The sequence below is a fragment of the Pelomonas sp. Root405 genome (assembly GCF_001425165.1).
Classification (GTDB): Bacteria; Pseudomonadota; Gammaproteobacteria; order Burkholderiales; family Burkholderiaceae_C; genus Pelomonas.
The window spans coordinates 54,334-110,334 of sequence record NZ_LMDU01000015.1 but is presented as its reverse complement, the minus strand read 5'-3'; the positions used below and the strand labels follow the sequence as shown (position 1 = coordinate 110,334).

Genomic DNA, 56,001 nt, shown 5'->3' with positions numbered 1-56,001 from the left:
GGCGGGTGAGGCGAGTGTGGCGCTGCTGGAAGCCGAGGCCCAGGCGGGCTACCACTCGACGGGCCGCTCGGCCGCGCTGTACTCGGCGCTCTATGGCAACGCGACGATCCGCGCGCTGACGCGCGCCAGCCTCGGCTACTTCAGGACGCCGTCGCAAGGCATGGTCAAGCAGGCGCTGCTGCGCGAGCGGCACACGCTCTTTCTCGTCGGCGCTGGGCAGGAGGGCCTGGTCGAGGGCTTCACGGCCGATGCCGACGTTCGCGAGCGCACCTCGGCCCTGAGCGCCGACGAGGTGCTGGCCCGGGTGCCCTTGCTGCAGCGCGAGCGCATTGCCGGCGCGCTGCTGGACGCAACTTCCGCCGACATCGACGTCGACCTGCTGCATCAGGGCTTCCTGCGCCAGGCACGCGCCGCAGGGGCTCAGCTGCACCTGGGTGCCGGGCTGCAGGCGCTGGAGCGCGAGGGCGACGGCTGGCTGGCCCACACGGCCACCGGCAGCTTCCGCGCCGGCATCGTCATCAATGCGGCGGGCGCCTGGGCCGATGACGTCGCCGCACTCGCGGGCCTGGCGCCGGTGCCGCTGCAGCCGCTGCGCCGAACCGCCGTGCTGATTGACCTGCCGGACGGCGTGGACGCCTCACAGTGGCCGGCGGTCGTTGCCATCGACGAGAGCCAGTACTTCAAGCCCGATGCCGGCTTGCTGCTGATCTCGGCGGCCGACGAAACGCCCAGCCCGCCGTGCGATGCGCAGCCCGAAGAGCTGGATATCGCCATCGCTGTCGACCGCTTCGAGACATTGACCGGCCAGTCCGTGCGCCGCGTGCGCCACAGCTGGGCAGGGCTTCGCGTGTTCAGCCCCGACCGCTCACCCGTCGTGGGCTTCGATGTAGCAGCGCCGGGCTTCTTCTGGTGCGCCGGCCAGGGCGGCTACGGCATCCAGACCTCGCCGGCCCTCGGCCGCGCCGCCGCCGCGCTGACGCTCGCCCGCGCGCTGCCGCAGGACCTGGCCGACATGGGCATCTCCGCGCAAGACCTGTCCCCGCAACGTTTCAGGGCAATGCGGGGAAGCGCCTGAGGCCCTGCAGGTCGAGCACCCGCAAACCGCCGTACTCGATGCGGATCAGGCGTGCGTCGCTCAAGCGGTGCAGCGCCTGGTTGACGCGCTGGCGTGACAGGCCGACGAGGTAGCCCAGCTCCTCCTGCGTGATGCGCAGCCAGCTGCCCACGCCTGGGTAGAGCGTCGGGTGGAAGAGGGCGGCCAGGTTGCGGGCCACGCGCATGTCGGGGTCATGGATGCGGTCGGTCTCGCGCGCAGCGATGAACTGGCCGAGCCGCTCGTTGAGCTGATTCAGCACGAAGCGGTTGAAGGCAATGCTGCCGTCCAGCAGCGCGTGGAAGCTGTCGACAGGCAAGCCGGCTACGGCGCTGGGCCGCAGGGCCTGGATGTTGTAGCGGTAGACCTCGCGCTTGAGCAGCGTGCCCTCGCCGAACCAGCCGCCCGGCGGGATGCCGGTGAAGGTGACGGCCTGGCCCAGCGAGTCGTCGTTGTTCATCTTCAACAGGCCGTCGACGACGCCGAACCAGAAGGTCGCCGGCCGGCCGATGCGGCACAGGCGTTCACCCGGCTCGGCGTCGGCCACCTCCAGCGTGCTGACGGCCAGTTCGCGCTGACCGCCTTCGAGCAGCTTGAGCCAGGGAATGGCATCGAGTTCAGCCGGCGTCGGCCGGCGCGCGCGTTGGCGCAAAGGCAGTGGTGCGTCGGCCATGCGGGAAAGTCTGGGCCGTGAAGACCCGTAAATTGTCGTCGCACCGACAGATGGGCGTCAAAGTCCTGCTCAGAATGGGGCGCACAGACAGGGGCTCCAGCCCTTGCAACGGAGACAGGCTTGACGGCGACTTTTCCTCGGCTCTTGCTCGACCATGCCGCTCGACGGCCCGGCGCGCCCGCATTGCGCGAGAAGGCCTATGGCGTGTGGCAGACGCTGAGCTGGGCGCAGCTGGCGGCGCTGGTGCAGGAGCTGGCAATGGGCTTGGCGGCAGCCGGCCTGAAGCGCGGTGACCACATCGTCATCGTCGGCGAGAACCGGCCGCGCCTCTACGCCGGCATGCTGGCCGCGCAATGCCTGGGTGCCGTGCCGGTGCCGCTCTACCAGGACGCCGTGGCGGGCGAGTTCGTCTTCCCGATCAACAACGCCGAGATTGCCTTTGCCGTGGTCGAAGATCAGGAGCAGGTCGACAAGATGCTGGAGCTGCGCGAGCAGTGCCCGCAGCTGACGCGCATCTGGTTCGACGACCCGCGCGGCCTGCGCAACTACGACGAGCCAGGTCTTGCGTCGCTGGATGCGCTGATCGAGCAGGGCCGCGCGGCGCAAGGCCAGCGGCCCGACTTCTTCGCGGCCGAGGTCGCGGCTGGTCAGCCTGGCGATGTGGCCGCGCTGTTCTTCACCTCGGGCACGACGGGTAATCCCAAGGGTGTCATCCACACGCATGCGACGCTGATCGACCGCGCCCAGGCCGGGCAGCGCTTTGACAGGCTGACCTCCGAGGAAGAGGTGCTGGCTTATCTGCCGCCGGCATGGATCGGCCAGAACATCTTCAGCTTTGCGCAGTGGCTGGCCTGCGGCTATGTCGTCAACTGCCCGGAGTCGGCATCCACCGTCAGCATCGACCTGAAGGAGGTCGGCCCGACCTATTACTTCGCGCCGCCACGTGTTTTCGAGGGCCTGCTGACGACGGTCATGATCCGCATGGAGGACGCCTCGGCGCCCAAGCGCTGGTTGTTCGAACGCTGCATGACGCTGGCCCGCCGCGTCGGCCCGAGGCGGATGGACAGGCAACCCGTCGGTTTGCTGGATCGGCTGGCCTACGCGCTCGGTGACCTGGTGATCTACGGCCCGCTGCGCAACACGCTGGGCTTCTCGCGGGTGCGCGTCGCTTACACGGCCGGCGAGGCCATCGGGCCGGACCTGTTCAGCTTCTACCGCGCCATTGGCATCAACTTGAAGCAGCTCTACGGCTCAACGGAAACCGCCGTCTTCGTCTGCCTGCAGCCCGACCACGAGGCGCGCGCCGACACGGTGGGCGTGCCCATCGACGGCGTGGAGATCAAGCTGACCGACAGCGGCGAACTGCTGGTGCGCTCGCCCGGCCTGCTCAAGGGCTATTACAAGAACGAGGCCGCGACGGCCGAGGCGCTGACAACGGACGGCTGGTTCCACACCGGCGACGCTGGCTTCCTGACGCCCGGTGGGCACCTGAAGATCATCGACCGCGCCAAGGATGTAGGGCGGCTCTCGGGCGGCGCCTTCGGCGGCGCGATGTTTGCGCCCAAGTACGTCGAGAACAAGCTGAAGTTCTTCCCGCACATCAAGGAGGCGGTGTGCTTTGGTGATGGGCGTGACAAGGTTTGCGCCTTCATCAATATCGACTTCGAAGCCGTCGGCAACTGGGCCGAGCGCCGCAACCTTGCTTATGCCGGCTACACCGACCTGGCGCAGCGCAAAGAGGTCTATGAACTGATCCTGGACTGCGTGGAAAAGGTCAATGCCGACCTGGCGCAGGAGGCCTTGCTGGCTGGCAGCCAGGTCAGCCGCTTCCTCGTGCTGCACAAGGAACTGGACGCTGATGACGGCGAGCTGACACGCACTCGCAAGGTCAGGCGCGGTGCGATTGCCGAGAAGTACGGCGTCCTGATCGAGGCCCTCTATGCGGGCAAGGTCTCGCAGTACATCGAGACGCAAGTGAAGTTCGAGGACGGCCGCACGTCGATGGTCGCGGCGGACCTGCGCATCGCCGAGGCGCGCACCTTCCCGGCTGTCGAAGGGCAGGCGGCATGAAGAAAATCGGCGACGTCGTCCTCGACGTGAAGAACATATCGCTGGCCTTCGGCGGCGTGAAGGCGCTGACCGACATCAGCTTCGATGTGCGCGAGCACGAGGTGCGCGCCATCATCGGCCCTAACGGCGCGGGCAAGAGTTCGATGCTGAACTGCATCAACGGCGTCTACCAGCCGCAGCACGGTGCAATCACGCTGCGCGGCAAGACCTTCAAGGGCATGAGCCCGCGCCAGGTCGCCGAGATGGGCGTGGCGCGCACTTTCCAGAACCTGGCGCTTTTCAAGGGCATGAGCGTGCTGGACAACATCATGACGGGCCGCAACCTGCGCATGAAGCGCGGCCTGTTCTGGCAGGCCCTGCATGTCGGCCCCGCGCGACGCGAGGAGAGCGAGCAGCGCGAGGCGGTTGAACGCATCATCGATTTCCTGGAGATCCAGGCTTACCGCAAGACGCCGGTCGGCCGCCTGCCCTACGGCCTGCAAAAGCGCGTCGACCTCGGCCGCGCGCTGGCAATGGAGCCGAGCCTCTTGCTGCTGGACGAACCCATGGCCGGCATGAACGTCGAAGAAAAGCAGGACATGTGCCGCTTCGTGCTGGACGTGAACGACGAGTTCGGCACGACCATCGTGCTGATCGAGCACGACATGGGCGTGGTCATGGACATCTCGGACCGCGTCGTCGTGCTGGATTACGGCAAGAAGATCGGCGACGGCGCGCCGGATGAGGTGCGGGCCAATCCCGATGTGATCGCCGCGTATCTCGGTACGTCGCATTGAGGCAATCCAAATGCAACCACAGAGGCACAGAGACACAGAGGAAATGCATAGGCCTGGGGCTGTTCTCAGCGCCTCAGTGCCTCTGTGGTTGATTTTCATCGTGCAAAGCTGACCATGGGCATGTTCCTCGAAACCCTCATCGGCGGCCTGATGTCCGGCATGCTGTATTCGCTGATCGCCCTCGGCTTCGTGCTGATCTTCAAGGCCAGCGGCGTCTTCAACTTCGCCCAGGGCGCGATGGTGTTTTTCGCGGCGCTGGCGATGGCACGCTTCTCGGAATGGATCCCGCTTTGGACGGGGCTGCAGGGCAAGGTGCTGGTCAACGTGCTGGCGTTTGCGGTGGCGCTGGCGCTGATGGTGGCGTTGGCCTGGGCCATCCAGAAGCTGGTGCTGTCGCGCCTCGTCAACCAGGAGGGCATCACGCTGCTGATGGCCACGCTGGGCATCACCTATTTCCTCGACGGTTTCGGCCAGACGCTGTTCGGCTCGGCCATCTACAAGATTGACGTCGGCATGCCCAAGGACCCGCTGTTCCTGTTGGAGCAGACCTTCCCGGGCGGCATCCTCGTCGGCCAGGAGGACCTGATCGCCACCGGCATCGCGGCGCTTCTGGTGGGCGTGCTGAGCCTGTTCTTCCAGTACACCGGCACCGGCCGCGCGCTGCGCGCCGTGGCGGACGACCACCAGGCCGCGCAGAGCATCGGCATTCCGCTGGCGCGCATCTGGGTCATCGTCTGGAGCGTGGCGGGCTTCGTCGCGCTCGTGGCTGGAATCATCTGGGGCAGCAAGCTGGGCGTGCAGTTCTCGCTGTCTCTTGTCGCTTTGAAGGCGCTGCCGGTCGTCATCCTCGGCGGGCTGACCAGCGTGCCGGGCGCCATCGTTGGCGGGCTGTTGATCGGCGTGGGAGAGAAGCTGTCGGAGGCCTATCTTGGCCCGATGCTGGGGGGCGGCATCGAGATCTGGTTCGCGTATGTGCTGGCTTTGGTGTTCTTGCTGGTGCGACCTCAAGGCTTGTTCGGGGAGAAGATCATTGATCGCGTCTAAGGCTCTTTCGTTGCGGGTGGAGGGCTGATGCTTTACCGCGAGAACGGCCAGTTCAAGACGTCCTACGCGGCGGACTCGCAGATCTTTGCGATCCGCCAGGACCGCGTCGGCATCGCGCTGCTGCTGGCCTTTGCCGTCATCGGCGTGCCGCTGCTGGCCGATGAGTACATGCTGCGCGCCATCCTGATCCCCTTCCTGATCCTGTCGCTGGCGGCCATCGGACTGAACATCCTCGTCGGCTACTGCGGCCAGATCTCGCTGGGCACGGGCGCCTTCATGGCGGTGGGTGCCTATGCGGCCTACAACTTCTTCGCCCGCGTCGACGGCATGCCGCTGATCGCGGCGCTGCTGCTGGGCGGCGTGTGCGCGACGGTGGTGGGCGTTTTCTTCGGCGTGCCGTCGCTGCGCATCAAGGGCCTGTACCTGGCGGTCGCGACGCTGGCGGCGCAGTTCTTCACCGACTGGGCCTTTTTGCGCATCAAGTGGTTCACGCTGGATTCGGCCTCGGGCTCGGTGAGCGTGTCCAACCTTCAGGTGCTGGGCCAGCCCATCGACACGCCGCTGCAGAAGTACCTGTTCTGCCTGGCCTTCGTCGTCGTCTTCGCGCTGATCGCCAAGAACCTGGTGCGTGGCCACATCGGGCGCTCGTGGATGGCCATGCGCGACATGGACGTGGCCGCTGCCGTCATCGGCATCCGGCCGGTGGCCGCCAAGCTCAGCGCTTTTGCGGTCAGCAGCTTCATCGTCGGCGTGGCGGGCGGGCTGTGGGGCTTTGTCTACCTGGGCTCCTGGGAGCCAGCAGCCTTCAGCATCGACCGCAGCTTTCAGCTGCTCTTCATGGTCATCATCGGCGGCCTGGGTTCCATCATGGGCGCCTTCTTCGGCGCCGCCTTCATCGTCGTGCTGCCGATTGCGCTGGCGCAGCTGCTGCCGGTGCTGGGCGGGCTCGTCGGCCTGCAGGTCGACACCGCCATGGTCAGCCATGTCGAGTTCATGATCTTCGGCGCGCTGATCGTGTTCTTCCTCATCGTCGAGCCGCATGGCTTGGCCAAGCTCTGGTCCACGGGCAAAGAGAAGCTGCGTCTCTGGCCCTTCCCTCACTAAGCAGCACATCACGGAGACAACGATGAAGTTCAAGGCACTCGCACTCACGCTGGCCGCACTCGCCTCGGCCGGCTCCGCATGGGCTCAAGCCAAAGAGCAGTTCTTCCCGGTGCTGGTCTATCGCACCGGCGCGTACGGCCCCAACGGCGCGCCCTGGGCCAATGGCTATGTGGACTACCTCAAGCTCGTCAACGCCCAGGGCGGCATGAATGGCGTGAAGATCAGCTTCGAGGAATGCGAGTTCGGCTACGCGACCGACCGCGGTGTCGAGTGCTATGAGCGCCTGAAGGGCAAGAACGGCGGGGCCACCGTCTTCCAGCCGCTGTCCACGGGCGTCACATTCGCGCTGACCGAGAAGGCGCCGGCCGACAAGATCCCGCTGATCACGGCGGGCTACGGCCGCAGCGAGAGCGCCGACGGCGGTGTCTTCAAGTGGAATTTCCCGTTGATCGGCACCTACTGGATGGGCGCCGACGTGCTGATCCAGCACTTGGGCAAGGTCAACGGCGGGCTGGATAAGCTCAAGGGCAAGAAGATCACGCTGGTCTATCACGACAGCCCCTACGGCAAGGAGCCCATCCCGATGCTGACCGAGCGGGCCAAGACGCATGGCTTCGAGCTCGCGACGATTCCCGTCACCCATCCCGGCGTTGAACAGAAGAGCGCGTGGCTGCAGATCCGCCAGAGCCGGCCGGACTACGTGCTGCTGTGGGGCTGGGGTGTCATGAACACCACCTCGCTGAAGGAAGCCCAGGCCACTGGATACCCGCGCGACAAGATGTTCGGCATCTGGTGGGCCGGTGCCGAGCCCGACGTGAAGGACGTGGCCGATGGCGCCAAGGGCTATTCGGCGCTGACGATGCAGCACGGCGTGCACCCGGACGCCAAGGTGTCGCAGGACGTCCTGAAGCTGTTGCATGCCAAGGGGCAGGGCACGGGGCCGAAGGAAGAGGTTGGCCAGGTGCTCTACATGCGCGGCCTGATCTCGGCCATGCTGGCGGTCGAAGGCGTCAAGCGCGCGCAGGAGCGCTATGGCAAGGGCAAAGTCATGACGGGCGAGCAGGTGCGCTGGGGCCTGGAGAACCTGGCGCTCGACCAGAAGAAGCTCGATGGCCTCGGCCTGGCCGGCGTCATGCGCCCGGTGTCGACCAGCTGCATCGACCACATGGGCTCGGCCTGGGCGCGGGTACAGACCTGGGACGGCGCGAAGTGGAAGTTCAGCTCCGACTGGTACCAGGCCGACGAGCAGATCATCAAGCCGATGGTGAAGCAGGCGGCCGACAAGTACGCGGCCGAGAAAAAGCTCGAGCGGCGCACACCCGCCGACTGTCAGTCGTGAGTCCAAAGCCGCTGCTCGATGTCAACGGCATCGAGGTCATCTACAACCACGTGATCCTGGTGCTCAAGGGCGTGAGCCTGCAGGTGCCGGAGGGTCGCGTGGTCGCGCTGCTCGGCGGCAACGGCGCCGGCAAGACGACGACGCTGCGGGCGGTGTCCAACCTGCTCGAAGGCGAGCGCGGCGAAGTGACCAAGGGCAGCATCGAGCTGCGCGGCGAGCGCATCGAGAGGCTGTCTACCTCGGCCATGGTCCAGCGCGGCGTGGTGCAGGTCATGGAGGGGCGGCACTGTTTCGCGCACCTGACCATCGAGGAGAACCTGCTGACCGGCGCCTACACGCGCAAGGACGGCAAGGCGGCGGTGCGCGACACGCTGGACAAGGTCTACAACTACTTCCCGCGCCTGAAGACGCGCCGCAGCAGCCAGGCGGCCTACACGTCGGGCGGCGAGCAGCAGATGTGCGCCATCGGCCGCGCGCTGATGGCCAACCCGAGGATGGTGCTGCTGGACGAACCGTCGATGGGTTTGGCGCCGCAGATCGTCGAGGAAGTGTTCGAGATCGTGCGCGACCTCAACCAGCGCGAGGGCGTCACCTTCCTGCTTGCCGAGCAGAACACCAACATGGCGCTGCGCTATGCCGACTACGGCTACATCTTGGAGAACGGCCGCGTCGTCATGGACGGGGCCGCCGCCGAGCTGCGCGAGAACGAGGACGTCAAGGAGTTCTATCTCGGCGTCGGCGGAGAAGGGCGGCGCAGCTTCAAGGATGTGAAGAGCTACAAGCGAAGGAAGAGGTGGCTCGCATGAGTGATGACAGCTGGGAGATGGCGCCCCCGCCTTTCAACTCGGACTCGGCGCTGCTGACGATGAAGCGCTTTGCCCGCGACCAGCGTGTGCTGGCCGAGCGTGGCGAGGGCTGGACGTTGGGCGCCGATGTGGTGCTCAAGCTGGCGGTGGACGGTGCGACGGTGAAGGTCCAGCTTGCCAAGCGCCCGGCGCGCACGCCCGAGTGGGACACGTTCACACTGAAGTCGGCCACCGAGCTGCGCAAGGTCCAGGACGAGGTCAAACGGCGCCTCGTGCGTTGGAAGGACGAAGAGTGAGTGGCGCGGATTTCTACGACGCGCTGGAGGCCCGCGACCCGGCCGAGCGCGAGTCGGCGCTGATGGCCGCGCTGCCGCTGCAGGTGGAGCACGCCCAGGCCAGCAGCCCCGCCTACGCCGACCTGCTGGCGGGCGTCGACGCGCCGGCCATCACTTCGCGTGCCGCGCTGGCCACGTTGCCGCTGACTCGCAAGAGCAGCCTCGCCGCCGCGCAGGCAGCTCGGCGCACGCTGCGCCTGGGTGGCTTTGCGACTGGCATGCCGCGGCGCATCTTCCAGTCGCCGGGACCGCTCTATGAACCCGAGCCCGATGCCGACGGCACCGACCCCTGGCGCATCGGCCGCGCGCTGCATGCAGCGGGTGTGCGTGCCGGGCAGCTGGCACATGTGGGCTTCAGCTATCACCTGACACCCGCCGGCGCCATGATGGAAGCCGGCCTGCGCGCCATCGGCGCGGCCAGCTTCCCCGGCGGCGTGGGCAACACCGAACTGCAGTTGCAGGCGCTGCTGGACCTGCAGCCCGAGGCCTATGCCGGCACACCCAGCCTGCTGCGCATCCTGCTCGACAAGGCAGTGGAGGGTGGCCACTCGCTGCCCTACCTACAGCGGGCCCTCGTCAGCGGCGAGGCCTGCCCGCCGGCCCTGGTGGCCTGGTTTGCCGAACGTGGTGTCGCTGCCTACCAGTGCTATGCGACGGCCGACCTTGGCCTCATTGCCTACGAGACGACGGCGCGCGAGGGCCTCGTGGTCGACGAGGGCGTCATCGTCGAGATTGTTCGCCCCGGGTCCGGCGAGCCGTTGCCGGAGGGCGAGGTCGGCGAGGTGGTCGTGACGACGCTGAGCTCCGGCTATCCGCTGATCCGCTTCGCCACCGGCGACCTGTCGGCGGTCATGCCTGCATCGCTTGGCAAGAGCCTTTGCGGCCGCAGCAATCAGCGCCTGCGCGGCTGGCTGGGCCGGGCTGACCAGTCGGCCAAGGTGCGCGGCATGTTTGTGCATGCGGGCCAGGTGGCCGAGCTGGTCAAGCGCCACCCTGAGGTGCGGCGCGCCCGTCTTGTCGTCAGCGGCGAGCTGGCGCAGGACTACGTTCTGCTGCAGGCCGAAATGTGGGAATCCACAACCCCCGGCCTCGTGGAAAGCCTGATGCAGACCGCACGCGACCTGACCAAACTGCGCATTGAAGTAGAACCGCTGCCACCTGGCAGCTTGCCCAACGACGGCAGGTTGATCGAAGACCGTCGTTAACCGCTGGAGACACCCAATGCGCCGTACCCTGTTGCTCACCGCTGGCCTGATGGCCTGCCTGCCCGCCTTTGCCCAGTACCCGGAAAAGCCGGTCACCATCGTCGTGCCGTTCACGGCGGGCGGTCCGACCGACAAGGTGGCGCGCGACCTGGCCGAGGCCATGCGCAAGCCGATGAACGCGACGCTCATCATCGAGAACGTCGGTGGCGTCGGCGGCACCCTGGGCGCCAACAAGGTGGCCAAGGCCGCGCCCGATGGCTACACGCTGCTGCTGCACCACATCGGCATGGCCACGGCGCCGTCGCTGTACCGCACGCTGCCCTTCAAGACCTTGGAGGACTTCGAGTACCTGGGCATGGTCAACGAGGTGCCGATGACGCTCATCAGCCGGCCCACCATGCCGGCCGCCAACTATGCTGAACTGGCCAAGTGGCTGGAGGCCAACAAGGGCAAGGTCAACCTGGCCAATGCCGGCGTCGGCTCGGCCTCGCACCTGTGCGGTCTGCTGTTCCAGCAAGCCGTCAAGTCGGACATGACCACCGTGCCCTACAAGGGCACTGCGCCGGCGATGAACGACCTGCTCGGCGGCCAGGTCGACATCATGTGCGACCAGACCACCAACACCACCAGCCAGATCGAGGCCGGCAAGGTCAAGGCCTTCGCCGTGATGTCCTCCAAGCGCCTGACCAGCGGCCCACTGGCCAAGTTGCCGACGGCGGACGAGTCCGGCCTGAAGGGTTTCAACCTGACCATCTGGCATGCCCTGTACGCGCCCAAGGGCACGCCCAAGGCCGTGCTGGACAAGGTCAACACGGCGTTGCGCGCCGCGTTGAAGGACGCCGACTTCCAGAAGCGCCAGGAGGCGTTGGGCGCCGTGATCGTGACCGACGCCCGCGTCGGGCCGGCTGAACACAAGAAGTTCGTCGAGGCCGAGATCAACAAGCTGGGCCCTGTCATCAAGGCGGCTGGGGTGTACGCCGACTGAAATGGAGCCCCTCGTCCAGTCGCGCCTCGCTGAACGCGGGCGCGTCTGGCCGGTCTCTCTGGGGGACGGCGATGCTTGCCGGGTTGTCCGGCAAGCACATCGCCAAAGCGGGCCGGCTTGGGAGCGGCCCGGCGCTCGGCCCGAAAGGCCGGGGTGTCTCAGGCGTTGACTTGGTCGACGACCAGCCGGTGGCTGGCGTCGAGGACCCAGACGTCCTCGTAGTCCACCTCGAAGAGATGGCCGTCGGGGTCGGCGAAATAGCCGGCCACGCCCCAATGCGTGCGCGTGGCGGGCTTGACGAGGCGGCCGCCGGCCTCCACCGCCTTGGCGAGTATGCGCGGAACTTCATCCGGTGACTGGGCGATGTAGATGAGCGCCATGCCCGCAAAGCCGCTGCCCGTTGGCGATTCAAAGCCGGCGTCCTTCGCCAAGTCCGCACGCGAGATCAGGCAGAGCGCGTAGCCACCCAGATCAAACTTCGCAAAGCCGGTGTTGCCCGTGGGCGACTTGGCCCAGCCCAACGCTTCATAGAACGCCGTCGAGCGCTCGACGCTGGCGACGCCAAGCAGCACCAGATGCAGGCGTTGGCGCGGCGACAGTGCGTCGCGAGCACTGGCTTCAAAGACATGTCCAGCAGGTTGATCCAGCATCTCGTCCCTTCGGTGGCAATGGGCGCGCATGCTGCCACGCGGCTGGGGGCGCCGGGTTACCCGCCGAGTACAGGCGGCCGGGAAGAAGGTCACGTGAATGCGCGGTCACGCAGCGCGTGTTGCGCCGGGTAAACACGTTGTTGACTCGATCCTCGTTCATCGAAAGAATGCATGTAAACGTTTTCATGACGACATAACAACCGGCCTGCGCAAGCGGCGCCGGCATACGGATGAGACAACCGTTCCCGCCTGGCTTCCTGTGGGGCTGCGCGACTTCCGCCTATCAGATTGAAGGCTCGCCGCTGGCCGATGGCGCCGGGGTGAGCAACTGGCATCGCTTCGTGCGCACGCCTGGTCGGGTGATTGGCGGCGACACGGGTGATGTCGCCTGCGACCACTACCGACGCATGAAGGACGACGTCGCGCTGATGCGCGAGCTGGGCCTGACCGCCTACCGCTTCAGCATCGCCTGGAACCGGGTCCAGCCCGACGGCCGTGGCCGCGTGAACGCCGCTGGCCTCGGCTTCTACGAGCGCCTCGTCGATGAACTGCTGGCCGCCGGCATCACGCCGATGGCGACGCTCCATCACTGGGACCTGCCCGCCGCGCTGGACGATCGCGGCGGCTGGCTCAACCCCGACATGCCGGACTGGTTTGCCGACTACGCCCAGGTCTGCTTCAACGCGCTGGACGACCGCGTGCCGCTGTGGGTGACGATCAACGAGCCCTGGGTTGTGGCCGACGGCGGCTTCATGCAGGGCACGCTGGCGCCGGGCCACCGGAGCGCCTACGAGGCGGCCATCGTCGCGCACCGCCTGATGCAGGCGCATGCCAAAGGCGTGCAGGCCTATCGCGCCATCGGCAAGAACAGGATCGGCCTCGTCGTCAACATCGAGCCGAAGCATTTGCCGCCGGACGCCAGCGAGTACGACCGCCATGCGGCGCGCCTGGCTGACGCCTACATGAACCGGCAGTACCTCGACCCGGCCCTGCTCGGCAGCTATCCCGAAGAGCTGCGCGACGTTTTCGGCGAGGCTTGGCCCGATTGGCCAGCGTCGGAGGTCGAGGCGTTGAAGCAGCCCATCGACTTCCTGGGCCTGAACTACTACACCCGCGCTGTCGTCCGCCACGACGTCAAGGCCTGGCCGGTGCCCGCAGCGCCGCAGCGCCAGCCCGGCGGGATCTATAGCGAGACCGGCTGGGAGCTGCATCCGCAAAGCCTCGCCGACACGCTGGTCTGGATGCACGAGCGCTATGGCGGCCTGCCGCTCTACGTGACCGAGAACGGCGCCGCCTTCTACGACCCGCCAACGGCAATAAACGGTCGCGTCGACGACCCGCTGCGTGTGCATTACCTGCGCACCCACATCGCCGCAGTGCAGGACGCGATGGCGCGCGGTGCCGACATGCGTGGCTATTTCGCTTGGTCGCTGTTCGACAACCTCGAATGGTCGCTGGGCTATGCCAAGCGCTTCGGCCTGGTGCATGTGGACTTCCAGACACAGCAGCGCACGCCCAAGGCCAGTGCACGCTTCTATGCTGAGGTCATCGCCGCGCACGGCGCCAACCTCTAAGAAAAACATGAGCGCCAGCCCCGCCACCATCAAGGATGTCGCCCGCGTCGCTGGCGTGTCCGTCGCCACGGTCTCGCGTGCACTCAACGGCGCCGAGAACGTGCTGCCCGACACCCGGCAACGCATCCTCGACGTTGCCCGCGAGCTGCGCTACAGCCCGTCGGGCGCTGCGCGCAGCCTCATCACGCGCCGCACCGACACCGTTGGCGCGCTGCTGCCCGACCTGCACGGCGAGTTCTTTTCCGAACTGATCCGCGGCATCGACCAAGCGGCCCGCTCGCGCGGCCTGCACCTGCTGCTTTCCAGCTCCCACGACGACGCCAACGAGGCCGCCGCCGCGCTGCGCGCGATGAACGGCCGCGTCGATGGCCTGCTCGTCATGTCGCCGCATGCCGACGACGATTTCCTGTCGCAGAACCTGCCACTCAACCTGCCGGCCGTGCTGCTGAACTCCGGCGTGCGGCGGCCGACGCAGCGCGTCTTTGCGGTCGACAACTTTGGCGGCGCGCGCGAGATGGCCCGCCACCTCGTTGCCAGCGGCCGCCGGCGCATCGCCTTCCTGGGCGGCCCGGCCACCAACTTCGAGGCCCGCGAGCGCGAGCGCGGCTACCGCGCGGGCCTGCCTGCGGGCGTCGCACCCTGGCTGCTGGAAGGCGATTTCTCCGAAGCCGGCGGTCAGCGCGCGGGCGAGGCGCTGCTGGCGATGCCGCCGGCCGCACGGCCCGACGCCGTCTTCGCCGCCAACGACATCATGGCCATCGGTCTGCTCGGCGTGCTGCAGGCGGGCGGCGTGCGCCTGCCCGACGACATCGCGCTCGCCGGCTTCGACGACATCCCCATCGCCCGCTATGTCAGCCCTGCGCTGACCACCATGCACGTGCCCATCGCTGCCCTTGGGCAGCAAGCGCTCGACGCGCTGGCCGACACGCTGGAGAGCCAATTGCCCGACGCCAGCGCCACCGTCATGCCCGTGCAACTCGTCGTGCGCCGCTCCTGCGGCGCGGCCAAGCCCTGATCCCGTCCAGACCACAGTAAACAACCAGGAGACAAGGACATCATGAGCATCACATCCACTCGCAGGCCCTGGCGCCGCCAGGCACTGGCCACGGCCGTCTTCCTTGCCTTGGCAGGCGCCGCTTCGGCCCAGACTTCGAACGCCACCGTGCGCGGCACCATCACCACAGCGGGCGCGGCAGCGCCGGCGGGCACCGATGTCATCGCGGTCAACAAGGCCAACGGCAACATTTATCGCACCACCACGCTGGCTGACGGCAGCTATGTGCTGGTCGGCCTGACGCCGGGCACCTACGAGGTTCGGGTCGGCGGCGCCACGACGGGCAGCCTTGTCACGGTGTCGGTCGGTCAGAACGCCACGGTCGACCTCGCCGCCGGTGGTGCTGCCACCAATCAGCTCGGCACTGTCGTTGTCGAGGGCAGCTCGCAGCGGCAAGGGGTGATCGACTCCCAGGTTGGCACGACCGTGTCCAACCGCATGATCGAGGCGATTCCGCAGGCGTCGCGCAACTTCCTGTCGGCTGCCGACTTTGCGCCGGGCGTGCGCTTCGACACCGACGCCAGCGGCAACACGCGGCTGCGCGGCGGCTCGCAGAACATCGACTCGGTCAACGTCTTCATCGACGGCGTCGGCCAGAAGAACAACATCCTGCGCGGCGGCGTCGCCGGCCAGGACACCAGCCGTGGCAACCCCTTCCCGCAGGCCGCCATCGCCGAGTACCGCGTGCTGACGCAGAACTACAAGGCCGAGTTCGACCAAGTCTCCAGCGTGGCGATCGCCGCAGTCACCAAATCCGGCGGCAATGAAACGCATGGAAACGTTTACGTCAACCGCACGGGCAGCAACTGGACCTCGCTGAGCCCCATCCAGAAACGGGATGAAGCCAATGGCATTGCCACGCCGTCCAACAAGCAGATCGAAGCCGGCTTCAGCCTCGGTGGCGCGATCGTGCCCGACAAGCTGCACTACTTCTTCGCCTACGACGGCAAGTCGCTCGACAAGCCACGCCAGCTGACCGCAATGAACCTGGACAAGTACCCCGGCAGCCCCGGTGTCGTGCCGTCCCTCGCTGCCCAGCAGGGCGCGTTCAAGGGCTCGTTCAAGGAGCACCTCGTCTTCGGCAAGCTGTCCGCGGAGATCGACGACCGCCAGCGCCTGGACATCTCCACCACGCTGCGCAAGGAGACCGGCTACTCGGTCGATGGCGACCGCTTTGCGCCGAGCACGGCCATCAACAACAACAACAACGCCTATCGCGTCGACGTCACGCACGAGTACACGGGCGACCGCTGGCTCAACGAGGCGCGCGTCGGTTGGGAAAGCTCCAAATGGAACCCGCAGTCCGACTCGGCCGATCCGCTGGTGCGCTACAAGTACTCGCCCACCAACGCGATCAACAACGTCCAGGACATCTTCTTCACGGGTGGATCGCCCAATGCCCAGGACCGGCGCCAGAGCGGCGTGTATTTCAAGAACGACCTCAGCTACACGGGCTTGGCCGGCCACGTCATCAAGGGCGGCGTGCAGTTCAAGGCGATGAAGTACGACCTGAGCGGCACCGCCTTTCGCGTCGCGGCCATCGACACCGTGCTGAACACGACGACAGGTCAGCCCTACTTCAACGGCTTGGCCTGCACCGGCACCAACGTCAGCAGCAACGGCCTGTCCAGTGACCAGTGCAACATCCGCCTGCCCATCCCGACAGCGTCGGCCAATCTCAAGAACAACCAGTTCGGCATCTACCTGCAGGACGACTGGAAGCTGACCAAGCAGTTGGAACTCAATCTCGGCGCACGCTGGGACTATGAAGACAACATGCTCAACAACGACTACGTGACGCCGGCCGACCGCGTGGCGGGGCTGAATGCGCTGGACGGCCGCACCGTCGACGGCATCACGGCGCCGCCCGGCCAGACGTATGCGCAGTCGCTCGCCAAGGGTGGCATCAACATCGCCGACTACATCTCCACCGGCAACTCGCGCAAGCCCTTCAAGGGCGCGTTCGCACCGCGCGTCGGCGCCTCTTACGACATCTTCGGCAACAAGGCCTCCGTGGTCTACGGCGGCTGGGGCCGCAGCTACGACCGCAAGATGGCCAACAACACCTTGGACGAGCTGCAGAAGAACGCCGCGCCGGGCGGCGAGATCTGGATGATCAAAAACGACTTCAAGATGCCGTTCGCCGACCAGATGAGTCTGGGCGTGCGCCAGGCGCTGGGCATGTGGAACATGGACGTCGCGGTCTCCAAGATCCACGCCAAGAACCAGTTCATCTGGTTCAACGGCAACCGCGACCCCAACGGCGGCTTCGGCAATTCCAACTCGGTGGACCCGTTGTGGGGCGGCGCGCCGCGTAACTTCGGCACCGTGGTGCTCGGCGACTTTGTCGGCCAGAACAAGGCGACCAGCCTCTTCCTGTCGCTGGACAAGCCCTACACACAGGCCAGCGGCTGGAGCATGACGGTGGCCTACACCTACACGGATGCCGAAACCACCAACAACGAATGGTCGGATGACATCTTCGACTGGACCTATGGCAAGGGCACCTACGGTTTCCGCCCTGCCAAGGATGCCGAGAAGCACCGCCTCGTGGTCGGCGGCCTGATGGACAAGCTGCCCTGGGGCATGCAGCTGTCCGGCAAGCTGACCGTCGGCGACGGCCAGCCGCGCCGAGTGGTGGACTGCCACACCGGCTTCTCCGGCCCCAACGGCTGCCGGGCCGTCGCGCGCGGCTCCGACACCTTCAAGCAGCTCGACCTGGCCCTGGCCAAGAACTTCAAGGTCTATGGCGGCGACTTGCAGGTCCGCATCGACGTGCTGAACCTGTTCAACACCGCCAACTGGGGCTTCTACGATGACTGGGTTGGCGGCCCCTCCACACCGCCGAAGAACGCGCTCGGCGGTGACAACGGCAACTTCGACACCCGCACCGGCGTGCGCGGCACGATGCGGCAGTTCAAGCTGGGCGCGAGCTACTCGTTCTGATCTCCTGAAGCACGGGAGCCGCTGCCCAGTGATACGGGGCGGCTCCCACAATCACGCCCACCATGGATTCCCTGACACGACGCGCGGTACTTGCCCACGGCGCCGGCCTGGCGCTGGCGGCGCACCTGCCCAGCTGGGCAGAGGCGTCGGCATCGGCCTCTACCTTTCTAGCCGACCTCGAACGCCGCACTTTCGACTTCTTCTGGGAGACGACTGACGCCCGCACTGGCCTCGCGCCTGACCGCTGGCCGACGCCGTCCTTCGCCAGCATCGCCGCCGTCGGCTTTGCGCTCAGCGCCTACCCGGTGGGCGTGGCGCGGGGCTATATCACCCGCAACCAGGCCCGCGACCGCACGCTGACGACGCTGCGCTTCTTCGCCAACCTGCCGCAAGGCCCGGGCAAGACCGGCGTGGCCGGCCACAAGGGCTTTTTCTATCACTTCCTCGACATGAAGGAAGGCCTGCGCTTCGGCCGCTGCGAGCTGTCCACGGTCGACACCGGCCTGCTGCTGATGGGCGCGCTGCACGCGCAAAGCTTCTTCGACGGTGAGCAGGCCGAGGAGGCCAGCATCCGCGGGCTGGTCGACGAGCTGTACGGTCGCGTCGACTGGGCCTGGGCGCAAGTGCGGCCGCCGTCCATCGGCCACGGCTGGACGCCCGAGAAAGGCCACATCCCCAGCGACTGGAAGGGGTACAACGAGGCCATGCTGGTCTATCTGCTGGCACTTGGCTCGCCGACGCGGCCGCTCAAGCCCGATGCCTACGATGCCTGGACCAGCACCTATGACCGCGACAGCTGGGGCGACAGCTACGGTCAGACGCTGCTGCGCTTTCCGCCGTTGTTCGGCCACCAGTTCACGCATTGCTGGGTCGATTTCCGCGGCATCCACGACGCCTACATGAAGCAGCGCGGCCTGGACTATTTCGAGAACTCCCGCCGCGCCACCTATGCGCAGCAGGCCTACGCCGCCGCCAACCCGCTGGGCTGGCAGGGCTACAGCGCCGAGGTCTGGGGCATCAGTGCCAGCGACGGGCCGGCCGACATCACGCTGCCGTACAAGACGACCCGCGGCAAGATCGAGAAGCGCCGCTTCATCAGCTATGCCGGCCGCGGCATGGGCCTGCACGACGATGGCACGCTGGCGCCCTACGCGGCGGGCAGCTCCATCGCCTTTGCGCCCGAGATCGTCATCCCCGCGCTGATGGCCATCAAGGAGCGCCACCCGCACACCTGGGGCCGCTATGGTTTCTGGGACGCCTTCAACCCGAGCTTCAACTATCCCGACGTGCGCCTGACACACGGCCGCATCGAGCCGGGCAAGGGCTGGGTCGACACCGACATGCTAGGCATCGACCAGGGACCCATGCTCGCGATGATGGGCAACCACCGCGGCGAGCTGGTGTGGCAGGTGATGCGCAAGAACGCCCACCTCGTCAAAGGCCTCAAGCGCGCGGGGTTCACCGGCGGCTGGCTGGGCTGATCGCTCGATGCACCGTCGCAGCCTGCTCACTGCTGGCGCCGCTGCCCTCGCCGGCTGCGCTCGCGACAGCGGCACGACGACGCTGCGCTTCTGGGCCATGGGTCGCGAGGCCGAGGTGGCGGCCGAGCTGATCGCCGGCTTCGAGCGCGAGCAGCCCAAGGTCCGCGTCAAGGTCGAGCAGCTGCCCTGGTCGGCCGCGCACGAGAAGTTGCTGACCGCCTTTGCCGGCGATGCGACGCCCGACCTTGCCCAGGTCGGTAACACCTGGCTGCCCGAGATGCAGGCCCTGGGCGCGCTGGAGCCCCTCGCGCCCTGGATCGCCCGCACGCCGACGCTGCAGGCGGCCGACTACTTCGACGGCATCTGGGCCACCAATGCGCCGGGCGGCGAGCGTGTCGGCCTGCCCTGGTATGTGGATACGCGGCTGCTGTTCGTGCGCCAGGACCTGCTCGCCAAGGCCGGCATCCCGCGCATACCGCAGACCTGGAACGAGTGGCGTGACGCGCTGGCCCGTCTGCGCGAGCACGGCATGGCCACACCGCTGCTGCTGCCCACCAACGAGTTCGAGCCGCTGCTGGCCCTGGCCCTGCAGCAGCCCGCCCCGGTGCTGCGCGATGGCGGGCGCTTTGGCAACTTCTCGTCTGACGACTTCCGGCGCGCACTCTCCTTCTACGCCGAGCGCTTCCGGGTCGGCGATGCGCCGGGCCTCACCAACAACCAGATCGCCAATCTCTGGCAGGAGTTCGGCCGCGGCACCTTTGCGTTCTACATCTCGGGTCCCTGGAACATCGGCGAATTCAAGCGCCGCCTGCCGCCCGAACTGGGCGATGCGTGGACGACGGCCGAGCTGCCCGGCCCCAGCGGCCTGGGCGCCTCCATCGCCGGCGGCGCCAGCTTGGGCGTGTTCAAGCGCTCGCGCCACAAGCCCGAAGCCTGGGCGCTGATCAGCTACCTGAGCCGGCCCGATGTGCAGCTGCAGTTCTACCGCCTGACCGGGGACCTGCCACCCCGCCGAAGCAGCTGGGCCATGCCGCTGCCGGCCGGCGCCACGCTGGCCGAGGACCGCCACGCCGCTGCCTTCTACCGCCAGCTCGAACGTGTGCGCCCGCCACCAGCCGTGCCGGAATGGGAGCGCATCGCCAACGAGATGCAGCTGGCGGCCGCGCGCGTGGTCGGCGGGCGCGACAGCATCGACGTGGCCGTGCGCGACCTCGATGCGCGCGTGAACGGCATCCTGGAAAAGCGACGCTGGATGCTCGACCGCAAGGTGCAGGCATGAGGGCGGGTCGCGAATCCCTCGCCGCCTGGGCCTTCGCCGCCCCGGCGCTCATCGTCATCGCGCTGTTCTTCGGCGTGCCGGTGTTTGCCGGCCTGGCGCTGAGCTTGACCGACTTCGACATCTACGCACTCGCCGACCTGCGCAACCTGCGCTGGCAGGGCTGGGACAACTATGTCCATGTGCTGAGCATGCCGCTGTTCTGGCAGGCGCTGGGCAACACCGCCTACTTCGTCGTGTTGGGCGTGCCGCTGTCCATCGCGCTGTCTCTTGCCGCCGCCGTGTTGCTGCAGTCGAAGCTCGTCCGCTTCAAGCCGCTGCTGCGCACGGCGCTGTTCGCCCCCGTCGTCACCACGCTGGTGGCGGTCGCGGTGATCTGGCGCTATCTCTTCCACGTGAAGTACGGCCTCGTGAACTACACCTTGCAGTCCTTCGGTGTCGACCCCATCGATTGGTTGGGTGATCCGCACTGGTCGATGCCGACCATCATTGGCTTCGCCGCGTGGAAGAACTTCGGCGGCAACATGATCATCTTCATCGCCGCGCTGCAGGCCGTGCCGCAGGACCTGTACGAGGCCGCGCGCCTGGACGGCGCCAGATCGTGGGCGCAGTTCCGCTACATCACGCTGGCCAGCATCGCGCCGACGCTGCTGATGGTCACCATCCTGACGACGGCGGGCTACTTCCAACTCTTCGCTGAGCCCTATGTGATGACCCAGGGCGGGCCGCTGCAGAGCACGGTCAGCGTGCTCTACCTGATGTACGACGAAGGCTTCAAGTGGTGGAACCTGGGCCTGGCCTCGGCCGTCGCCTTCGTGCTTTTCATCATCATCGTCGTGGTCAGCAAGGGGCTGATCGCGCTGCAGCGGCGGCTGACGGGGGAGGGCGCATGAAGCGTTTGCTCATCAACGGCCTGCTGTGGGCGTTCGCGGCGCTGGCGATCTTCCCGCTGGTGTGGATGGTGTGCGTGTCGCTGATGCCGGCCGGCAGCGCCTCCAGCCTGCCGCCGCCGCTGATCCCCCGTGAGCCGACTTTTGCGCATTACGAGAAGCTGCTGGGCGATGGCGGCTTGAAGCGCGCCTTCATCAACAGCCTGGGCCTGGCCATCGTCAGCACCTTCATCTCGGTCAGCTTCAACACCCTGGCCGGCTACTCGTTCGCCAAGCTGCGTTTCCGGCATCGCGAGCGCGTGTTCGGGCTGCTGATCGCAGCGCTGGTCATCCCCGGCCAGGTGGCCATGCTGCCGCTGTTCCTGATGCTCAAGGGCATGGGCCTGGTGAACACCTGGATGGGCGTGCTGATCCCGAGCATGGCCGGCATCTTCGGCATCTTCCTCGTGCGGCAGTACGCGCGCGGCGTGCCGGACGAGTTGCTGGAGGCGGCGCGGCTGGACGGTGCGGGGGAGTGGCGCATCTTCTGGAACATCGTGCTGCCGACGTTGAAGCCGGTGCTGGTGACGTTGGCGGTGTTCGCTTTTCTGGGAAGCTGGAACGACTTCATGTGGCCGTTGATCGTGCTGACCGATGGGGAGATGCATACGCTGCCAGTCGCATTGGCGGCGCTGTCGCGGGAGCATGTGCAGGACAGTGAACTGATGATGGCTGGGGCGGTGATCACGGTGTTGCCGGTGCTGGTGTTGTTTGTGGCGTTACAGAGGTATTACATGCAGGGGTTGTTGATGGGAAGCGTGAAGTGATTGGTCTCGCTTCGCGTTGCTGCGGCTTGGTGGCGAGGCGCATGCGGGTGGCGCAAGGACGTCGTTGCATGAAGCAGCTTCTCTTCGCGCTGGCGTTTTGCGCGATGCAACTGGCAAACGCCGCCGTCCTCGACGACATGAAGGACGCCGCCCTCTGGAAGGCCAGCGCCTCCGACCAGGTCAAGGTGACCGTCCGCCGCGACGTGCGTGACGACAGCCTCTGCCTCGATTACGACTTCTCCGGCGTCTCCGGCTACGCCGTGCTGCGCCGCGAACTGCCGCTGGACTGGCCTGCCGACTTTGCGCTGACGACGCAGCTCAAGGGCAGCGGCAAGGCCAACGACGTCCAGATCAAGTTCGTCGACGCGAGCGGCGACAACGTCTGGTGGATCAACCGCCCGGCAATGCCCTTGCCCGACACGTTGACGGAAACGACCTTCAAGCGCCGCCACGTCGCCTTCGCGTGGGGCCCGACCGAGAACCGCAGCCTCGCGCGCAGCCAGTTCATCGAGTTCGTCGTCGTCGCCGGCCAGCAGGGCGGCGGCGGCGCGGGGGAGCTGTGCGTTGGCCGGCTGGAGCTGCAGCCGCGCGAACCGGCGCCCAAGACCTGGCCTGAGCCGCGCCGCAAGCTCGGCGGCGGCGAGCTGACGCTGGACTTCCAGCGCCTGCGCGAGTTCAACGGCCTGTGGTTCGCCATCGGCGCGGCCACGCGCGTCGAGGTGTCAGACGACAACCGGCGCTGGAAGCTGCTGTCCAGCCGCCCCGGCCGCGCGCTCTTCCTCGGCGAGCAGGAATGGCGCTGGCTGCGCCTGAGCTACGAGGGCAAGAAGCCGCCCGACGTCGAACTGCGCGACGCCGCGCACTGGCCCGACCGCAACGCCGCCGTCGCCGAGGTCGCCAAGTCGCTGCCGCGCGGCGAGCTGCCGCGCGCCTTCATCGGCGAGCAGAACTACTGGACCGTCGTTGGCGTCGACGGCGGCGCACAGCGCTCTGGCCTGGTCAGCGAGGATGGGGCCATCGAACTGACACGTGGTGGGCCGAGCATCGAGCCCGCTGTGCGACTGGCCGATGGCCGCGTCGTCACCTGGGCGCAGGTGCGCACTGAGCACAGCCTTGTCGAGCAGGCCCTGCCGGTCGTGCAGTGGAGGCACGCCGACGTGGAGCTGCGCATCGAGGCCGGCGCTGACGGCACGGCCAAGGCGCCGCAGCTGCTGGCTCGCTACACGCTGCGCAACCCGACGAGCCGGCCGCAACGCTACTCGCTGTTGCTGGCATTGCGGCCCTGGCAGGTCAACCCGCCGCAGCAGTTTTTGTCGACGCCCGGCGGCATCAGTCTGCTGCCCGCGTTGGCCTGGGCCGACGGCCAGCTCAGCGCTGCCGGGCTGGCCGTCAAGCCACGCGAGACGCCCGCTGAAGTGCGCGCCACACCGTGGAGCGCCGGCCCCGGCCTCGCATCGCTGCTGCAAGCGCCGCCGCTGACCCAGATGACCGACGCCGAACAGCTGCCGTCGGCGCTGATGCGCTTTGACGTCGAGTTAGCGCCCGGGCAGGCGCGCACCCTCGGCTGGGTCACGGGCGGCGACGCCACGGCCCTCGATACCCGGCTCGCCGTCGCCGCCGCGCACTGGCGTGAGCGCCTCGGCACGCTCGAACTGCGCCTGCCGCCGCAGGCCCAGCTCATCGCCGACACCATGCGCAGCGCGCTGGCGCAGATGCTGATGTCGCGCGAGGGTCCGGCGCTGCGCCCGGGCACACGCTCATACGCCCGCTCCTGGGTGCGCGACGGCGCCATGATGGTGGCCGGCCTGGTGCGCATGGGCGAGGCGCAGGCGGCGCGCGAGTTCGTCGACTGGTATGCCGGCTACATCTTCGAGTCCGGCAAGGTGCCCTGCTGCGTGGACCAGCGAGGCGCCGACCCGGTCGTCGAGAACGACAGCCACGGGCAGTACCTTTTTTCCGTCGCCGAGCTGTGGCGCCACAGCCAGGACCGCGCGCTGCTGGAGCGCCACTGGCCTCATGTCCAGCGCGTCGTCGCGTGGATGGAAAGCCTGCGGTTGAGCGAACGCAAGCCCGGCGCCGATCCGCGCTTCAAGGGCCTGATGCCGCCCTCCATCAGCCACGAGGGCTACAGCGACAAGCCCGCCTATTCCTACTGGGACGACTTCTGGGCGCTGCGTGGCTACAAGGACGCCGTGCAGATCGCGCAGGCACTGGGTGACACGGCCAGCGCCGTCCGCTGGGCCGTGTCGCGCGACGAGTTCGAGGCCGACCTGGGTGCGTCCATCACTGCGACGGCCCAGCACTTCAAGCTGGACCACATTGCCGGCGCCGCCGACCGCGGCGACTTCGACGCGACCTCCACGACGATGGCGCTGAACCCCGCCCAGGCCGAGGACAAGCTGCCGGCCGCGCTGCTGCGCGGTACCTTTGACCGCTACGTCGCCGAGGCCGATGCGCGCATCAAGGGCAGCAAGGCCTGGAAGGACTACACGCCTTACGAGCTGCGCAATGTCAGCGCCCTGGCGCGCCTGGGCCGCGTCGATGACGCGCACCGCCTGCTGGCCTGGTTCTTCACCCACCAGCGGCCGGCGGGCTGGAACCAGTGGGCCGAGGTGGTGCTGCCCGATGCACGCGAGCCGCGCTTCCTCGGCGACATGCCGCATGCCTGGATCTCATCGGACTACCTGCGCGCGGCGCTGGACCTGCTGGCTTATGAGCGTGAGTCGACCGGTAGCCTCGTGCTGGGCGCCGGCCTGTCCCCGGCTTGGCGCAGTGCCGGGGACATCGGCGTGACCGGCTTGTCCACCGCCTGGGGCCGGCTGGACTACCGCTTGCTCAAGCGCGCCGACGGCGGCTGGACGCTGCACATCGACCGCCGGCCCGAACGCCTGCCCGGTGACTTGCGCCTGGCCTGGCCAGGAGGCGGCACACTGCCTAACGCTACAACCGAAGTCACAACCCAGCGGCTGACCTGGCAGGGCCGCGAGCTGCCGCTGCCGGCAGGCGCCACGACGATCCAACTGGAGCCCACACCATGACGATGAACCGCCGCCAACTGCTGTTGACGACGCCCGCCCTCGCTGCACCGCTGTTGAGCGCCTGCGCGGCACTGCCGCCCACGCCCCCCAACGGCCTGGCTGCCGGCGAGCAGCGCCCGTGGGCGCTGGGAGGTGAACGCATGTGGGTGTCACTGCCGTCGGCGTACACGCAGCGTCGGCAGCGCTGGCCGCTGCTGATCTTCCTGCACGGCTCCGGCGAGCGCGGCACCGACCTGGAGAAGGTCAAGGTCCACGGCCCGCCGTCCTGGGTGGCGCGCGGTGTCAACCAGCAGCTCATCATCGTGAGCCCGCAGCTCGAGGACGGCGTGCGCTGGGACCCCGAGCGCCTGCACAAGCTGCTGGGCGGGCTGCAGGCCCAGCTGCACATCGACGCGCAACGCTGCCTCGGCACGGGCCTGAGCCTCGGCGGCTACGGCATGTGGCACTGGGCCACCACCTACCCGCGCGACCTGGCGGCCATCGCGCCGGTCTGCGGCTTCGGCGACCCGGGCAAGGTCGCCGCCATGCGGGGCGTGCCGGTGCGCGGCTATCACGGCGACCAGGACCGCGCCGTGCCGCTGGCGCCGCACGTGGCCTGCGTCGAAGCCCTGAAGGCGGCCGGCGGCACGGCGTCACTGACCGTCTACCCCGGCGTCGGCCACGACTCCTGGACCCCGGCCTACCAAGACCCTGAACTGATTCCCTGGCTGTTGGCACAGAAACGAGCATGAGCCTTCACATCCTGAGCAACGCCGCAGGCCTGCAGGCCGAGCTGCTGTCCCACGGCGCGCTGCGCCGGCTGATGTGCGGGCCGGCATTGATGCTCAATCTCTTCCCCGGCAACGAACTGGAAGGCGGGCCGGCCAATGTCTGGCTCCGTCGTCGGGACGGGCGTGATGCCGGTGGCGGCTGGCGGGTCGCGCCGCTGCTCGGCCCGCGGTCGCCGCTGAGCGTGCATGCCGCGGAAGGCGCCTTTGAGATGCGCGGCGACTGGGACGGCCTGGCGCTGCGACTGCAACTGCGCCTGGCCGCCAACGAGGCGACGCTGTTCTGGCATCTGCAGGCCGAGAACCGCAGCGGCGCGGCCTGCGACATCGCGCCCGTCCTCGTGCAGGACGTCGGTCTGGCCAGCTACGGCGCCGTGCGTACCAACGAGTTCTACGTCAGCCACTACATCGACCTGCAGCCGTTGTACGACGCCGACGGCGGTGTGCTGCTGGCGGCACGCCAGAACCAGGCGCAGGACGGCCAGCACCCCTGGTTGCTGGCCGGTTCGCTGCGCCGTTCCGAGGCGTTTGCGACAGACGCGGTCCAGGTCTGGGGACATGCCGCCCGTGAAGGCGCCACGGCGCCGGCACTGCTGGCCGGCCTGCCCAGCCAGCGTCTGCAGCGCGAGCATGCTCTCGTCGCGCTTCAGGACGAGACCATCACGCTCGCGCCCGGCGGACGCGCGGCGGCGGGGTTCTTCCTGTCGATGCAGGCGCACCACCCCGAGGCGAGCAGCGACCCCGATCTGTCGCGCCTGCCGGCTCTGCTGGCGCTGCCCGAGGCCGAGCCCTCGGAGCCGCTCGATGAGCCCGGCCATGCGCCCGCGCCGAGCCTGTTCGCCAGCGCGCCTTTGCTCGCCAGCCACGACCTCGGCGCCGAGGCCCGCCGCCAGCTTTTTGCCGGCGAGCGACGCCACGAGGAATGGCAGGACGGCCGGCTGCTGAGCTTCTTCACCGACGACGCCAGCCACGTCGTGCTGCGCGCCAAGGAGTTGGTCGTGCAACGCCCGCACGGCCACATCCTGCGCAGTGGCGACCACCTCGTGCCCGACGAGGGTGCGCTGACGTCCACCTGCTGGATGGGCGGCGTCTTCCATTCGATGCTGACCCAGGGTCACGTCAGCATCAATCGCCTGCTGTCGACTCAGCGCAGCCTGCTCGGCCTGTTCCGCACCGCCGGCCTGCGGCTCTTCATGCAAGCCGAGGGCGGCGACTGGCAGCTGCTCGGCCTGCCGTCGGCCTTCGAGATTCGGCCGCAGCGCTGCCGCTGGTTGTATGCGCATGATGGCGGCGTGATCGAAGTGCTGGCCGAAGCCGGTGCCGCGCCGGATGCGATGAGCCTCGTGGTCAACGTGCTGCAGGGCGGCCCGCTGCGCCTTCGCGCCTGCCTCAACCTGGCACTCGGCGGTGACGACGGCGCCACGGCGCCCAGGCCGGCCTGGGCGCACAGTGGCGACCGCCTGCGCATCACGCCGCCCGAGGGCAGCGAGCTGGCCGAACGCTTCCCCGACGGCGCCCTGGTCATCGGCGCACCCGGCGTATCAATAGTTGGCGACGACGGCCGGCTGTACGACGACGGCGTGAGCCGCGGCGAGCCGCTGCTGTGCCTGGACTTCGCGCCGGCGGCGGCCTTCGCACTGACCTTGCGCGGCGAGCTCGTCACCGCCGCGCCGCCCGCACCGCAGGCGCTTGTGCTGCCGCAATGGCAGCTGGCGCATCCTGCGCTCGCGCAGCTGCGCGACATCCTGCCCTGGTATGCCCACAACGCGCTGGTGCACTACCTGTCGCCGCGCGGGCTGGAGCAGTATTCCGGCGGCGGCTGGGGCACGCGCGACGTCTGCCAGGGGCCGCTGGAAATGCTGCTGGCCCTGGGCCAGACCGCGCCGGTGCGCGATTTGCTTCTGCGAGTCTTCAGCGCCCAGAACCCCGACGGCGACTGGCCGCAGTGGTTCATGTTCTTCGAGCGCGAGGCCGGCATCCGCGCGGGCGATTCGCATGGCGACATCGTCTTCTGGCCGCTGCTAGGTCTGGCGCAGTACCTCGTCGCCAGCGGCGATGTCGGCCTGCTCGACGAGGTGGCCCCCTTCCACGGCGGTGAGGCGGCGCCCTTGGCGGCGCATGTGGAGCGTGCACTCGCGCTGATCCGCCAGCGCGTGGTGCCCGGCACCGGCCTGGCGGCCTACTGGCATGGCGACTGGAACGACTCGCTGCAACCGGCCGACCGGGCACTGCGCGAGCGCCTGTGCAGTGCCTGGACGGTCACCTTGCACCACCAGATGCTGCACACGCTCGCGACGGCGTTCACGCAGATCGGCCGCGCCGACGAAGCCGCCGCGCTGGCGGCCGAGGCCGTGGGCGTGCGCGCCGAGTTCCACCGCCTGCTGGTGCAGGACGATGTGGTGGCGGGCTATGCGCTTTTCCCTGAACAGGGCGAGCGCGAGTTGTGGATTCATCCGCGCGACACGCGCACGGGGCTGCGCTACAGCCTGCTGCCGATGATGCATGCCGTCATCGACGAGCTGTTCACGCCCGAGCAGGCGGCGTTGCAGGCCGCGCTGATCGAGCAGCATCTCAAGGGCCCCGACGGCGCGCGGCTGTTCGATGCGCCGCTGCCCTATCGCGGCGGGCCGTCGCAGTTGTTCCAGCGCGCCGAAACCAGCGCCTTCTTCGGCCGCGAGATCGGCATCATGTACATGCATGCCCATCTGCGTTACGCGCAGATGCTGGCCCATCTCGGCCAGGCCGAGGCCTTCCTGCATGCGCTCACGCTGGCCCACCCGGTTGCGCTGGGCGACCGCGTACCCAGCGCCAGCCGGCGCCAGGCCAACTGCTACTACTCCAGCTCCGACGCCGCGTTTGCGGACCGTTATGTCGCCCAGGCCGAATACGGCCGCGCGCTGGCGGGTGACGTCGCGCTGGACGGTGGTTGGCGCATCTATTCCAGCGGCCCCGGCATCGCGCTCGGGCTCGTCATCACGTCCTTGCTCGGCCTGCGGCTGGAGCAGGGCGCCCTGGTCGTCGACCCCGTCATGCCCGAGGTGCTGGATGGACTGAGGGTGCAGCTGATGCTGGCCGACCTGCGCCTGGAGCTGACCTACCGCGTCGGCCCGCGCGGGCAAGGCGTGGTGCGCGTGCTGGATGACGCGGGCGCCGAACTGGTTGCCACCCGGCGCGCGCATGCCTATCGCCTGGGCGCCCTGGCTCTGGACCGACCCGCGCCGGGCAGCGTTTGCCGCTGGACCATCGAGCTGGGTTAGGCCATTCGCATCGGGATGGTGACTGGCCCGTCGTTGACCAGGTGCACCTGCATGTCCGCGCCGAACTCGCCGCTCGCGACCACCGGGTGCTGCTGGCGCGCGAACGCCAGCGTGTGCTCGTAGAGCCGCCGGCCTGCTTCAGCCGGCGCCGCGCCGGTGAAGCTGGGCCGGTTGCCGGCGCTGACGTCCGCCGCCAGCGTGAACTGGCTGACGATGAGCAGGCCGCCACCCACGTCCTGCAGGCTGCGGTTCATCTTCCCGGCGGCGTCGCTGAAGATGCGCAGCTTCAGCACTTTGGCGATGAGCTTTTCGGCCGTCGCCACGGTGTCGGCCGGCTCGGCGCAGATCAGCATCAACAGGCCCGGGCCGATGGCGCCGATGACCTCGCCACCCACTTCCACGCGCGCCTCGCGCACCCTTTGCAACACCGCGATCACACCAAGTCCTCCTCATCCAGCATGTGGGGCTCCACATCCATGGGCAGCAGCTGGATGCTGACCCGCAATCCGGGCACCGCACGCATCAGCGCTTCTTCGACCTCGCCGCGCACGGCGGCAGCGCGGCTCAGCGTCCAGCGCGCCGGTACATGCATGTGCAGGTCCACAAAGCGACGCTGGCCGGCCACGCGGCTGAAGACGTGGTCGAAGCGCACCGTCTGTGGCTGGCCATGGCTGTCCAGCACCGCCTGCACGTTGGCCAGCGATTCGGCGTCCAGTGCCTCGTCCATCAGCCCGCCGGTGGACTTGCGAAGCAGGTGCACGCCTTCGCGCAGGATGTTCAACGCGACGAGGCCGGCCAGCAGCGGGTCCAGCCACTGCCAGCCCGTCGCGATGACGCCGATCAGGCCGGCGACGACGCCCGCCGAGGTCCAGACGTCGGTGATCAGGTGCCGCGCGTCACCTTCCAGCGCAACCGACCGCACTTCCCGCGCCTTGCGCAACATGGCCCAGGCCAGCGCGCCGTTCAGCACTGAACTGATGATGGTCAGGGACACGCCCAGGCCGAGGGCTTCAAGCGGCTGCGGGTGGCGCCAGCGGTCCACCGCGCCCCACAGGATGCCCAGTGCCGCCGCGATGATGAGGATGCCCTCGAAGCCGCTGGAGAAGTACTCGGCCTTGTGGTGGCCGTAGGGGTGGTTGTCGTCCGCCGGCTGGGCAGCGAGCGTCACCATCGCGAGCGCGAAGACCGCGCCGGCCAGATTGACGAGCGACTCCAGTGCATCGGCCGCCAGGCTGACCGAGCCGGTCCACCACCAGGCGGCCGTCTTCAGCGCAATCGTCACGACAGCGGTCGCGACGGAGAGCTTGAGGTAGGAGCGGGCCTGCATGGCGCCATTCTCCAGGGGTGCGCGCCGTCTATCGACCCGAGGAGGGCCGGCTCTTCCTAGAATGCCGCGCATTCCCTCGGAGCCCGCGCATGACCACCCCCCACACCACCGACGTCTCCCACATCGCGCCGCGCGAGAAGGCCGAGATCCTTTCGCAGGCCTTGCCCTATATCCGCAAGTTCCACGGCAAGACCATCGTCATCAAATACGGCGGCAATGCGATGACCGACCCGGCCCTGCAGCAGGACTTCGCCGAGGACGTGGTGTTGCTGAAGCTGGTCGGCCTGAACCCCATCGTCGTGCACGGCGGCGGGCCGCAGATCGAGGGCGCCCTGAGCCGCCTGGGCAAGAAGGGTGAGTTCGTGCAGGGCATGCGCGTCACCGACGAGGAGACCATGGAAGTCGTCGAATGGGTGCTGGCCGGCCAGGTGCAGCAGGACATCGTCGGACTTATCAATGCCGCCGGTGGCAAGGCCGTGGGCCTGACGGGGCGCGACGGCGGCATGATCCGCGCCAAGAAGCTCAAGATGATGGACAAGGACGACCCGGCCAAGGAGCACGACGTCGGCCAGGTCGGAGACATCGTCGCCATCGACCCCAGCGTCGTGAAGGCGCTGCAGGATGACCAGTTCATCCCGGTCGTCAGTCCTATCGGCTTCGGCGAGCACAACGAGAGCTACAACATCAATGCCGACGTCGTGGCCGCCAAGCTGGCCACCGTGCTGCAGGCCGAGAAGCTGCTGATGCTGACGAACATCCGCGGCGTGCTGGACAAGAACGGCGAGCTGCTGACCGAGCTGACCCCACGCCGCATCGACGAACTGGTGGCCGACGGCACGATCAGCGGCGGCATGATCCCCAAGATCGCCGGTGCCATCGACGCGGCCAAGAGCGGCGTCAACGCCGTCCACATCATCGACGGCCGGGTGCCGCACTCCATGCTGCTGGAAGTGCTGACGGACCAGGCGTATGGCACGATGATTTCCTCCCGGTGAACCCCCGCGACCAGGTCTGGCTGTTCGACCTCGACGACACGCTGCACAACGCCTCGCACCGGGCGTTCAAGGAATTGAACGCGTCGATGACGGCCTACATCGTCACCCACCTCGGGCTGCCCGAGGACGAGGCTGTGGCGCTGCGCCACCGCTACTGGTTGCGCTATGGGGCCACGCTGACCGGGTTGCAACGCCACCATGGCGTCAAAGCGGCGCACTTCCTGCACGAGACGCATCTGCTGCCGGGGCTGGACGCCCATCTGCACGGCCATGCGCATGACCTGGCGGCGCTGCGCCGGCTGCCGGGCCGCAAGTTCCTGATGACCAATGCGCCGCGCGTCTATGCGGAGCGCGTGCTGGCCAAGCTGGGCCTGCGCGACGTCTTCGAAGGCCTGGTTTGCATCGAGGACATGAGCTGCTTCGGCCAGTCTCGCCCCAAGCCGGATGCGCGCATGTTCCGCATCGTGCTGGCCCGCCTCGGCGTGCCGGCGCGGCGCTGCATCCTTGTCGAGGACACGCTGGTGCACCAGAAGACCGCCCGCGGCCTGGGCCTGCGAACCGTCTGGATGCAGCGCTGGCTGCGCGGTGCGGGTGCGGCGGGCCTGCACCGGCGGCCCGTCTATGTGAGCCGGCGCGTGCGGTCCTTGGCGGCCTTGTTACGCTCTCCCCATTTCTGAAGGAAGGCGGCGGGAGGCAAGGGGTTATCCTCGCCCGACAATACGACTTCCTCGCGTTTGGAAAGTCCACAGAGTCCATGTCCCCGTTCTCGGTCCTGATCGTCGAAGACCAAGCTCGCTTCCGCGACGCGTTCACGCATGCGCTGGGCAATGTGCCCGATATCGAGCTGCTGGGCATTGCGCCCGACCTGCCCCAGGGCCGGCGCATGTTCGATCAACTGCAGCCCGACGTGCTGCTGGTCGACCTGGACCTGCCCGGCGGCAGCGGCATCGAGCTGATCCGCCATGCGGCCCAAACGCGGCCGCAGTGCGAGGTCATGGTGATCTCGGTGTTCGGTGACGAGCAGCATGTGGTGGCCAGCATCGAGGCCGGCGCCACCGGCTATCTGCTCAAGGACAGCCTGGCGCTGGACCTGCCCGGCCAACTGCGCTCCCTGCGGGCCGGTGGCAGCCCTATCAGCCCCATCATTGCCCGCCGCCTGCTGGTTCGTCTGGCGCCCGGCGCGCAAGGTTCCACCGGCCCTTCGCCGGAAGCCATGGCCGCGACGATGGCGGACGAGGAAGTGGTCGCCCTGTCCGAGCAGGAGTCGCGGGTGCTGCATCTGGCTGCCAAGGGCTTCACCTTCGACGAGATCGCGCAGTTCATGCAGGTGTCGCCGCACACGGTGATGACCTATGTGAAGCGCGTCTATCGCAAGCTGCACGTGCGCTCCAAGGTCGAGGCGATCTACGAGGCACGCCGCCTCGGCTGGCTGCGCGATTAGCATCCGCCGCATGGACGCCGCCGCCCCGCCTGACGACAGCACCGCTCCCAGGAAACGCCCCAAGCCGGGCGAGCGCCGCACACAGATCCTGCAGGTGCTGGCCGGCATGCTGGAGCAACCCGGCGCCGACCGCATCACGACGGCGGCGCTGGCGGCCAGGCTGGATGTCAGCGAGGCGGCGCTCTACCGCCACTTCGCCAGCAAGGCGCAGATGTTCGAGGCGCTGATCGACTTCATCGAAGGCAGCGTCTTCGGCTTGGTCAACCAGATCGCGGACTCGCCGCTTCCGTTGCCATTGCCCGGCAAGGCCGCGCGCATCGCCAGCGTCATCCTGCAGTTCGGAGAAAAGAACCCCGGCATGGCGCGTGTCATGGTGGGCGATGCGCTGGTCTACGAGAACGAGCGGCTGGTGGCACGCATGAACCAGTTCTTCGACCGCATCGAGTCGTCGCTGCGCCAAGTGCTGCGCACGGCGGCTGAGGCTCAAGGTTCGATGACGCCGACGGTGCAGGCCAACGCCCAGGCGTCGGTCTGGGTCAGCTTCATCATCGGCCGGCTGCAGCGCTATGCACGCTCAGGGTTCAAGCGGCTGCCGACGGAGCAGTTGGAAGCCTCTCTGAGAAGCATCGGCTAACTACACTGGCGGCATGTCTGCCGCTCTGGAATCCTTTCTCGCCCGCGCCGAGGGCCTGCTGACCCGGCTTGAAGCCGTGCTGCCCCATGCCGCCACGCCGCCCGATTGGGCTGCGTCGACCGCATTCCGCGCCCGCCGCCGCCATGGTGCCCTCGTGCTGGAGCCGGTGCGTGCCGTCAGCCGCATTCGCCTGTCGGACCTGCAGGAGGTGGAACCGCAGAAGGAGAGGCTGCTGCGCAACACGGCCCAGTTCGTCGCCGGTCGGCCGGCCAACAACGTGCTGCTGACGGGCGCCAAGGGCACGGGGAAAAGCTCGCTGATCAAGGCCGTGCTCAACGAGTTTGCTGGCCAGGGCCTGCGCCTCATCGAGGTCGACAAAGCCGACCTCGTCGACCTGCCGGACCTGGTCGAGCAGGTCGCTGCGCGGCCGGAGCGCTTCGTTGTTTTCTGCGATGACTTGAGCTTCGACGAAGGTGAGGCCAGCTACAAGGCGTTGAAGAGCGTGCTCGACGGCTCGGTGGCCGCCGCCGGCGACAACGTGCTGATCTACGCCACCAGCAACCGCCGCCACCTGCTGCCCGAAAAAATGGTCGACAACCTGGCGGGCTCGCACGGCGAGCATGGGGAGATCCACCCTGGCGAGGCCGTGGAGGAAAAGATTTCGCTGTCGGAGCGCTTCGGGCTGTGGATCAGCTTCTACCCCTTCAGTCAGAACGAGTACCTGGCCATCGTGGCGCAGTGGCTGCGGCACTTCGGGCTGGATGACGGGGCCATAGCCGGCGCTCGACAGCAGGCGCTGATCTGGGCGCTGGAGCGCGGCTCCCGCTCGGGCCGGGTGGCCTACCAGTTCGCACGTGACATGGCGGGGCGCGCCGAATGACCGAGCGCGAAATCACTGAAGTCGCCGTCGGCGTTCTCGTTGCACCTGACGGCCAGTTCCTGCTGACATCGCGCCCCGAGGGCAAGGTCTACGCCGGCTACTGGGAGTTTCCGGGCGGCAAGGTCGAGGCCGGCGAAAGCGTCGAGCAGGCGCTGGCCCGCGAACTGCGCGAGGAGCTTGGTGTGCAGATCGGTGCGGCTCATCCGTGGCAGACGCTGGTCATGGACTATCCCCATGCGCGCGTACGCCTGAACTTCTGCAAGGTGTTCGACTGGCAGGGTGAATTCCAGATGCTGGAAGGCCAGCAGATGGCCTGGGCCAACCTGCCGGTGCAGGTCGTCCCCGTGTTGCCGGGCACCATTCCCGTGCTGAAGTGGTTCGCCGAAGAACGTGAATACGTCGGCCCCACTCACCTGGATTGAAAACATGAGTTGGCTTGACGAAGTGAAGTGGGACGACAAGGGCCTGGTGCCCGTCATCGCCCAGGAGCAGGGCACGGGCGACGTGCTGATGTTTGCGTGGATGAACCGCGACGCTTTGGCGCTGACGGCGGAGCGCGGCCAGGCTGTCTACTGGAGCCGTTCGCGCGCCAAGCTCTGGCACAAGGGCGAGGAGAGCGGCCACTTCCAGCAGGTGCATGCCATCCGCATGGACTGTGACAACGACGTGGTGCTGCTGACCGTCACGCAACTCGGCCATGATCCAGGCATCGCTTGCCATACTGGCCGCCACAGCTGCTTTTTCCAGAAGCTGGAGAACGGCGTCTGGGGCATCACCGAGCCCGTGCTGAAAGACCCCAACAAGATCTATGAGTGACGACATCCTCCGCCGCGTCGGCGCGGCCATCGAATCCCGCAAGGGTGCCGATCCTTCGACCAGTTATGTCGCCAAGCTCTTCGACAAGGGCTTGGATGCGATCTTGAAGAAGGTCGGTGAGGAAGCCACCGAGACGGTCATGGCCGCCAAGGACGGCGACCCGCAGAAAGTGGTCTATGAAGTGGCCGACCTGTGGTTCCACAGCATGGTCGCTTTGGCCCATTTCGACCTGAAGCCTGAGGACGTGCTGGCCGAGCTTGCACGCCGTGAAGGCCTGTCGGGCCTGACTGAATTCGCCCAACGAGGAAACCAGCCATGAGCGCTGACCCGAACTGCCTCTTCTGCAAGATCGTCGCCGGCCAGATCCCGAGCAAGAAGGTCTACGAAGACGAGGAACTGCTCGCCTTCCACGACATCCATCCGTGGGCGCCGGTGCACGTCCTCATCATCCCCAAGCGCCACATCGCGTCCATGGCCGAGGTGACCGAGACCGAGGCGCCGCTGCTGGGTCGCATGGCGGCCCTCGGCCCGCGGCTGATGAGGGAGTTGGGGGTGACAAATGGTTTCCGCCATGTCATCAACACCGGCCACGACGGCGGCCAGGAAGTCCATCATTTGCATCTGCACGTGATGGGCGGCCCCCGCCCCTGGTTGAAAGGCTGAGCCGGGACCACACATAGTGCCTGCGCACTAGGAGCGCTTTTGACGCGGCTCCCCGAATGGGAGTCGGCGCGCACAAGGGCCTCACCTAGAATTCCAGACAGTCCTCACCGGAGAAACATCATGGGTTCATTCAGCATCTGGCATTGGTTGATCGTGCTGCTGATCATCGTCCTCGTCTTTGGCACCAAGAAGCTCACCAACATCGGCAAGGATCTGGGGGGCGCCGTCAAGGGTTTCAAGGATGGCATCAAGGACGGTGGCACCACGTCGGAAACGACGCCCGCCACGCCGCCCCAGCAAGTCACCGCCCACAAGGTCAACGACCCGAACACGGTTGACGTCGACGCCAAGACCAAGTCCTGATGTCGAGCCTGACGAGTGCTTGATTTTGGTTTCGACAAGATCGCGCTGATCGGCGCGGTGGCCCTGATCGTCATCGGCCCCGAGAAGCTGCCGCGTGTGGCGCGCACGGTGGGGACGCTGCTCGGCAAGGCGCAGCGCTATGTGTCCGACGTGAAGGCCGAAGTCAACCGTTCCATCGAGCTGGAGGAGCTTCAGAAGATGAAGACCCAGTTCCAGAGCGCGGTGCAGGACGTCGAGCAGAGCGTGCGGCAGGAAGTGGATTCGGCCACCCAGGCCTTCGACCAGTCCTGGCGCGACGTGACGAGTGATTCATCCTACGAATCGACCTCGCTCGCGGCGCCGCCGCCCGAGTACCGGCATCCCAAGAAGAACTGGCGCCTCAAGCGCGGTGCCACGCCGATGTGGTTCAAGCAGAAGGCGGGTGTGAAGCGACATACCCAGTCCGGCGCGGCTCGCGTGGCCAGATTCAGGCCTCCGGGCATTCATCGATGAGCTCTTTCCAGAAACCCGACCACGACGAACTGGCCGGTACAGAACAGCCCTTCGTCGCCCACCTGATGGAATTGCGCGATCGGCTGCTGCGCGCCTTCATCGCCGTGGCCGTCTGCTTTGGCGCGCTGGCCTTCTATCCCGGCCCGGGCGCGCTCTACGATTTGCTCGCCGCCCCGCTGGTGGCCCACCTGCCGGCCGGCACGACGATGATCGCCACCAACGTCATCGCACCGTTTTTCGTGCCCATCAAGATCACCATGCTCGCCGGCTTCATGATGGCGCTGCCGGTGGTGCTCTACCAAGCCTGGGCCTTCGTCGCCCCGGGTCTCTACTCGCACGAGAAACGTCTCGTCGTGCCGCTGGTGCTGTCCAGCACGCTGCTGTTCTTCGCGGGCGTGGCGTTCTGCTATTTCTTCGTCTTCGGCCAGGTCTTCGCCTTCATCCAGAGCTTTGCGCCCAAGAGCATCACGGCCGCGCCTGACATCGAGGCCTACCTCGGCTTCGTCATGAACATGTTCATCGCCTTCGGCGCGGCCTTCGAGGTGCCTGTCGTCGTCGTCGTGCTGGCGCGCATGGGCATCGTGTCTGTCGAGAAGCTGCGCGAGTGGCGCGGCTATTTCATCGTTGTCGCCTTTGTCATCGCGGCCGTCATCACGCCGCCCGATGTCGTCTCGCAACTGGCGCTGGCCATCCCGATGTGCCTGCTCTACGAGGTGGGGCTGTTTGCGGCGACCTACTTCGTGCGCCACACCAAGGCGCCCGACGAGACCGAGCAGGCGACGGATCAGTCGTCCTGATCGCGCTGCGGCTTGGGCCGCTGGGTCACGGCCAGTTGGAAGGTCATCGGCTTGCCCGCGCGCTGCACGCCCACATCGACCTGAGCGCCGGGCTTGAGCGCTGCCACGCTGGCCAGCAGTTCCGCGGGCGTCGCCACCGTCCGCTCGCCGATGCGGGTCAGCACATCGCCGGGCCGGATGCCGGCCTGGGCCGCCGGCGCATCGTTGACGACACCGCCGATCAGCACGCCCTTGGCGTCGCCGAGCTTCAGCGCGTCGGCCAGCTCGGGCGTCAGCTCACGCGTCTGCACGCCGATCCAGCCGCGCGCGACGACACCGTCCTGCAGTAGCGATGACGCCACCTGTCGGGCCACGTCGACGGGGATAGCGAAACCGATGCCCAGCGACCCGCCGCTGCGCGAGAAGATGGCCGTGTTGATGCCCACCAGTCGCCCGTCGGCGTCGACCAGCGCGCCGCCCGAATTGCCCGGGTTGATGGCCGCGTCGGTCTGGATGAAGTTCTCGAAGGTGTTGATGCCGAGCTGATTGCGCCCCAGCGCCGAGACGATGCCCGAGGTCACGGTCTGGCCGACGTTGAAGGGGTTGCCGATGGCCAGCACCACGTCGCCGACCTGCAGGCTGGCCGCGTCGCCCAACGCGATGGTGGGCAGGTCGGGCAGGTCAATCTTCAGCACCGCGACGTCGGTCTCCGGGTCGGTGCCGATCAGCTTGGCCTGGGCCTGGCGGCCGTCGCTGAGCATGACCTCGATGTCGGAGGCGCCCTCGACGACATGGTTGTTGGTCAGCAGCACGCCGTCGGCCGAGATGATGACGCCCGAGCCGAGGCCGAGCTGAGGGCTGCCGCGGGGCTGGCGCTGGCCGAAGGGGAAACCGGGGAAGCCAAACAGCGGTTCATGGGCGCGGCCCGCCCGTGACGGCGCCTTGCTGGCGGTGATGCTGACCACGGCGGGCGACGCCACGCGCGCCGCCTGCGCAAAGCCGGCGCGCACGACCGAGGCGGCCGGCGAGGGCGGCAGGGCGATCTGGCGCGCGGTTTGGGCGATGGTGGCGTCCGGCTGGCGGGGCCGCTGCAGCCATTGCGGCTTGAGTGTCGAGATGACGAAAAGCACCGCCAGGGCGACCGTGACCGCCTGCGCGAAAATCAGCCAGAGCCGTTTCAACACCACATCCCCATCAAGCCATGACCGATCGCGCTGCGCTGGAACTCAGCCTCACCCAGTTGCTGGAGCCCGCACGGTTCAAGGATTATGGGCCGAACGGTCTGCAGGTCGAGGGGCGCGCCGAGGTCGGCCATCTCGTCTGCGGGGTCACTGCCAGCCTCGCGTTGATCGACGCCGCCATCGCGGCCAGGGCCGACGCCATCCTCGTGCACCACGGCCTGTTCTGGCGCGGTCAGGACGGTCGCGTGACCGGCTGGATGAAGCAGCGCCTGGCCCGCTTGATCCAGCATGACATCAACCTCTTTGCCTACCACCTGCCGCTGGACGCCCACCCGACGCTGGGCAACAACGCGCAGCTGGGCGCGCGCCTGGGCTGGACGGCGGATGCCCGCTTCGGGGAGCAGGACCTGGGATTCAGCGCCGCCGTCGAGCCGACCAGCCTGGACACGCTGACCGGCCAACTGCGTGACGTGCTGGACCGGGAGGTCACGGTGGTGTCTGGCGACGGCCGCCCGCTGCGGCGCGTTGCCTGGTGCAGTGGCGGCGCGCAGGGCTACTTCGAGTCGGCGATAGCGGCCGGCGCCGACGTCTTCATCACGGGTGAGATCTCGGAGCCCCAGGCCCACTACGCCCGCGAGACCGGCGTGGCCTTCGTTGCGGCCGGCCACCATGCGACCGAACGCTATGGCGTGCAGGGCGTGGGCGCGTGGGTGGCTCAGGACCTGGGGCTGAGCTGGCAGTTCATCGACGTCGACAACCCGGCCTAGCCGGCGTGTGCAAGGGCGTAGCTGATTGCTGCCTGCACGGCGGCCACCTGGGCGTCGATGCACTGCTGTGGCGTCGTGCGCGCGCTGTCGGGGTAGACCTCGGTGGTCGTGCTGAAGCGCGCGCCGGTGATGGCCGCGCACAGGTGGCGCCGCGCGACAGCCAAGGCGATCACGCCGGGTGACTGCAACGTGCAGCCGGTGATCCGCCCGTCGTCATCTGCCGGCGCGATGTGGGTGACCCGGGCGACTGCGTCAATGACGGCGCGCTGGAATTCGGGCTGTGGATGTTCGGCGTCGTCGACGAGGTAGAAGCCATCGGGGATGGTTCCGGGCTCGAAGGGCTCACCGTCGCGCGCGGCCAGGGCCGGCCGGAACTCCGATTCGTCCGAGTCGGTCGTCTCGTGCAGGTCGATGTGCAGCAGCACCCGCCCGCGCAGCGGCGCAAGCAGGGCCACCAGGGCGGCAGACTCGCCGACCGGGCTGCCCGCGCGGAAGTTGCGGTTGGGGTCGAGTGCATCGAAGTTCCAGCGTTGCACCCGCTCGTAGGCCCAGGGGCTGACGCAAGCGGCCACCAGCAGGTCGGCGCGGCCCGCCAATTCAAGGCCGTGCCGCTGTACGTACTGGAGAGCGCCGTGCACACCGCTGGTTTCGTAGCCATGCACGCCACCGGTCACGACGATGACGGGCAACGTGTCGTTCCAGCCGCGGCTGCAGATGGCGAGCAGTGGGAACCGCTCGGACTCGTACTCGATGACGCCGTACTCGCTGACATCGAAGCCTTCGCGCATGGGCGCTATGGCGGCCAGCACGTCCTGCGCATAGCTGCGGTGCTTGACCAGGCGCCCGCGCCAAGCCCGCACCTCGGCGGGGCCCCAGGGCTGCCCGGCTGTGCCGATTGAGTAGCTCATGGCCTGGCCCTCTCGCTGGCGATCCATGCGGTGATGCGCTGCTCCAGCAGTGGCAGCGGCATGGCGCCCTCGTCGATGAGGGCATTGTGGAAACGGCGCTGGTCGAACTTGCCGCCCAGCATGCCTTCTGCCCGGGCGCGCAACTCCTTGATTTTCAGCGCGCCCATCATGTAGCTCAGCGCCTGGCCGGGCTGCGCGTAGTAGCGGTCGACCTCGGCCGTCATGAAGACCGAGTCATGGCCGGTCTGCTCGATCATGTAGGCGATGGCCTTGTCGCGGCTCCAGCCGAGGGCATGCAGGCCGGTGTCGACGACCAGGCGGGCAGCGCGGAACATCTGCGCCTGCAGGTGGCCGAAGCGTGTGTAGGGGTCGCGGAACAGGCCGAGCTGCGGGCCCAGCGTTTCGGCATACAGGGCCCAGCCTTCGCTGAAGACCGAGTACTGCGACTGACGCCGGAATTTGGGCAACTCGCCGAGCTCCACCTGGCGCGAGATCTGCAGGTGGTGGCCGGGCACGGTTTCATGCGCCACCAGCGTTTCCATCGCCCACTTGGGCCGGCGCTTGAAGGCGATCGCATTGGCGTTGAACCAGCCGGGCGTCGTGCTGTCCAGCGATGGACCGTTGTAGTTGTCGGCCGCGCCCTCGCCGGTATAGGCGGGCATGCCGCGGATGCCATAGGGCGAACGCGGCAACTGGGCAAACAGCTTGGGCAGTTCGGGGTCGATGCGCTTGGCGATGGCGCGGTAGCCATCGAGCAGTTCTTCAGCGTTCTGGTTGAAGAACCGAGCCTCGCTGTAGAGAAACTTCTTAAAGGCCGCCAGGTCGCCATCAAAGCCTGCCTCGACCTTGACCTTTTCCATCTCGCCACGCAGTCGCGCGACTTCGCGCAAGCCGGTGGTGTGGATGTCGCCGGCCGCGAGTGGCAGGGTCACATTGCGCTGGATCAACGCTTCGTAGACCTTGTCACCGCCGGGATAGCCGGAAAGCGAGCCGCTGTCGGGCGCCTTGGGTGCCAGTTCGTCCTTCAGTACGGCGAGCAGCTTGCGTTGGGCCGGGTAGAAGACCTCGCGCAACGCCGCCTGGCCCTGCGCCTGGTAATTGGCCTTGACGCCGGTATCCACCGTCATGCGGTTGAAGGGTTCGTAGACCGGGCTCTTCGTGACGTCATCGGGCAGTTGGCCCTCGACTTGCGCGATGGCGCGGGCCAGCACCGGTTTGGACGTGACCCAACCGAGCGCCAGGCCCTGGCGCAGGATGGCGATCTCCTGGTCCACCCGGGCGGGATAGGCGGCCAGGCGTGCCAGCCACTGCTTCACTTGCGTCTCGTTGTTGACCGGCACGTTGCGCGCAAAGCCTGCAAGCGCCGATTGCGCGCCCGAGAGAGTGCCCAGCGTCAGCGTGCGCCAGCCGGCAAAGCCCTGCATGGCGACATCTTGCTGGTAGCGGTTGATGAAGAGGGCCAGCGACACGCGGTCGGTGTCGCTCAGCGCGCTCACGTCAAAGCCTTGGGCGCGCTTGAGCATGTCGCGTGCGAACGCGTCACGGTCGGCGAGGCCGGCGGCTGAGCGATCGCTGAGCTTGTCGTTGAAGCGCAGGTCGCCACGCAGCGTGGCCCGTTCGGGCGCCGCGCGAGCCTCGCTGTCCCAGGCTTCGTCGAACAGAGCCTGCAAGGCCTGGCGCGCCTTGACCGAGGCGTCGGCAGCGGCAGCGGCATTGGCCGCGGGCCTGGGCGCCGGCTGAGCGGCGGCGGGCGTGGAAATATGCAGGCCCGCGATCAGGGCGGCAGCAAGGGTGATGCGCAAGAGAGTCTCCATGGCTTGATGGGCCGGCCGGCAGTCTGCCAGTGCGCCGCAGCACGTGATGAAAGAATGGCGCATGACCCCGGACAACTCCCTAGACGGCCCGCTCGGTCGCGCCATCCTCGTCAGCATGGGCGATGCCTGTGGCATCGGGCCGGAGATCATTGCCAGGCTCTGGCAGCGCGAGGCGCCGCAAGATGCCTTGGTTGTGGCTGATGTCGCCGTCATGAGGCGCGCTGTCGAGGTCATCGGCGGCGGGCTGGCCGTCGCCGAGTTGCATGGGCCTGAGGAGTTAGGCCGCGTGCCGCCGCGCTGCCTGCCGGTCTGGCAGCCGTCGGCGCTGCCGTCCCGGCTGACCGACGCGCCGCTGGGCCGTGTCGATGCCCGCGCTGGTGCGGCTGCGGTGGTTTGCATCGAGGCGGCCGTCGCCTTGATCCAGGCCGGCCGCGCCTGCGGTCTGGTCACGGCGCCCATCCACAAGGAGGCGCTGCATGCCGCGGGCTCGGTGTTTCCCGGCCACACCGAAATGCTGCAGGCCCTGGCTGGCGCCGATGGCGAGGTGCCGCCCGTGCGCATGATGCTGGCCAACGAGGAGCTGCGCACGGTTCTCGTGACCATCCACTGCTCGCTGCGCGACGCCATAGCTCGCGTGACGCGCGAGGCCGTGCTGGAGACGCTGTGCATCACCGACGCGGCGCTCAAGCGCATGGGCTTTGTGATGCCGCGTATCGCGGTGGCCGGGCTGAATCCGCATGCGGGCGAAGGTGGGCTGTTCGGCGACGAGGAGATCCGGCATATCGCGCCGGCCATCGCCGATGCGCGGGCCGCCGGAATGGATGCCAGCGGTCCATTCGCACCGGACACCGTCTTCATGCGGGCTCGCCGCGGTGAGTTCGATGTCGTCGTCGCGATGACCCACGACCACGGGCTGATCCCGGTGAAATACCTCGGCGTGGAGCAGGGCGTCAACGTGACGCTGGGCCTGCCCTTCGTGCGCACGAGCCCTGACCACGGCACGGCTTTCGATATCGCTGGCCGCGGCGTCGCGGACCCGGCCAGCCTTGCGGCGGCACTCGCAATGGCACGCCGTTTGGCCGCCTAGCGGCCGCCGAGGGCGGCGAGCTGTGCGCGGGCGCGCGCGGTCGCGCGCTCAAGCAGATGAGCGGGCTCAAAGGCGCGCATGCGGCCGGCCTCGCAGAGCTTCCTCAGCATGCGAGCCGTCATCGTGACCGTCTCCTGGTGGCGGTTGCCATGCGTGAAGATGAAGAAGCTGCGGCCGGCGCTGACGTGGGCCAGGCGCACCTTCTGCCAGTGCTCGCCGGTGTGCATCTGGTAGGCGAAGCCGAGTTCCATGGTCTCCAGCAGCAGGGCGCCGCTGCTCGCCTCGACAGCGCTCTCTGCGGCCGGCAGACCATCGATGGAGATGTCTACCGCCTGCAGCGGCTCGGCGGCCGCCTGAGCGTCATTGCCGGACAGGTCAAGGTCGAGTTCGCCGTTCCAGTCGACGCCCGATTCCTCCACCAGGCCCAGGCTCTTGGCTTCGGCCGGCGTCAGCCGCTGGCTGGCGTCGAGTTCGCCGGGCGCGGTCTCGCCGGCAATCGGCTTGGCCAGGTCGACCTCGGCAGGAGGGGCCACGCCGAAGATCTGGTCGAGCTGCTTGACCAGCAGATTGGTGTCAAGCGGGCTGGGCGCCTGGCCTTTCAGAGACTCGGCATGTGCGGGCAGCAGCGCGCCGAAGAAATCCTTGCGCGGCGCGTCTGGCCAGCGGATCAGGTCCAACCCCTCGTTGAGGGTGCGCATCAGATTCGGTAGCTCGCGCAGGAAGTCGGCCCGTGCGGCGGTACCGCCCTTAGGCTGCACGCTCATGACCAGGCTGCGGCCGAGCTGGCGCAGGCGCAGCGCGCGCTCTGGAGCGCCTTCGCGTGAGGCCAGCACGATGGCCTGGCTCCAGACCTGGGCCAGGAAGATGCGCAGGAAGTCCTGCATCGGCACCTTGGCCAGCTGCTGCTGCAGCAACAGCGAATAGCGCTGCTGCAGGCGCAGGTCGGTCTCGCGACGCTCGACGACGGCGGCAGCGTCGCCCGCTGCCTTCAGCGTGTTGCGGGTCTGCTCGGCGATGAAGGTCTCGAGTTCGTCGAGCTTGGCCGTGTACACGTCCATGCGGTCGAAGTCGCCGCTCGCCACGTCCTGCACCAGGTCGCGCACGTGGGCGAGGAAGGAGCGGCCGGGGTCGTCACTGAAATCTTCAAAGGCGCAGGCCAGTGAGGCCATGCGGTTGACGAACTGGCGCACCGGATGCCGGCGCGACGAGAAAAAGGTCTCGTCCCCGAGTGCCACACGCAGCACCGGCAACTGCAGGCGGGCGAGCAGGCGCGCCATCTGCGGCGGCACCTTGGGATCGGACAGAATCTGGTCGAACAGGCTGCCGACGACGTCGATGACCATGTGGTCCAGCCGGCCCGTCGAAGCCTGGCGCAGCTCGTCGCGGTGCAGGCTGATCAGGTTGGTCGGCAGCGGCATCTGGCCCCAGGCGCTCGGCTCGCCGCTGAGGGTGTCCAGTCCCATGCGGCTGGAATGGCCGCCGTCGTAGCCGCCACCGCCGTCGTAGGCGCCCGGAGCCTGAGCAAGTCGGCGCAGCAGCTCCATCATCTGCGGGTCGACACGGCCAAGGCCGCCCGTGCCACCACCGCCTGGACCGCCGCCTCGACCGCCAAAACCGCCACCGCCTGTGCTTCCGAAGCCGCTGCCGCGGCTACTCTGGCCGCCACTTTGGCCCAGGCCGCCATGACCTGAGCCGCCATAGCCACCGTAGCCGCCACGCGTCGACATGCCGCCGTGGCTGGAGTCCAACCCGCCCGGCTCGGTGGCGCCGCCGAGGCCACCCAGGCGCGAGGCGGCGCCGTCCTGCTTGGCGCGCACGCGCAGATCCTGCGGGCGCAGGCCGCGCGAACGCAGCAGCTCCGCGATATCGGCATAGCAGCCGCGCATTTCCTGAGCCAGCGCGCGGGTCAGCTCGTCGGTCAGGGTCTGCCGGGTCTGCGGATCGTCGGTAATGGTCTGGACGGCGTCGAGCAAGCCCTGACCAATGAGCTCGGGCCGCAGTGGGTTGCGCTCGCCGATCTGGATGCCGGCCACGTATGACTCGACCTCGCGCAGTTCCCACTCGCAGTGATGACCGATGGCCAAGCCGATGCGGTCCGCGGCGACGAGGTTGTTGACCTGGTCGTCGTCCATCAACGACAACTCGCCCCAATCCTTTTTGGCCGTTGGTGCGGCCGCTGGCTTGGTATCAGATTGTTCGGCCGCCACCTGTTTGCGCAAGCTCTGTACAAACCGCTGCGAGAAGACGCCTTGTTGCTGCCGGAAAACGAATTGCGCCGCCAGCAGGGCATCGCGGCGCCTGATCTGGCCGGCCGACAACGCTGACAAGCCCAACCCCTCCGCGCAGCGCTCGCCCGCCTGCTCGCCCGCCAACCGGATGCGGGTCAGCGAAGCTTCGAGGTGCGGATTCAGACGTATCTCTGGGGCGTTCATCAACGTTGGAGGGTTACATCCAAAGTATCGCGCTTGGCACAAGCACGGGTTTTCAGCAGGTTGCCAACTTGGTGGCAAAAAAAAGCCCGGTAACCATTGCTTACCGGGCGGCGGGGCGGGGCGGAGCTTAGCGCTTCAGCGAATCCCGGATCTCGCGCAGCAGCTGGATGTCCTCGGGGGTGGCCGCCGGCTCGGCCGCTGCAGCTGCTGCCGGTTCACGTTTCAGGCGATTGATCTGCTTGATCATCAGGAAGATGACGAATGCCAGGATCATGAAATTCAAGGACACGGTGACAAAGCTGCCGTAGGCGAGCACCGCGCCCTCCTTCTTCGCTTCGACCAGCGTCGTGGCCGTCTGACCGGCCAGCGGGATGAAGTAGTTGCTGAAGTCGAGGCCGCCGAAGATCTTGCTCACCACCGGCATGATGACGTCCCCGACCAGGGAGTCGACGATCTTGCCGAAGGCGCCGCCGATGATCACGCCGACCGCCAGGTCGACCACATTGCCCTTGACGGCAAACTCCCTGAACTCGGAAATAAAACTCATGCAGAACTCCTGGATTGAGATAACTCGGCCGATGTTGGCGCCAAGTCGGTGACGCTTGAAGCGGGTAAACCTGCGGTGGCTGGCCCGCGTCGCTCCGTCCTCTGACAAGCGTCCGCTAGAATCCTGGGCTGCCCCTGATCAGAAGTCTCTTTAGAGGACCCTCATGAGTGACCAGCAAGTGGACCAAGGCAAACGCACCTGGTTGATTGCGACCGGCTGTGCCGGTGCCGTTGGTGGCGTTGCGACCGCTGTGCCTTTCGTCAGCACTTTCGCGCCCAGTGAACGCGCCAAAGCCGCCGGCGCGCCCGTCGAGGTCGACATTTCGAGCATCAAGCCCGGCGAGAAGCTGACTGTCGAATGGCGCGGCAAGCCCGTCTGGATCGTGCGCCGGACGCCCGAACAGCTCGAAGCCCTCAAGAAGCTCGATGGTCAGCTGGCGGATCCAAACTCCGACCGCAAGGCCTATCCGACGCCGGATTACGCCAAGAATGACTACCGGTCGATCAAGCCGGAGTACTTCGTCGCTGTCGGCATTTGCTCGCACCTGGGTTGCTCACCGAGCGACAAGTTTGCGACCGGCGCCCAGCCCTCGTTGCCGGATGACTGGAACGGTGGCTTTTTGTGCCCCTGCCATGGATCCACTTTCGACATGGCCGGCCGCGTCTTCAAGAACAAGCCCGCGCCCGACAACCTCGAAGTGCCGCCCCACATGTACCTCTCCGACGCCAAGCTGCTGATCGGCGAGGACAAGAAGGCCTAACAGGAAACGGGACGAGACATGGCTGAATTCAAAGAAGCTCCCGCAGGCGCCTCGGTTGGCGTGAAGACGATGACCTGGCTGGAGAACCGGTTTCCGACCGCGTTCGACGCCTACAAGGTCCACATGTCGGAGTACTACGCGCCGAAGAACTTCAACTGGTGGTACATCTTCGGCTCGCTGTCGCTGCTGGTGCTGGTGATCCAGATCGTCACCGGCATCTTCCTGGTGATGCACTACAAGCCCGACGCGGCGCTGGCCTTCGCGTCGGTCGAGTACATCATGCGCGACGTGCCCTGGGGCTGGCTGATCCGCTATATGCACAGCACGGGCGCCTCGGCCTTCTTCGTGGTCGTCTACCTGCACATGTTCCGTGGCCTGATCTACGGCAGCTATCGCAAGCCGCGTGAGCTGGTCTGGATCTTCGGTTGCGCGATCTTCCTGTGCCTGATGGCCGAGGCCTTCATGGGCTATCTGCTGCCCTGGGGTCAAATGTCCTACTGGGGCGCCCAGGTCATCGTCAACCTGTTCGCCGCCGTGCCGTTCGTCGGCGAAGACCTGGCGCTGATGATTCGTGGCGACTACGTCGTCGGCGATGCGACGCTGAACCGCTTCTTCAGCTTCCACGTCATCGCGGTGCCGCTGGTGCTGCTGGGTCTGGTGGTTGCCCACCTGCTGGCGCTGCACGATGTTGGCTCGAACAACCCCGATGGCGTCGAGATCAAGAAGCACAAGGACCCGAAGACCGGCATCCCGCTCGACGGCATTCCGTTCCACCCGTTCTATTCGGTGCATGACATCTACGGCGTCTGCATCTTCCTGATGGCCTTCACCGCCATCATCTTCTTCGCACCGGAGATGGGCGGCTACTTCCTGGAGTACAACAACTTCATTCCGGCCGATCCGCTGAAGACGCCTGCGCACATCGCGCCGGTCTGGTACTTCACGCCCTACTACTCGATGCTGCGCGCGACGACCGACACCATGGTCAACGTGCTGTGCGGCGTGATCGCCCTCGCGGCCATCGTGAGCTTCCTCAAGGGCAAGTTCGGTGGCGTGGCCAAGATCGCCCTGCTGGTGGCTGCGGCCGTGCTGATCTTCCTGCTGAAAGTCTTTGACGCGAAGTTCTGGGGCGTCGTCGTCATGGGCGGTGCGGTCGTCATCCTGTTCTTCCTGCCCTGGCTGGATCACAGCTTGGTCAAGTCGATCCGCTACCGCCCGGAATGGCACAAGTACCTGTATGCCGTTTTCGTCGTGTTCTTCCTGGTTCTGGGCTACCTCGGCATCCAGCCGCCCAGCGACATGGGCACGCTGGTGGCGCAGATCGGCACGCTGTTCTACTTCGGCTTCTTCCTGCTGATGCCCTGGTGGAGCCGCCTCGGGACGCCCAAGCCGGTGCCCGACCGTGTGACCTTCCACGCCCACTGAGCCGCGGAGCAACAACACCAATGAAAAAGCTGATCGCCATCCTGTTGGCCACCCTCGGCTTGATGGGCAATGCCCAAGCCGCCGGCGGCGGGATCGAGTGGGACAAGTTCCCCAAGGAAAAGATGTCGGACATGGCAGCGCTGCAGAACGGCGCCAAGCTGTTCGTCAACTACTGCCTGAACTGTCATTCGGCCGCCTTCATGCGCTACAACCGCATGCGCGATATCGGCCTGACCGAGGCCGACATCAAGAGCAACCTGCTGTTCGCCGCCGACAAGGTCGGCGAGACCATGAAGGTCAGCCTTGATCCCAAGGACGCCAAGGACTGGTTCGGTGCCAATCCGCCCGATCTGACCGTCATCGCACGCTCGCGCGCCGACGGCAGCAAGGGCTCTGGTGCGGACTATCTCTACACCTACATGCGGAACTTCTACCGCGACGACACCAAGGCCACGGGTTGGAACAACCTGGCCTTCCCGAGCGTCGCCATGCCGCATGTGATGTGGGAATTGCAGGGTCAGCGCGCCGCGAAGTTCGAGGACGTCACCGACCCGCACGATCCCAGCAAGAAGATCCATGCCTTCGCCGGCTACGAGCAGCTGACGCCCGGCACCATGACCTCGCGGCAGTACGACGAAGCCGTGGCTGACCTTGTCGCTTACATGCAGTGGATGGGCGAGCCCGCGCAGGGCCAGCGCTTCCGGCTCGGCGTCATCGTGCTGATCTTCCTCGGCTTCCTGACCGTGTTCGCCTGGCGCCTGAACGCCTCTTACTGGAAGAACGTGAAGTAAGCCTGCAAGTCCCGGCGCTGCCCCGCGGGCGGTGCCGAACCACGCAGTGGGGCGAGCGTCAGCCACCCACTGCGTTTGCTTTTTAAGCGCGGCAGCCCGCCGCGCGTTTCGATTGACTGACCCCTCGGGAGCCCAAGCCATGATGGTCCTTTACTCCGGTACCACCGACCCCTACTCGCACCGCTGCCGCTTCGTGCTGTTCGAGAAAGGCATGGACTTCGAGATCCGTGACGTTGACCTGTTCGCCAAGCCCGAAGACATCGCGCTGATGAACCCGTACAACGAGGTGCCGATCCTCGTCGAGCGTGACCTCATCCTGTATGAGTCGCACATCATCAACGAGTACATCGACGAGCGCTTCCCGCACCCGCAGCTGATGCCCGGTGACCCGGTCGCTCGCGCCCGCGTGCGCCTATTCCTGCTGAACTTCGAGAAGGAACTGTTCGCCCACGTGAACATCCTCGAAGGTCGCGGCACGACGAGCAAGGCGACCGACAAGCAGCTCGAAAAGGCCCGCTCGCAGATCCGCGACCGCCTGACCCAGCTCGCGCCGATCTTCCTGAAGAACAAGTACATGCTGGGCGACGACTTCTCGATGCTTGATGTCGCCATCGCTCCGCTGCTGTGGCGCCTGGACTACTACGGCATCGACATGTCCAAGAACGCGTTGCCGCTCTTGAAGTACGCCGAGCGCATCTTCAGCCGCCCGGCCTACATCGAGGCGCTGACGCCCTCGGAAAAGGTGATGCGCCGCTGAACGCCCACCCCGAAGCGCTGTGCGCTTCCTCTCAAGGGAGCGCCGTCAGTGGCCCGGCAAAGCCGGTTCTGCTTGCGGCCGCTGGGTCTACTGACCGTATTGCGCCCTGACCGGGTTGACTGTCGTACATGGATAAATCGCAAGGAGTCGAAGGCGGTGCGGGCAACGGCACGTCCACCCGCCCTTACCTAATCCGCGCGCTGCACGACTGGTGCACGGACAACGGTTTCACGCCCTACATCGCGGTCCACGTCGACCGCTCGGTGCAGGTGCCGATGGAGTACGTGTCCAACAACGAGATCGTGCTCAACGTCGGCTTCGATGCGACCAGCGGACTCGATCTCGGTAACGACTTCATCCAGTTCAAGGCGCGCTTCGGTGGCGTCGCGCGCGAGATCCTCGTGCCGGTGGATCACGTGGTCGCCATCTACGCCCGCGAGAACGGGCAGGGCATGGCATTTCCGGCGCCCGAACCCTTGGCCGAGGGCGCGCCGCTGCCCGTGCCGGCGCCGCAGGAGCCGCGCCGCAGCGGCCTGCGCTTGGCCAGTGAAGTCAGCGATGACGAGGGCGACGACACGCCACCGCCCGACGCGCCGGGTGGTGCGCCGCGCCCGACGCTCAAGCGCGTGAAGTAGCCGCGCACTGCGTCTAGAATCACGTCCTGTTTTTCGCCGGCTTAGCTCAGTTGGTAGAGCAACCGCCTTGTAAGCGGTAGGTCATCAGTTCGAATCCGATAGCCGGCACCATCGAAATCCCACTGCCTCAGTCAGTGGGATTTTTCATTTCTGCATCAGCTTGATGCGGATGCGCCCGGGCAGACCCGCTTGCGCCAGCAGCGCCTCCAGGCGCGGCAGCAGGTGGCGCAACTTGGCAGCGACGGCCGCATTGGCGACCAGCAGGCTCCAGCCCTCTTCATCCAGCGGGCCGGGTTGCAGGCTGGCCATCAGGTTACCGGGCAGGGCTGGGGCAATGGTGCGCAGCCGACGCCGCGAGGCCTCCAGTCGCTCGCCCAACTGCACCAACCCTGCGTGAGCACGCAGCGCTTGCGCGACCGGCATCGGGTCCGGCACGCTGGCGCGAACACTTTTTGGCGCGAGGTAGCGGGGCAGGGGCGACATCGCCGCAGTGTAGTCAGCCGACCGGGCCGCCGAAGGCCCGCTGCTAAACTGCTCCGTTTTTCGCGGCCGGGCAAACCCTTCTTGCATTGCCCCGTCGCGACCCAAGATTCGCGCCTTCCACCGATCCGGGACGGCCCCGTCGGTGCCCGCTCAGCCCTATCCCTTTGCAGCATGTTGCCCAAGCTTCTCACCTCGCTATTCGGTAGCCGCAACGAGCGCCTGCTCAAGACCTACCGCCGCACCGTGCAGCAGATCAATGCACTGGAGCCGAAGTACGAGGCACTGAGCGATGACGAACTGCGTGCCCAGACCGTGGCCTTCAAGCAGCGGATCACCGCGGGTGAGACGGTCGACGACATCCTGCCCGAGGCGTTCGCGGTCTGCCGCGAGGGCAGCAAGCGCTCGCTGAAGATGCGCCACTTCGATGTGCAGTTGATTGGCGGCATGGTGCTCAATTCCGGCAAGGTCGCCGAGATGCGCACCGGCGAGGGCAAGACGCTGATGGCGACGCTGCCGGTCTATCTGAACGCGTTGACGGGCAAGGGCGTCCACGTGGTCACGGTCAACGACTACCTCGCGCGTCGCGACGCCGAGTGGATGGGCAAGCTCTACACCTTCCTCGGCCTGTCGGTCGGCATCAACCTGCCGCAGATGCCGCGTGAGGAGAAGCAGGCCGCCTACGCCGCCGACGTCACCTACGGCACCAACAACGAGTACGGCTTCGACTATTTGCGCGACAACATGGTCTACGAGACCCGGGACCGCGTGCAGCGCGGCCTCGCCTACGCCATCGTCGACGAGGTGGACTCCATCCTCATCGACGAAGCGCGCACGCCGCTGATCATCTCGGGCCAGGCTGACGACCACACCGACGTCTACCTGCGGATCAACGCGGTCGTGCCGAAGCTGAAGAAGCAGATCGGCGAACTGGACCCGCGCACCGGCGAAGGCGTCATCGAGCCGGGCGACTTCACGGTGGACGAGAAGTCCCACCAGATCCACCTCACCGAAGACGGCCATGAGGTCGCCGAGCGTCTGCTTGCCGAGGCCGGGCTGATCCCCGAGGGCGCCAGCCTGTACGACGCGGCCAACATCACGCTCATGCATCACCTCAATGCAGCGCTGCGGGCCCACCACGTCTATCACAAGGACCAGAGCTACGTCGTGCAGAACGGCGAGGTCATCATCGTCGACGAGTTCACTGGCCGCCTGATGAGCGGGCGCCGCTGGAGCGACGGCCTGCACCAGGCCGTGGAAGCCAAGGAAGGCGTGCAGATCCAGGCCGAGAACCAGACGCTGGCCTCCATCACCTTCCAGAACTACTTCCGCATGTACGGCAAGCTGTCCGGCATGACGGGCACGGCTGACACCGAGGCCTATGAATTCCAAGAGATTTATGGCCTGGAGACGGTCGTCATTCCGCCCAACCGGCCGACCATCCGCAAGGACGAGCTGGATCTGGTCTACAAGACCGACAAGGAAAAGTTCGCCGCTGTCATCGAGGACATCCGCGCCTGCCACGAGCGCGGCCAGCCGGTGCTGGTGGGCACCACGTCCATCGAGAACTCCGAGCTGATCTCCAAGCTGCTGCAAGCCGCCAAGCTGCCGCACAACGTGCTGAATGCCAAGCAGCACGAGAAGGAGGCGCAGATCGTCGCCCAGGCCGGCCGCCCGGGCGTCATCACCATCGCGACCAACATGGCGGGCCGCGGCACCGACATCGTGCTGGGCGGCAACGTCGAGAACCAGGTCAAGTTCATCGAGGCCGACGACGCGATTCCCGCCGACGAGAAGGCGCGCCGCATCCAGCAGCTCAAGGACGAGTGGCAAGGCCTGCACGACAAGGTGAAGGCCGAGGGCGGCCTGCGCATCATCGCGACCGAGCGCCATGAAAGCCGTCGCATCGACAACCAGCTGCGCGGCCGTGCCGGCCGCCAGGGCGACCCGGGCAGCTCGCGCTTCTACCTGTCGCTGGACGACCAGCTGATGCGCATCTTTGCCGGTGAGCGCGTGCGCGCCATCATGGACCGGCTGAAGATGCCCGAGGGCGAGGCCATCGAGGCCGGCATCGTCACGCGCAGCATCGAAGGTGCCCAGCGCAAGGTCGAGGCGCGCAACTTCGACATCCGCAAGCAGCTGCTCGAATACGACGACGTGTCGAACGACCAGCGCAAGGTCATCTATCAGCAGCGCAACGACATCCTCGAAGCCGAGCTGCTGGTCGCCCAGATTGCCTCGCTGCGCGAGTCGACGCTGACCGATGTCGTGCGCACCTTCGTGCCAGCCGAGAGCCTGGAGGAGCAGTGGGACCTCGCCGGCCTGGAGCAGGTGCTGCAGAGCGAGTGGCAGATCGATCTGTCGGTGACCGGCCTGGTCAAGAACAGCGACTCCATCACCGACGAGGACATCGTCGCGGCCGTCGTGAAGGCGGGCAATGAGCTCTTCCAGAGCAAGATCGAGCGCGTCGGCATCGAGCAGTTCAACCCCTTCATGCGCATGGTGCTGCTGCAGAGCATCGACCAGCGCTGGCGCGAGCACCTGGCGGCGCTGGACTATCTGCGCCAGGGCATCCACCTGCGCGGTTACGCCCAGAAGAACCCCAAGCAGGAATACAAGCGCGAAGCCTTCGAGCTGTTCTCGCAGATGCTCGACCTCGTGAAGATGGAAGTCACGCGCACGCTGCTCAATGTGCGCATCCAGAGTCAGGAAGAGGCCGACCAGGCTGCTGCGGCCCTGGAGCGCCGCGCCGAGGCCGTGTCCAACGTGACCTATCAGCATCCCAACGAGGATGGCTCGGTCAGCCAGGAAGTCGATCCCGCCACTCTGCTGGCCGACTATGGCCACGTCGGTCGCAATGACCCCTGCCCCTGTGGCAGCGGCAAGAAGTTCAAGCTCTGTCACGGCAAGCTCGCCTGAACGTCGCTTTTGAACGCCTCGCGGGCCGGCTTTTGCCGGCCCGTTCTCATTCAGGGGGGTGCCTCTGCCAGCCCACCCATGTGGGGGGAAAACCGTGCGTTTGAGCACATCGCAGGACCTGAGCCACATACCTGAGGGGTGCTCGGCCCGCGCGCACCCCCCTAGAGTGCAGTCAACGCCCGATAACCCGGGTAGATCCTGATAGAGAACTTGAAAGTGCGTATGAAATCGTTGTCTGCAGCCTTTGTCGCCTTGAGTCTGGCCTTTGCCGCGGGCACCGCTTCTGCCGCGCCGGGTCCGCTGAGCTTCGGCAACCACAGCCTGCAGGACGCCACTGGCTTCGGTACCGCCTTCAGTGACACCTATTCGTTCACGCTGGTCTCGTCCGGTTGGCTTGGTGGGCAGCTATTCACCAGCGCTGCCCTGGGTGGCATTCCGGTGATCGACGTGCAATCGGTGCTGCTGCGCCGCGGCGGAAATGACATCGGCTGGTCGCAGACCATCGCCATCAACTGGGATGTCGCTGAGAACGGCGTCGAGCAATGGGCCCTGTCACCGACCCAGGTGGCCGCCGGCCAGTGGGAGTTGATCGTTTCCGGCGTCAGCTACGCCGACAAGGCCGGCAACGGCTACGACGCCGACATGCAACTGCCCGAGCCGCAAAGCCTGGCCCTGGCGGCGCTGGCTCTTGCAGGCGCCGGCCTCGCCCGCCTGCGCCGTCGCGCCGTCTGAGCGCTCGGCCTCCACACAGATTCCGAAAGAACTTCATGAAGCAATTTCTCGCTCCCAGCCTGATCGCCCTTGGCGCGCTGGCACTGGCTCCGGCGCATGCGGCCACGCCGGTGCAAATCGTGTGGCAGGGCATCGACATGGCTGGCACCAAGCTCAGCACGCAGGACGCCACCGTGTCGACGTCGACACCGGTCACCAGCAACTACGCCACGACCGCACTCAACTACAGCTATGTCGCCAGCGGTGACAGCTTCATTGCCTACTGCATCGAGCCCAGCCAGTCCAATGGTCGCGCCGGCTTCAGCCGCGACTACTTCGTCGACAGCTTCAGCGCCACGCAGTCCCAGCGCCTCCAGGCCCTGTTCTCGACCGAGTACGGCCAACTCAACACGTACACCGAGAAGGCCGCCTTCCAGATCGCCATCTGGGAAATCATGCGGGAGACGGGTGGCACGCTGGACGCCGCCAACGGCAGCTTCCACATCCTCGGCAATGACGCCACCAGCGGCCAAGTGGCGGCGTTGGCCAACAGCTTCATGACCGCGGCAGCCAGCTACAACGGCCCGGCGCTGTACTCGCTGACCCGCCTGTCGAGCGCCAATCTGCAGGACCTGGTCACCGCCACGGCCATCAACGCCGTGCCCGAACCCGAGACCTATGCGCTGCTGCTTGCCGGTCTGGGCATCGTCGGCTTGGTGGCCCGCCGCCGCCTGCCGCGCTGATCAGCGCACCGCGCGCGTCACCCGTCCTTGCAAAGGCTCCTTCGGGAGCCTTTTTCGCTTCTTAGAATCGCCGCGCTTCCCTGACTTCCGAGCGCGCCATGCCTGTCAATCTTTCCGCCCCCGATCCCGCCACCCTTCTGCCCGTGCCGGGGGTGCGCCTCGGCTCGACGATGGCAGGGGTTCGCAAGGCCAACCGGCGCGACCTCAACGTCATCGCGCTCGACGAGGGCGCGGCGGTGGCCGGCGTCTTCACCACCAACCGTTTCTGCGCCGCGCCCGTGCAGGTCTGCCGTGAGCACCTAGCCGGCGGCTCGGCCATCCGCGCGCTGCTGATCAACACCGGCAATGCCAACGCCGGCACCGGTGCCGACGGCCTGGCCCGTGCGCGCGAGACCTGCAAGGCGCTCGCCGGCCTCATCGGCTGCGCGCCTCAGCAGGTGCTGCTCTTCTCAACGGGCGTCATCATGGAGACGCTGCCCGTCGATCGC

General features: G+C 67.1%; 53 protein-coding genes and 1 tRNA gene (2 of these 54 cut by a window edge). 44 read left to right on the top strand and 10 right to left on the bottom strand.

Annotation, left to right across the window (positions count from 1 at the left end; all coding sequences use genetic code 11):
- Positions 1 to 1,075: the 3' portion of an FAD-binding oxidoreductase gene (locus ASC81_RS22095; RefSeq protein ID WP_056272177.1), read on the top strand. It extends 92 nt beyond the left edge of the window; the window shows 1,075 of its 1,167 coding nt (coding positions 93–1,167); its start codon lies beyond the left edge, outside the window; the stop codon is at positions 1,073 to 1,075.
- Here the strand turns inward: ASC81_RS22095 and ASC81_RS22090 are convergent.
- The gene (locus tag ASC81_RS22090) at positions 1,050 to 1,766 is read right to left on the bottom strand and encodes a Crp/Fnr family transcriptional regulator (protein ID WP_056272174.1); all 717 of its coding nucleotides are present in this window, start codon (positions 1,764 to 1,766) and stop codon (positions 1,050 to 1,052) included. The two genes, ASC81_RS22095 and ASC81_RS22090, sit on opposite strands and share 26 nt — an antisense overlap.
- A gap of 120 nt (positions 1,767 to 1,886) precedes the next feature.
- On the opposite strand from ASC81_RS22090, the gene ASC81_RS22085 reads away from it, so the two are divergent.
- The 9 genes from ASC81_RS22085 (at position 1,887) to ASC81_RS22045 (ending at position 11,430) form a co-directional block, all read left to right on the top strand.
- Positions 1,887 to 3,836: a long-chain fatty acid--CoA ligase gene (locus ASC81_RS22085; protein WP_056272170.1), complete on the top strand. Its 1,950-nt coding sequence runs from the start codon at positions 1,887 to 1,889 to the stop codon at positions 3,834 to 3,836.
- A complete protein-coding gene (locus ASC81_RS22080; protein WP_056272167.1) occupies positions 3,833 to 4,612 on the top strand; it encodes an ABC transporter ATP-binding protein in 780 nt (259 codons plus the stop codon). The genes ASC81_RS22085 and ASC81_RS22080 overlap by 4 nt, the downstream gene beginning before the upstream one ends.
- 114 nt (positions 4,613 to 4,726) lie before the next feature.
- Positions 4,727 to 5,656: a branched-chain amino acid ABC transporter permease gene (locus tag ASC81_RS22075; RefSeq protein ID WP_056272164.1), complete on the top strand. Its 930-nt coding sequence runs from the start codon at positions 4,727 to 4,729 to the stop codon at positions 5,654 to 5,656.
- Between the two features lie 27 nt (positions 5,657 to 5,683).
- Positions 5,684 to 6,760: a branched-chain amino acid ABC transporter permease gene (locus tag ASC81_RS22070; RefSeq protein ID WP_056272161.1), complete on the top strand. Its 1,077-nt coding sequence runs from the start codon at positions 5,684 to 5,686 to the stop codon at positions 6,758 to 6,760.
- A 22-nt stretch (positions 6,761 to 6,782) separates the two neighbouring features.
- On the top strand, positions 6,783 to 8,099 hold the full coding sequence (locus ASC81_RS22065; RefSeq protein WP_056272160.1) for an ABC transporter substrate-binding protein: 1,317 nt from the start codon (positions 6,783 to 6,785) through the stop codon (positions 8,097 to 8,099).
- Positions 8,096 to 8,905, top strand: a complete 810-nt coding sequence (locus tag ASC81_RS22060; RefSeq protein WP_369820871.1) for an ABC transporter ATP-binding protein — start codon at positions 8,096 to 8,098, stop codon at positions 8,903 to 8,905. Before ASC81_RS22065 ends, ASC81_RS22060 begins: the two co-directional genes overlap by 4 nt.
- Positions 8,902 to 9,201: a hypothetical protein gene (locus ASC81_RS22055; protein ID WP_156392353.1), complete on the top strand. Its 300-nt coding sequence runs from the start codon at positions 8,902 to 8,904 to the stop codon at positions 9,199 to 9,201. The genes ASC81_RS22060 and ASC81_RS22055 overlap by 4 nt, the downstream gene beginning before the upstream one ends.
- Positions 9,202 to 9,263: 62 nt before the next feature.
- Positions 9,264 to 10,445, top strand: a complete 1,182-nt coding sequence (locus ASC81_RS22050) for a phenylacetate--CoA ligase family protein (protein WP_056272524.1) — start codon at positions 9,264 to 9,266, stop codon at positions 10,443 to 10,445.
- 16 nt (positions 10,446 to 10,461) lie between these two features.
- Complete coding sequence (locus ASC81_RS22045) at positions 10,462 to 11,430, top strand: tripartite tricarboxylate transporter substrate-binding protein (protein ID WP_056272155.1); 969 nt, start codon at positions 10,462 to 10,464, stop codon at positions 11,428 to 11,430.
- A gap of 158 nt (positions 11,431 to 11,588) precedes the next feature.
- On the opposite strand, the gene ASC81_RS22040 is transcribed toward ASC81_RS22045, so the two are convergent.
- On the bottom strand, positions 11,589 to 12,080 hold the full coding sequence (locus ASC81_RS22040) for a VOC family protein (RefSeq protein WP_056272152.1): 492 nt from the start codon (positions 12,078 to 12,080) through the stop codon (positions 11,589 to 11,591).
- A gap of 230 nt (positions 12,081 to 12,310) precedes the next feature.
- Between ASC81_RS22040 and ASC81_RS22035 the strand changes: the two genes are divergently transcribed.
- From ASC81_RS22035 to ASC81_RS21990, 10 genes are all read left to right on the top strand, one after another.
- Positions 12,311 to 13,654 carry a GH1 family beta-glucosidase gene (locus ASC81_RS22035; protein WP_056272150.1) on the top strand — a complete coding sequence of 448 codons (1,344 nt, stop codon included), beginning with the start codon at positions 12,311 to 12,313 and terminating at the stop codon, positions 13,652 to 13,654.
- A gap of 7 nt (positions 13,655 to 13,661) precedes the next feature.
- Positions 13,662 to 14,669, top strand: coding sequence for a LacI family DNA-binding transcriptional regulator (locus tag ASC81_RS22030; protein ID WP_056272146.1), 1,008 nt, complete (start codon positions 13,662 to 13,664; stop codon positions 14,667 to 14,669).
- A gap of 42 nt (positions 14,670 to 14,711) precedes the next feature.
- Positions 14,712 to 17,654, top strand: coding sequence for a TonB-dependent receptor domain-containing protein (locus tag ASC81_RS22025; RefSeq protein ID WP_056272145.1), 2,943 nt, complete (start codon positions 14,712 to 14,714; stop codon positions 17,652 to 17,654).
- Positions 17,655 to 17,716: 62 nt separating this feature from the next.
- Positions 17,717 to 19,135, top strand: a complete 1,419-nt coding sequence (locus tag ASC81_RS22020) for a glucoamylase family protein (protein ID WP_056272142.1) — start codon at positions 17,717 to 17,719, stop codon at positions 19,133 to 19,135.
- Positions 19,136 to 19,142: 7 nt separating this feature from the next.
- The gene (locus ASC81_RS22015) at positions 19,143 to 20,414 is read left to right on the top strand and encodes a sugar ABC transporter substrate-binding protein (protein WP_056272139.1); all 1,272 of its coding nucleotides are present in this window, start codon (positions 19,143 to 19,145) and stop codon (positions 20,412 to 20,414) included.
- Positions 20,411 to 21,304 (top strand): carbohydrate ABC transporter permease, encoded by an 894-nt coding sequence (locus tag ASC81_RS22010; RefSeq protein WP_056272137.1) that lies wholly within the window; start codon positions 20,411 to 20,413, stop codon positions 21,302 to 21,304. Before ASC81_RS22015 ends, ASC81_RS22010 begins: the two co-directional genes overlap by 4 nt.
- Positions 21,301 to 22,107: a carbohydrate ABC transporter permease gene (locus ASC81_RS22005; RefSeq protein ID WP_056272135.1), complete on the top strand. Its 807-nt coding sequence runs from the start codon at positions 21,301 to 21,303 to the stop codon at positions 22,105 to 22,107. The genes ASC81_RS22010 and ASC81_RS22005 overlap by 4 nt, the downstream gene beginning before the upstream one ends.
- Before the next feature lie 68 nt (positions 22,108 to 22,175).
- A complete protein-coding gene (locus ASC81_RS27405) occupies positions 22,176 to 25,145 on the top strand; it encodes a hypothetical protein (protein ID WP_056272132.1) in 2,970 nt (989 codons plus the stop codon).
- A complete protein-coding gene (locus tag ASC81_RS21995) occupies positions 25,142 to 25,876 on the top strand; it encodes a phospholipase (RefSeq protein ID WP_156392352.1) in 735 nt (244 codons plus the stop codon). Before ASC81_RS27405 ends, ASC81_RS21995 begins: the two co-directional genes overlap by 4 nt.
- Positions 25,873 to 29,169: a hypothetical protein gene (locus tag ASC81_RS21990; protein ID WP_056272127.1), complete on the top strand. Its 3,297-nt coding sequence runs from the start codon at positions 25,873 to 25,875 to the stop codon at positions 29,167 to 29,169. Before ASC81_RS21995 ends, ASC81_RS21990 begins: the two co-directional genes overlap by 4 nt.
- Here the strand turns inward: ASC81_RS21990 and dtd are convergent.
- Positions 29,166 to 29,606, bottom strand: a complete 441-nt coding sequence (dtd, locus tag ASC81_RS21985; RefSeq protein WP_056272125.1) for a D-aminoacyl-tRNA deacylase — start codon at positions 29,604 to 29,606, stop codon at positions 29,166 to 29,168. The genes ASC81_RS21990 and dtd overlap by 4 nt on opposite strands.
- Positions 29,603 to 30,496, bottom strand: a complete 894-nt coding sequence (locus ASC81_RS21980) for a cation diffusion facilitator family transporter (RefSeq protein WP_056272123.1) — start codon at positions 30,494 to 30,496, stop codon at positions 29,603 to 29,605. Before ASC81_RS21980 ends, dtd begins: the two co-directional genes overlap by 4 nt.
- An 89-nt stretch (positions 30,497 to 30,585) precedes the next feature.
- Here ASC81_RS21980 and argB point away from each other — a divergent pair, with 89 nt between their 5' ends.
- From argB to tatC, 12 genes are all read left to right on the top strand, one after another.
- Complete coding sequence (argB, locus tag ASC81_RS21975) at positions 30,586 to 31,491, top strand: acetylglutamate kinase (protein WP_056272121.1); 906 nt, start codon at positions 30,586 to 30,588, stop codon at positions 31,489 to 31,491.
- Positions 31,488 to 32,168 carry a pyrimidine 5'-nucleotidase gene (locus ASC81_RS21970; protein WP_056272118.1) on the top strand — a complete coding sequence of 227 codons (681 nt, stop codon included), beginning with the start codon at positions 31,488 to 31,490 and terminating at the stop codon, positions 32,166 to 32,168. Before argB ends, ASC81_RS21970 begins: the two co-directional genes overlap by 4 nt.
- Before the next feature lie 77 nt (positions 32,169 to 32,245).
- Positions 32,246 to 32,932 (top strand): response regulator transcription factor, encoded by a 687-nt coding sequence (locus ASC81_RS21965; protein ID WP_056272115.1) that lies wholly within the window; start codon positions 32,246 to 32,248, stop codon positions 32,930 to 32,932.
- A gap of 10 nt (positions 32,933 to 32,942) precedes the next feature.
- Positions 32,943 to 33,566, top strand: coding sequence for a nucleoid occlusion factor SlmA (gene slmA, locus ASC81_RS21960; protein ID WP_056272112.1), 624 nt, complete (start codon positions 32,943 to 32,945; stop codon positions 33,564 to 33,566).
- A 13-nt stretch (positions 33,567 to 33,579) separates the two neighbouring features.
- On the top strand, positions 33,580 to 34,446 hold the full coding sequence (locus ASC81_RS21955; RefSeq protein ID WP_056272110.1) for an ATP-binding protein: 867 nt from the start codon (positions 33,580 to 33,582) through the stop codon (positions 34,444 to 34,446).
- A complete protein-coding gene (locus tag ASC81_RS21950) occupies positions 34,443 to 34,868 on the top strand; it encodes an NUDIX domain-containing protein (protein ID WP_056272108.1) in 426 nt (141 codons plus the stop codon). Before ASC81_RS21955 ends, ASC81_RS21950 begins: the two co-directional genes overlap by 4 nt.
- Positions 34,869 to 34,872: 4 nt before the next feature.
- Entirely contained in the window at positions 34,873 to 35,262 is a 390-nt protein-coding gene (hisI, locus tag ASC81_RS21945) for a phosphoribosyl-AMP cyclohydrolase (RefSeq protein WP_056272105.1), read from the top strand.
- Complete coding sequence (locus ASC81_RS21940) at positions 35,255 to 35,581, top strand: phosphoribosyl-ATP diphosphatase (protein WP_056272104.1); 327 nt, start codon at positions 35,255 to 35,257, stop codon at positions 35,579 to 35,581. The genes hisI and ASC81_RS21940 overlap by 8 nt, the downstream gene beginning before the upstream one ends.
- Positions 35,578 to 35,925, top strand: coding sequence for a histidine triad nucleotide-binding protein (locus ASC81_RS21935; protein WP_056272101.1), 348 nt, complete (start codon positions 35,578 to 35,580; stop codon positions 35,923 to 35,925). Before ASC81_RS21940 ends, ASC81_RS21935 begins: the two co-directional genes overlap by 4 nt.
- A 120-nt stretch (positions 35,926 to 36,045) precedes the next feature.
- Positions 36,046 to 36,288, top strand: coding sequence for a Sec-independent protein translocase subunit TatA (gene tatA, locus ASC81_RS21930; RefSeq protein ID WP_056272098.1), 243 nt, complete (start codon positions 36,046 to 36,048; stop codon positions 36,286 to 36,288).
- Positions 36,289 to 36,303: 15 nt separating this feature from the next.
- Positions 36,304 to 36,780 (top strand): Sec-independent protein translocase protein TatB, encoded by a 477-nt coding sequence (gene tatB / locus ASC81_RS21925; RefSeq protein ID WP_056272095.1) that lies wholly within the window; start codon positions 36,304 to 36,306, stop codon positions 36,778 to 36,780.
- Entirely contained in the window at positions 36,777 to 37,577 is an 801-nt protein-coding gene (gene tatC / locus ASC81_RS21920) for a twin-arginine translocase subunit TatC (protein WP_056272092.1), read from the top strand. Before tatB ends, tatC begins: the two co-directional genes overlap by 4 nt.
- Here tatC and ASC81_RS21915 read toward each other — a convergent pair.
- Positions 37,565 to 38,740 carry a S1C family serine protease gene (locus ASC81_RS21915; protein WP_082536745.1) on the bottom strand — a complete coding sequence of 392 codons (1,176 nt, stop codon included), beginning with the start codon at positions 38,738 to 38,740 and terminating at the stop codon, positions 37,565 to 37,567. The two genes, tatC and ASC81_RS21915, sit on opposite strands and share 13 nt — an antisense overlap.
- 17 nt (positions 38,741 to 38,757) lie before the next feature.
- Here ASC81_RS21915 and ASC81_RS21910 point away from each other — a divergent pair, with 17 nt between their 5' ends.
- Positions 38,758 to 39,504, top strand: coding sequence for a Nif3-like dinuclear metal center hexameric protein (locus ASC81_RS21910; protein WP_056272086.1), 747 nt, complete (start codon positions 38,758 to 38,760; stop codon positions 39,502 to 39,504).
- On the opposite strand, the gene ASC81_RS21905 is transcribed toward ASC81_RS21910, so the two are convergent.
- The gene (locus tag ASC81_RS21905; protein WP_056272522.1) at positions 39,501 to 40,412 is read right to left on the bottom strand and encodes a peptidase; all 912 of its coding nucleotides are present in this window, start codon (positions 40,410 to 40,412) and stop codon (positions 39,501 to 39,503) included. The two genes, ASC81_RS21910 and ASC81_RS21905, sit on opposite strands and share 4 nt — an antisense overlap.
- Positions 40,409 to 42,214 (bottom strand): DUF885 family protein, encoded by a 1,806-nt coding sequence (locus ASC81_RS21900; RefSeq protein ID WP_235533740.1) that lies wholly within the window; start codon positions 42,212 to 42,214, stop codon positions 40,409 to 40,411. Before ASC81_RS21900 ends, ASC81_RS21905 begins: the two co-directional genes overlap by 4 nt.
- Positions 42,215 to 42,287: 73 nt before the next feature.
- On the opposite strand from ASC81_RS21900, the gene pdxA reads away from it, so the two are divergent.
- Complete coding sequence (gene pdxA / locus ASC81_RS21895; RefSeq protein WP_056272519.1) at positions 42,288 to 43,313, top strand: 4-hydroxythreonine-4-phosphate dehydrogenase PdxA; 1,026 nt, start codon at positions 42,288 to 42,290, stop codon at positions 43,311 to 43,313.
- On the opposite strand, the gene ASC81_RS21890 is transcribed toward pdxA, so the two are convergent.
- Together ASC81_RS21890 and mscL are read right to left on the bottom strand one after the other, a co-directional pair.
- Positions 43,310 to 45,745: a DUF1631 family protein gene (locus ASC81_RS21890; RefSeq protein WP_056272081.1), complete on the bottom strand. Its 2,436-nt coding sequence runs from the start codon at positions 45,743 to 45,745 to the stop codon at positions 43,310 to 43,312. The two genes, pdxA and ASC81_RS21890, sit on opposite strands and share 4 nt — an antisense overlap.
- A 127-nt stretch (positions 45,746 to 45,872) precedes the next feature.
- On the bottom strand, positions 45,873 to 46,292 hold the full coding sequence (gene mscL / locus ASC81_RS21885) for a large conductance mechanosensitive channel protein MscL (protein WP_056272079.1): 420 nt from the start codon (positions 46,290 to 46,292) through the stop codon (positions 45,873 to 45,875).
- A 163-nt stretch (positions 46,293 to 46,455) separates the two neighbouring features.
- On the opposite strand from mscL, the gene petA reads away from it, so the two are divergent.
- The 6 genes from petA (at position 46,456) to ASC81_RS21855 (ending at position 50,771) form a co-directional block, all read left to right on the top strand.
- Positions 46,456 to 47,052, top strand: coding sequence for a ubiquinol-cytochrome c reductase iron-sulfur subunit (gene petA, locus ASC81_RS21880; protein ID WP_056272077.1), 597 nt, complete (start codon positions 46,456 to 46,458; stop codon positions 47,050 to 47,052).
- Between the two features lie 18 nt (positions 47,053 to 47,070).
- Positions 47,071 to 48,477 (top strand): cytochrome bc complex cytochrome b subunit, encoded by a 1,407-nt coding sequence (locus ASC81_RS21875; RefSeq protein WP_056272075.1) that lies wholly within the window; start codon positions 47,071 to 47,073, stop codon positions 48,475 to 48,477.
- Between the two features lie 20 nt (positions 48,478 to 48,497).
- Positions 48,498 to 49,268, top strand: a complete 771-nt coding sequence (locus ASC81_RS21870) for a cytochrome c1 (RefSeq protein ID WP_056272072.1) — start codon at positions 48,498 to 48,500, stop codon at positions 49,266 to 49,268.
- Positions 49,269 to 49,407: 139 nt separating this feature from the next.
- Positions 49,408 to 50,025: a glutathione S-transferase N-terminal domain-containing protein gene (locus ASC81_RS21865; protein WP_056272070.1), complete on the top strand. Its 618-nt coding sequence runs from the start codon at positions 49,408 to 49,410 to the stop codon at positions 50,023 to 50,025.
- Between the two features lie 128 nt (positions 50,026 to 50,153).
- Complete coding sequence (locus ASC81_RS21860) at positions 50,154 to 50,660, top strand: ClpXP protease specificity-enhancing factor (RefSeq protein ID WP_056272068.1); 507 nt, start codon at positions 50,154 to 50,156, stop codon at positions 50,658 to 50,660.
- 35 nt (positions 50,661 to 50,695) lie between these two features.
- A tRNA-Thr gene (locus ASC81_RS21855) sits at positions 50,696 to 50,771 on the top strand.
- A gap of 33 nt (positions 50,772 to 50,804) precedes the next feature.
- Here the strand turns inward: ASC81_RS21855 and ASC81_RS21850 are convergent.
- Positions 50,805 to 51,143 (bottom strand): hypothetical protein, encoded by a 339-nt coding sequence (locus tag ASC81_RS21850; RefSeq protein ID WP_235533739.1) that lies wholly within the window; start codon positions 51,141 to 51,143, stop codon positions 50,805 to 50,807.
- Positions 51,144 to 51,314: 171 nt separating this feature from the next.
- Here ASC81_RS21850 and secA point away from each other — a divergent pair, with 171 nt between their 5' ends.
- The 4 genes from secA to argJ all read left to right on the top strand — a co-directional run.
- Entirely contained in the window at positions 51,315 to 54,059 is a 2,745-nt protein-coding gene (secA, locus tag ASC81_RS21845) for a preprotein translocase subunit SecA (RefSeq protein ID WP_056272061.1), read from the top strand.
- A gap of 222 nt (positions 54,060 to 54,281) precedes the next feature.
- Positions 54,282 to 54,791: a hypothetical protein gene (locus ASC81_RS27170; protein ID WP_056272057.1), complete on the top strand. Its 510-nt coding sequence runs from the start codon at positions 54,282 to 54,284 to the stop codon at positions 54,789 to 54,791.
- Positions 54,792 to 54,826: 35 nt separating this feature from the next.
- A complete protein-coding gene (locus ASC81_RS27165; protein WP_056272054.1) occupies positions 54,827 to 55,513 on the top strand; it encodes a PEP-CTERM sorting domain-containing protein in 687 nt (228 codons plus the stop codon).
- Positions 55,514 to 55,611: 98 nt separating this feature from the next.
- Positions 55,612 to 56,001, top strand: partial view of a bifunctional glutamate N-acetyltransferase/amino-acid acetyltransferase ArgJ gene (gene argJ, locus ASC81_RS21830; RefSeq protein WP_056272052.1) — the 5' end (the start) only. It continues 840 nt past the right edge of the window; the window shows 390 of its 1,230 coding nt (coding positions 1–390); the start codon lies at positions 55,612 to 55,614; the stop codon falls past the right edge of the window.

Excerpts from the sequence above, each read along its gene's own strand:
- ASC81_RS22025 (WP_056272145.1), top strand. The coding sequence starts at position 14,712 with ATGAGCATCACATCCACTCGCAGGCCCTGGCGCCGCCAGGCACTGGCC.
- mscL (WP_056272079.1), bottom strand. The coding sequence starts at position 46,292 with ATGAGTTTTATTTCCGAGTTCAGGGAGTTTGCCGTCAAGGGCAATGTG.
- ASC81_RS22040 (WP_056272152.1), bottom strand. The coding sequence starts at position 12,080 with ATGCTGGATCAACCTGCTGGACATGTCTTTGAAGCCAGTGCTCGCGAC.
- secA (WP_056272061.1), top strand. The coding sequence starts at position 51,315 with ATGTTGCCCAAGCTTCTCACCTCGCTATTCGGTAGCCGCAACGAGCGC.
- ASC81_RS22005 (WP_056272135.1), top strand. The coding sequence starts at position 21,301 with ATGAAGCGTTTGCTCATCAACGGCCTGCTGTGGGCGTTCGCGGCGCTG.
- ASC81_RS21980 (WP_056272123.1), bottom strand. The coding sequence starts at position 30,496 with ATGCAGGCCCGCTCCTACCTCAAGCTCTCCGTCGCGACCGCTGTCGTG.
- ASC81_RS22045 (WP_056272155.1), top strand. The coding sequence starts at position 10,462 with ATGCGCCGTACCCTGTTGCTCACCGCTGGCCTGATGGCCTGCCTGCCC.
- ASC81_RS22090 (WP_056272174.1), bottom strand. The coding sequence starts at position 1,766 with ATGGCCGACGCACCACTGCCTTTGCGCCAACGCGCGCGCCGGCCGACG.
- ASC81_RS22030 (WP_056272146.1), top strand. The coding sequence starts at position 13,662 with ATGAGCGCCAGCCCCGCCACCATCAAGGATGTCGCCCGCGTCGCTGGC.
- ASC81_RS21850 (WP_235533739.1), bottom strand. The coding sequence starts at position 51,143 with ATGTCGCCCCTGCCCCGCTACCTCGCGCCAAAAAGTGTTCGCGCCAGC.
- ASC81_RS22015 (WP_056272139.1), top strand. The coding sequence starts at position 19,143 with ATGCACCGTCGCAGCCTGCTCACTGCTGGCGCCGCTGCCCTCGCCGGC.
- ASC81_RS22055 (WP_156392353.1), top strand. The coding sequence starts at position 8,902 with ATGAGTGATGACAGCTGGGAGATGGCGCCCCCGCCTTTCAACTCGGAC.
- ASC81_RS22050 (WP_056272524.1), top strand. The coding sequence starts at position 9,264 with ATGGCCGCGCTGCCGCTGCAGGTGGAGCACGCCCAGGCCAGCAGCCCC.
- ASC81_RS22080 (WP_056272167.1), top strand. The coding sequence starts at position 3,833 with ATGAAGAAAATCGGCGACGTCGTCCTCGACGTGAAGAACATATCGCTG.
- ASC81_RS22070 (WP_056272161.1), top strand. The coding sequence starts at position 5,684 with ATGCTTTACCGCGAGAACGGCCAGTTCAAGACGTCCTACGCGGCGGAC.
- ASC81_RS21950 (WP_056272108.1), top strand. The coding sequence starts at position 34,443 with ATGACCGAGCGCGAAATCACTGAAGTCGCCGTCGGCGTTCTCGTTGCA.
- slmA (WP_056272112.1), top strand. The coding sequence starts at position 32,943 with ATGGACGCCGCCGCCCCGCCTGACGACAGCACCGCTCCCAGGAAACGC.
- ASC81_RS21940 (WP_056272104.1), top strand. The coding sequence starts at position 35,255 with ATGAGTGACGACATCCTCCGCCGCGTCGGCGCGGCCATCGAATCCCGC.
- ASC81_RS21860 (WP_056272068.1), top strand. The coding sequence starts at position 50,154 with ATGGATAAATCGCAAGGAGTCGAAGGCGGTGCGGGCAACGGCACGTCC.
- ASC81_RS21870 (WP_056272072.1), top strand. The coding sequence starts at position 48,498 with ATGAAAAAGCTGATCGCCATCCTGTTGGCCACCCTCGGCTTGATGGGC.
- ASC81_RS21905 (WP_056272522.1), bottom strand. The coding sequence starts at position 40,412 with ATGAGCTACTCAATCGGCACAGCCGGGCAGCCCTGGGGCCCCGCCGAG.
- ASC81_RS22065 (WP_056272160.1), top strand. The coding sequence starts at position 6,783 with ATGAAGTTCAAGGCACTCGCACTCACGCTGGCCGCACTCGCCTCGGCC.
- tatC (WP_056272092.1), top strand. The coding sequence starts at position 36,777 with ATGAGCTCTTTCCAGAAACCCGACCACGACGAACTGGCCGGTACAGAA.
- ASC81_RS22075 (WP_056272164.1), top strand. The coding sequence starts at position 4,727 with ATGGGCATGTTCCTCGAAACCCTCATCGGCGGCCTGATGTCCGGCATG.
- ASC81_RS22020 (WP_056272142.1), top strand. The coding sequence starts at position 17,717 with ATGGATTCCCTGACACGACGCGCGGTACTTGCCCACGGCGCCGGCCTG.
- tatA (WP_056272098.1), top strand. The coding sequence starts at position 36,046 with ATGGGTTCATTCAGCATCTGGCATTGGTTGATCGTGCTGCTGATCATC.
- ASC81_RS21875 (WP_056272075.1), top strand. The coding sequence starts at position 47,071 with ATGGCTGAATTCAAAGAAGCTCCCGCAGGCGCCTCGGTTGGCGTGAAG.
- ASC81_RS21890 (WP_056272081.1), bottom strand. The coding sequence starts at position 45,745 with ATGAACGCCCCAGAGATACGTCTGAATCCGCACCTCGAAGCTTCGCTG.
- ASC81_RS27165 (WP_056272054.1), top strand. The coding sequence starts at position 54,827 with ATGAAGCAATTTCTCGCTCCCAGCCTGATCGCCCTTGGCGCGCTGGCA.
- petA (WP_056272077.1), top strand. The coding sequence starts at position 46,456 with ATGAGTGACCAGCAAGTGGACCAAGGCAAACGCACCTGGTTGATTGCG.
- ASC81_RS21995 (WP_156392352.1), top strand. The coding sequence starts at position 25,142 with ATGACGATGAACCGCCGCCAACTGCTGTTGACGACGCCCGCCCTCGCT.
- ASC81_RS21910 (WP_056272086.1), top strand. The coding sequence starts at position 38,758 with ATGACCGATCGCGCTGCGCTGGAACTCAGCCTCACCCAGTTGCTGGAG.
- ASC81_RS27170 (WP_056272057.1), top strand. The coding sequence starts at position 54,282 with ATGAAATCGTTGTCTGCAGCCTTTGTCGCCTTGAGTCTGGCCTTTGCC.
- ASC81_RS27405 (WP_056272132.1), top strand. The coding sequence starts at position 22,176 with ATGAAGCAGCTTCTCTTCGCGCTGGCGTTTTGCGCGATGCAACTGGCA.
- argB (WP_056272121.1), top strand. The coding sequence starts at position 30,586 with ATGACCACCCCCCACACCACCGACGTCTCCCACATCGCGCCGCGCGAG.
- ASC81_RS21865 (WP_056272070.1), top strand. The coding sequence starts at position 49,408 with ATGATGGTCCTTTACTCCGGTACCACCGACCCCTACTCGCACCGCTGC.
- ASC81_RS21935 (WP_056272101.1), top strand. The coding sequence starts at position 35,578 with ATGAGCGCTGACCCGAACTGCCTCTTCTGCAAGATCGTCGCCGGCCAG.
- hisI (WP_056272105.1), top strand. The coding sequence starts at position 34,873 with ATGAGTTGGCTTGACGAAGTGAAGTGGGACGACAAGGGCCTGGTGCCC.
- ASC81_RS21990 (WP_056272127.1), top strand. The coding sequence starts at position 25,873 with ATGAGCCTTCACATCCTGAGCAACGCCGCAGGCCTGCAGGCCGAGCTG.
- ASC81_RS22010 (WP_056272137.1), top strand. The coding sequence starts at position 20,411 with ATGAGGGCGGGTCGCGAATCCCTCGCCGCCTGGGCCTTCGCCGCCCCG.
- ASC81_RS21955 (WP_056272110.1), top strand. The coding sequence starts at position 33,580 with ATGTCTGCCGCTCTGGAATCCTTTCTCGCCCGCGCCGAGGGCCTGCTG.
- pdxA (WP_056272519.1), top strand. The coding sequence starts at position 42,288 with ATGACCCCGGACAACTCCCTAGACGGCCCGCTCGGTCGCGCCATCCTC.
- ASC81_RS21965 (WP_056272115.1), top strand. The coding sequence starts at position 32,246 with ATGTCCCCGTTCTCGGTCCTGATCGTCGAAGACCAAGCTCGCTTCCGC.
- ASC81_RS22035 (WP_056272150.1), top strand. The coding sequence starts at position 12,311 with ATGAGACAACCGTTCCCGCCTGGCTTCCTGTGGGGCTGCGCGACTTCC.